Source organism: Cellulomonas sp. EB106-03-03-XG116, from assembly GCF_058792015.1.
In genome coordinates this window covers 96,983-144,693 of the sequence record NZ_JBYTEP010000004.1, presented here as the reverse complement: position 1 = coordinate 144,693, position 47,711 = coordinate 96,983, and the positions used below count along the sequence as shown (strand labels likewise).

Annotated in this window: 46 protein-coding genes and 1 other RNA gene (1 of these 47 cut by a window edge); 21 read left to right on the top strand and 26 right to left on the bottom strand. The window is 75.2% G+C overall.

What is annotated here, in order from left to right; translation table 11 throughout:
• Window positions 1-283: 2-oxoglutarate dehydrogenase E1 subunit family protein (locus tag AC3WUG_RS03415; RefSeq protein WP_492326365.1), on the bottom strand; the 283-nt coding region annotated here is incomplete at its 3' end.
• Window positions 284-513: 230 nt separating this feature from the next.
• Window positions 514-1,821, bottom strand: a complete 1,308-nt coding sequence (locus AC3WUG_RS03410; protein ID WP_492326364.1) for a multidrug effflux MFS transporter — start codon at window positions 1,819-1,821, stop codon at window positions 514-516.
• 108 nt (window positions 1,822-1,929) lie between these two features.
• On the opposite strand from AC3WUG_RS03410, the gene AC3WUG_RS03405 reads away from it, so the two are divergent.
• Window positions 1,930-2,433 (top strand): MarR family winged helix-turn-helix transcriptional regulator, encoded by a 504-nt coding sequence (locus tag AC3WUG_RS03405; protein ID WP_492326363.1) that lies wholly within the window; start codon window positions 1,930-1,932, stop codon window positions 2,431-2,433.
• On the opposite strand, the gene AC3WUG_RS03400 is transcribed toward AC3WUG_RS03405, so the two are convergent.
• From AC3WUG_RS03400 to AC3WUG_RS03380, 5 genes are all read right to left on the bottom strand, one after another.
• The gene (locus tag AC3WUG_RS03400) at window positions 2,420-3,598 is read right to left on the bottom strand and encodes an RtcB family protein (RefSeq protein WP_492326362.1); all 1,179 of its coding nucleotides are present in this window, start codon (window positions 3,596-3,598) and stop codon (window positions 2,420-2,422) included. The genes AC3WUG_RS03405 and AC3WUG_RS03400 overlap by 14 nt on opposite strands.
• A gap of 72 nt (window positions 3,599-3,670) precedes the next feature.
• Window positions 3,671-4,480: an ABC transporter permease gene (locus AC3WUG_RS03395; protein ID WP_492326361.1), complete on the bottom strand. Its 810-nt coding sequence runs from the start codon at window positions 4,478-4,480 to the stop codon at window positions 3,671-3,673.
• Window positions 4,477-5,457 carry an ABC transporter ATP-binding protein gene (locus AC3WUG_RS03390; RefSeq protein ID WP_492326360.1) on the bottom strand — a complete coding sequence of 327 codons (981 nt, stop codon included), beginning with the start codon at window positions 5,455-5,457 and terminating at the stop codon, window positions 4,477-4,479. The genes AC3WUG_RS03395 and AC3WUG_RS03390 overlap by 4 nt, the downstream gene beginning before the upstream one ends.
• A gap of 97 nt (window positions 5,458-5,554) precedes the next feature.
• Window positions 5,555-6,634, bottom strand: a complete 1,080-nt coding sequence (locus tag AC3WUG_RS03385; RefSeq protein ID WP_492326369.1) for a HAMP domain-containing sensor histidine kinase — start codon at window positions 6,632-6,634, stop codon at window positions 5,555-5,557.
• A gap of 2 nt (window positions 6,635-6,636) precedes the next feature.
• A complete protein-coding gene (locus tag AC3WUG_RS03380) occupies window positions 6,637-7,434 on the bottom strand; it encodes a response regulator transcription factor (protein WP_492326359.1) in 798 nt (265 codons plus the stop codon).
• 186 nt (window positions 7,435-7,620) lie between these two features.
• On the opposite strand from AC3WUG_RS03380, the gene AC3WUG_RS03375 reads away from it, so the two are divergent.
• The 3 genes from AC3WUG_RS03375 to AC3WUG_RS03365 all read left to right on the top strand — a co-directional run bounded on the left by AC3WUG_RS03375 (window position 7,621) and on the right by AC3WUG_RS03365 (window position 11,119).
• Complete coding sequence (locus tag AC3WUG_RS03375) at window positions 7,621-8,949, top strand: hemolysin family protein (protein WP_492326358.1); 1,329 nt, start codon at window positions 7,621-7,623, stop codon at window positions 8,947-8,949.
• On the top strand, window positions 8,946-10,004 hold the full coding sequence (locus AC3WUG_RS03370) for a hemolysin family protein (RefSeq protein WP_492326357.1): 1,059 nt from the start codon (window positions 8,946-8,948) through the stop codon (window positions 10,002-10,004). Before AC3WUG_RS03375 ends, AC3WUG_RS03370 begins: the two co-directional genes overlap by 4 nt.
• A 260-nt stretch (window positions 10,005-10,264) precedes the next feature.
• Complete coding sequence (locus AC3WUG_RS03365; protein ID WP_492326356.1) at window positions 10,265-11,119, top strand: M15 family metallopeptidase; 855 nt, start codon at window positions 10,265-10,267, stop codon at window positions 11,117-11,119.
• A 72-nt stretch (window positions 11,120-11,191) separates the two neighbouring features.
• Here the strand turns inward: AC3WUG_RS03365 and AC3WUG_RS03360 are convergent, their stop codons facing one another.
• The 3 genes from AC3WUG_RS03360 to AC3WUG_RS03350 are packed head-to-tail and all read right to left on the bottom strand — an operon-like array spanning window position 11,192 to window position 14,720.
• Window positions 11,192-12,115: an aldose 1-epimerase family protein gene (locus AC3WUG_RS03360; protein WP_492326355.1), complete on the bottom strand. Its 924-nt coding sequence runs from the start codon at window positions 12,113-12,115 to the stop codon at window positions 11,192-11,194.
• A 47-nt stretch (window positions 12,116-12,162) separates the two neighbouring features.
• The gene (locus AC3WUG_RS03355) at window positions 12,163-12,576 is read right to left on the bottom strand and encodes a hypothetical protein (protein ID WP_492326354.1); all 414 of its coding nucleotides are present in this window, start codon (window positions 12,574-12,576) and stop codon (window positions 12,163-12,165) included.
• Complete coding sequence (locus AC3WUG_RS03350) at window positions 12,573-14,720, bottom strand: GDSL-type esterase/lipase family protein (protein ID WP_492326353.1); 2,148 nt, start codon at window positions 14,718-14,720, stop codon at window positions 12,573-12,575. The genes AC3WUG_RS03355 and AC3WUG_RS03350 overlap by 4 nt, the downstream gene beginning before the upstream one ends.
• Window positions 14,721-14,920: 200 nt before the next feature.
• On the opposite strand from AC3WUG_RS03350, the gene prfB reads away from it, so the two are divergent.
• The 9 genes from prfB to smpB all read left to right on the top strand — a co-directional run bounded on the left by prfB (window position 14,921) and on the right by smpB (window position 24,704).
• Window positions 14,921-16,039 carry a peptide chain release factor 2 gene (prfB, locus tag AC3WUG_RS03345; protein WP_492326352.1) on the top strand — a complete coding sequence of 373 codons (1,119 nt, stop codon included), beginning with the start codon at window positions 14,921-14,923 and terminating at the stop codon, window positions 16,037-16,039.
• Window positions 16,040-16,268: 229 nt separating this feature from the next.
• Window positions 16,269-17,384 carry a sugar ABC transporter substrate-binding protein gene (locus tag AC3WUG_RS03340; protein WP_492326351.1) on the top strand — a complete coding sequence of 372 codons (1,116 nt, stop codon included), beginning with the start codon at window positions 16,269-16,271 and terminating at the stop codon, window positions 17,382-17,384.
• Between the two features lie 157 nt (window positions 17,385-17,541).
• Complete coding sequence (locus AC3WUG_RS03335) at window positions 17,542-18,393, top strand: ATP-binding cassette domain-containing protein (protein ID WP_492326350.1); 852 nt, start codon at window positions 17,542-17,544, stop codon at window positions 18,391-18,393.
• Window positions 18,390-19,667 carry a sugar ABC transporter permease gene (locus AC3WUG_RS03330; RefSeq protein ID WP_492326349.1) on the top strand — a complete coding sequence of 426 codons (1,278 nt, stop codon included), beginning with the start codon at window positions 18,390-18,392 and terminating at the stop codon, window positions 19,665-19,667. The genes AC3WUG_RS03335 and AC3WUG_RS03330 overlap by 4 nt, the downstream gene beginning before the upstream one ends.
• 27 nt (window positions 19,668-19,694) lie before the next feature.
• On the top strand, window positions 19,695-20,966 hold the full coding sequence (locus AC3WUG_RS03325) for an ROK family protein (protein ID WP_492326348.1): 1,272 nt from the start codon (window positions 19,695-19,697) through the stop codon (window positions 20,964-20,966).
• Between the two features lie 191 nt (window positions 20,967-21,157).
• Entirely contained in the window at window positions 21,158-21,847 is a 690-nt protein-coding gene (ftsE, locus tag AC3WUG_RS03320; protein ID WP_492326347.1) for a cell division ATP-binding protein FtsE, read from the top strand.
• Window positions 21,848-21,859: 12 nt separating this feature from the next.
• Window positions 21,860-22,777, top strand: a complete 918-nt coding sequence (ftsX, locus tag AC3WUG_RS03315; protein ID WP_492326346.1) for a permease-like cell division protein FtsX — start codon at window positions 21,860-21,862, stop codon at window positions 22,775-22,777.
• 1 nt (window position 22,778) lies between these two features.
• On the top strand, window positions 22,779-24,125 hold the full coding sequence (locus AC3WUG_RS03310) for a M23 family metallopeptidase (RefSeq protein WP_492326345.1): 1,347 nt from the start codon (window positions 22,779-22,781) through the stop codon (window positions 24,123-24,125).
• A 108-nt stretch (window positions 24,126-24,233) separates the two neighbouring features.
• Window positions 24,234-24,704, top strand: a complete 471-nt coding sequence (gene smpB, locus AC3WUG_RS03305) for an SsrA-binding protein SmpB (protein WP_147794009.1) — start codon at window positions 24,234-24,236, stop codon at window positions 24,702-24,704.
• A 151-nt stretch (window positions 24,705-24,855) separates the two neighbouring features.
• On the opposite strand, the gene AC3WUG_RS03300 is transcribed toward smpB, so the two are convergent.
• Window positions 24,856-26,985 carry a thioredoxin domain-containing protein gene (locus AC3WUG_RS03300; RefSeq protein ID WP_492326344.1) on the bottom strand — a complete coding sequence of 710 codons (2,130 nt, stop codon included), beginning with the start codon at window positions 26,983-26,985 and terminating at the stop codon, window positions 24,856-24,858.
• 120 nt (window positions 26,986-27,105) lie between these two features.
• Here AC3WUG_RS03300 and AC3WUG_RS03295 point away from each other — a divergent pair, with 120 nt between their 5' ends.
• Together AC3WUG_RS03295 and AC3WUG_RS03290 are read left to right on the top strand one after the other, a co-directional pair.
• Window positions 27,106-27,936, top strand: coding sequence for an alpha/beta fold hydrolase (locus AC3WUG_RS03295; protein WP_492326343.1), 831 nt, complete (start codon window positions 27,106-27,108; stop codon window positions 27,934-27,936).
• Window positions 27,930-28,640, top strand: coding sequence for an esterase/lipase family protein (locus tag AC3WUG_RS03290; protein WP_492326342.1), 711 nt, complete (start codon window positions 27,930-27,932; stop codon window positions 28,638-28,640). Before AC3WUG_RS03295 ends, AC3WUG_RS03290 begins: the two co-directional genes overlap by 7 nt.
• 8 nt (window positions 28,641-28,648) lie before the next feature.
• Here AC3WUG_RS03290 and AC3WUG_RS03285 read toward each other — a convergent pair whose 3' ends face one another.
• The 5 genes from AC3WUG_RS03285 to AC3WUG_RS03265 all read right to left on the bottom strand — a co-directional run bounded on the left by AC3WUG_RS03285 (window position 28,649) and on the right by AC3WUG_RS03265 (window position 33,792).
• Window positions 28,649-30,022, bottom strand: coding sequence for an NAD(P)/FAD-dependent oxidoreductase (locus AC3WUG_RS03285; RefSeq protein ID WP_492326341.1), 1,374 nt, complete (start codon window positions 30,020-30,022; stop codon window positions 28,649-28,651).
• A gap of 95 nt (window positions 30,023-30,117) precedes the next feature.
• Window positions 30,118-31,197, bottom strand: coding sequence for an ATP-dependent DNA ligase (locus AC3WUG_RS03280; protein ID WP_492326340.1), 1,080 nt, complete (start codon window positions 31,195-31,197; stop codon window positions 30,118-30,120).
• A 73-nt stretch (window positions 31,198-31,270) separates the two neighbouring features.
• Window positions 31,271-32,020, bottom strand: coding sequence for a histidine phosphatase family protein (locus AC3WUG_RS03275; protein ID WP_492326339.1), 750 nt, complete (start codon window positions 32,018-32,020; stop codon window positions 31,271-31,273).
• 63 nt (window positions 32,021-32,083) lie between these two features.
• Window positions 32,084-32,818 (bottom strand): ABC transporter permease, encoded by a 735-nt coding sequence (locus AC3WUG_RS03270; protein ID WP_492326338.1) that lies wholly within the window; start codon window positions 32,816-32,818, stop codon window positions 32,084-32,086.
• Window positions 32,815-33,792, bottom strand: a complete 978-nt coding sequence (locus AC3WUG_RS03265; RefSeq protein ID WP_492326337.1) for an ABC transporter ATP-binding protein — start codon at window positions 33,790-33,792, stop codon at window positions 32,815-32,817. Before AC3WUG_RS03265 ends, AC3WUG_RS03270 begins: the two co-directional genes overlap by 4 nt.
• 194 nt (window positions 33,793-33,986) lie before the next feature.
• Here AC3WUG_RS03265 and AC3WUG_RS03260 point away from each other — a divergent pair, with 194 nt between their 5' ends.
• Window positions 33,987-34,799, top strand: a complete 813-nt coding sequence (locus AC3WUG_RS03260; protein WP_492326336.1) for a TetR/AcrR family transcriptional regulator — start codon at window positions 33,987-33,989, stop codon at window positions 34,797-34,799.
• A gap of 12 nt (window positions 34,800-34,811) precedes the next feature.
• On the opposite strand, the gene AC3WUG_RS03255 is transcribed toward AC3WUG_RS03260, so the two are convergent.
• Entirely contained in the window at window positions 34,812-35,339 is a 528-nt protein-coding gene (locus AC3WUG_RS03255) for a DUF6328 family protein (RefSeq protein ID WP_492326335.1), read from the bottom strand.
• A gap of 217 nt (window positions 35,340-35,556) precedes the next feature.
• Between AC3WUG_RS03255 and ssrA the strand changes: the two genes are divergently transcribed.
• Both ssrA and AC3WUG_RS03245 read left to right on the top strand, forming a co-directional pair.
• Window positions 35,557-35,923, top strand: a transfer-messenger RNA (tmRNA) gene (gene ssrA / locus AC3WUG_RS03250).
• 239 nt (window positions 35,924-36,162) lie between these two features.
• The gene (locus tag AC3WUG_RS03245; RefSeq protein WP_492326334.1) at window positions 36,163-38,067 is read left to right on the top strand and encodes a DUF222 domain-containing protein; all 1,905 of its coding nucleotides are present in this window, start codon (window positions 36,163-36,165) and stop codon (window positions 38,065-38,067) included.
• 27 nt (window positions 38,068-38,094) lie between these two features.
• On the opposite strand, the gene AC3WUG_RS03240 is transcribed toward AC3WUG_RS03245, so the two are convergent.
• A complete protein-coding gene (locus AC3WUG_RS03240) occupies window positions 38,095-38,544 on the bottom strand; it encodes a MarR family winged helix-turn-helix transcriptional regulator (protein ID WP_492326333.1) in 450 nt (149 codons plus the stop codon).
• A 46-nt stretch (window positions 38,545-38,590) separates the two neighbouring features.
• Between AC3WUG_RS03240 and AC3WUG_RS03235 the strand changes: the two genes are divergently transcribed.
• Window positions 38,591-38,983: a VOC family protein gene (locus tag AC3WUG_RS03235; protein WP_492326332.1), complete on the top strand. Its 393-nt coding sequence runs from the start codon at window positions 38,591-38,593 to the stop codon at window positions 38,981-38,983.
• A 33-nt stretch (window positions 38,984-39,016) separates the two neighbouring features.
• On the opposite strand, the gene AC3WUG_RS03230 is transcribed toward AC3WUG_RS03235, so the two are convergent.
• From AC3WUG_RS03230 to AC3WUG_RS03220, 3 genes are all read right to left on the bottom strand, one after another.
• Window positions 39,017-39,463: a GNAT family N-acetyltransferase gene (locus tag AC3WUG_RS03230; RefSeq protein WP_492326331.1), complete on the bottom strand. Its 447-nt coding sequence runs from the start codon at window positions 39,461-39,463 to the stop codon at window positions 39,017-39,019.
• A gap of 13 nt (window positions 39,464-39,476) precedes the next feature.
• Complete coding sequence (locus AC3WUG_RS03225; RefSeq protein ID WP_492326330.1) at window positions 39,477-40,808, bottom strand: ABC transporter substrate-binding protein; 1,332 nt, start codon at window positions 40,806-40,808, stop codon at window positions 39,477-39,479.
• A 123-nt stretch (window positions 40,809-40,931) separates the two neighbouring features.
• Window positions 40,932-41,363, bottom strand: a complete 432-nt coding sequence (locus tag AC3WUG_RS03220) for a type II toxin-antitoxin system PemK/MazF family toxin (RefSeq protein ID WP_492326329.1) — start codon at window positions 41,361-41,363, stop codon at window positions 40,932-40,934.
• A 192-nt stretch (window positions 41,364-41,555) separates the two neighbouring features.
• Here AC3WUG_RS03220 and AC3WUG_RS03215 point away from each other — a divergent pair, with 192 nt between their 5' ends.
• On the top strand, window positions 41,556-41,888 hold the full coding sequence (locus AC3WUG_RS03215) for a hypothetical protein (protein ID WP_492326328.1): 333 nt from the start codon (window positions 41,556-41,558) through the stop codon (window positions 41,886-41,888).
• A gap of 61 nt (window positions 41,889-41,949) precedes the next feature.
• On the opposite strand, the gene AC3WUG_RS03210 is transcribed toward AC3WUG_RS03215, so the two are convergent.
• From AC3WUG_RS03210 to AC3WUG_RS03200, 3 genes are all read right to left on the bottom strand, one after another.
• On the bottom strand, window positions 41,950-42,087 hold the full coding sequence (locus AC3WUG_RS03210) for a hypothetical protein (RefSeq protein WP_492326327.1): 138 nt from the start codon (window positions 42,085-42,087) through the stop codon (window positions 41,950-41,952).
• Window positions 42,088-42,141: 54 nt separating this feature from the next.
• Window positions 42,142-44,508 carry an arylsulfatase gene (locus tag AC3WUG_RS03205; RefSeq protein WP_492326326.1) on the bottom strand — a complete coding sequence of 789 codons (2,367 nt, stop codon included), beginning with the start codon at window positions 44,506-44,508 and terminating at the stop codon, window positions 42,142-42,144.
• 103 nt (window positions 44,509-44,611) lie between these two features.
• Window positions 44,612-45,586 (bottom strand): formylglycine-generating enzyme family protein, encoded by a 975-nt coding sequence (locus AC3WUG_RS03200; protein WP_492326325.1) that lies wholly within the window; start codon window positions 45,584-45,586, stop codon window positions 44,612-44,614.
• Between the two features lie 85 nt (window positions 45,587-45,671).
• Between AC3WUG_RS03200 and AC3WUG_RS03195 the strand changes: the two genes are divergently transcribed.
• On the top strand, window positions 45,672-46,430 hold the full coding sequence (locus tag AC3WUG_RS03195; RefSeq protein ID WP_492326324.1) for a DUF429 domain-containing protein: 759 nt from the start codon (window positions 45,672-45,674) through the stop codon (window positions 46,428-46,430).
• On the opposite strand, the gene AC3WUG_RS03190 is transcribed toward AC3WUG_RS03195, so the two are convergent.
• Entirely contained in the window at window positions 46,420-47,502 is a 1,083-nt protein-coding gene (locus AC3WUG_RS03190; protein WP_492326323.1) for a winged helix DNA-binding domain-containing protein, read from the bottom strand. The two genes, AC3WUG_RS03195 and AC3WUG_RS03190, sit on opposite strands and share 11 nt — an antisense overlap.
• Window positions 47,499-47,711, bottom strand: partial view of an FAD-binding oxidoreductase gene (locus tag AC3WUG_RS03185; RefSeq protein ID WP_492326322.1) — the 3' end only. Its footprint extends 1,161 nt past the window's final position; 213 of the gene's 1,374 nt are visible here — the last part of the coding sequence; its start codon lies off the right edge, out of view — the gene reads right to left on this strand; the stop codon is at window positions 47,499-47,501. The genes AC3WUG_RS03190 and AC3WUG_RS03185 overlap by 4 nt, the downstream gene beginning before the upstream one ends.

Below are 47,711 nucleotides of genomic sequence, written 5' to 3'. Positions count from 1 at the left end.
TCCCCCCCCCCCCCCCCCCCCCCCCGCCCGGGGCCGCGGGGGCGGCGGGGGCCGGGGCGCTCGCGGTGCCGGCGGGCGCGGCGTCGACCACGCCGTTCCCCCCGGTGCTGCCCGCGTCGCCTCCGGCCGCCACCGCGCCCGACGTCGTCGTCGCGGGCGCCGAGGGCTTGTAGCCCTCGAAGAAGTCCCACCACGCCGGGTCGACCGCCGTCTTGTCCTGGAGGTACTGCTCGTACAGCTCGTCCACCAGCCACGTGTTCGCGCCGAAGTCGGCACGGTTCACGTCTGGCTCCGCATGCTGGGACACGCGAGGATCGCCCACTTCCTCCGCGGTCACGGACCGCGTCATCGCCGGATCAGTTCGTGGCCCACCCTACGTCCTGACCGGCCGTCATCTCCCCTCGGGGAGCGCGGCGCGCGGACGGTTCACACGCTTGTCACACGGCGGGTCCGGCGGGGGTGTCAGGCTCCCCATCTGCGGGTCTGCGCCGGGTCGAGGACGTGTCAACTCGGTCATGCGCCGGCCGGGACGACCTCGTCGGCGCGCGCCGGGGCGGTGGCGGCGAACCGCGCCGCGAGCACGGCGCCCACCGCCAGCACCAGCATCGTCACCGCCATCGGCACCGCGGTCCGCTCGCCCGCCAGGCCGACCAGCGGGGAGACAGCGGCGCCCACGCCGAACTGCAGCGCGCCCATCACGGCGGACCCGGTGCCCGCGGCGTGCGCGACCTCGTCGGTGGCCAGCGTCGTGGCGTTGCCGAACACCAGCCCGAGCGAGCTGATCGTGAGGAACAGCAGGACCAGCGTCGGCCACCGGGGGAGGCCGAGCAGCGCCACGTCGAGCAGCAGCAGGACGCTCAGCACCGCCACGGCCGTGACGCCGACCGCCAGCAGCCGCTGCGGGGCGACCCGGTCCACGAGCCGCGTCCCGAGCCCGGCGACGAGGCCGAGACCGAGCGCGTTCGCCGCGAACGCCACGGAGTACGCGCCCACGGACAGGCCGAGGACGTTCTGCAGCACGAACGGCGACGCGGAGATGTAGGCGAACATCGCGGCGAACCCGAGCACCAGCGCGCCGGTCCAGCCGAGGTACCGCCGGTTGCCCAGCACCGTGCGGGCGTCGCGGAGCGTGGTGGCGAGGCCGCCGGCGGCGCGGGCCTCGCGCGGCCGGGTCTCGGGGACGACCGCCAGGACGCCCACGAGCATGAGCGCGCTGACGCCGGCGAGGATGCCGAACACCCCGCGCCAGCCGACGGCGGTCACCAGCGTGCCGCCGAGCAGCGGCGCGAGCACCGGGGCGACGCCCTGGATCAGCATCATGACGCCGAACAGCTTGGCGGCGGCGGTGCCCCGGGCGCGGTCGGCGACCACGGCGCGGCTGAGCACCACGCCCGCGGCGCCGGCGAAGCCCTGGACGAACCGCGCGGCGATCAGGAACCCGATCGACGGCGCGAGCGCGCAGGCCAGGCCGGCGGCGGCGCACAGGGCGCTGCCGGCGACCAGCAGGCCGCGGCGGCCGCGCTGGTCGGACAGCGGGCCGATGACCAGCTGCCCGAGGGCCAGGCCGACCATGAACGTGGTCAGCGAGAGCTGGACGGCGGTCGCGCTGGTGCCGAGGTCCACCGCGAGCTGCGGGAAGGCCGGCAGGTACATGTCGGTGGCCAGCGGCGCGATCGCGGTGAGCAGCGCGAGCACGAGCGTCGTCGCGAGGGGGAGGGCGCGGCGCGGCGGGGTCGCGCCGACGGCCGGCGCGGCGTCGGCCGGTGCGGTCTCGTCGGTCGAGGTGGCGGCAGGCACGGCGGTACCCAGGGCAGCGGTCATGAGGGGGGTGCTCCAGCGCGGGGGAGGGCGGCACGGCGCCGCGGACCGGAGCATCATATCTATGAACTCATATATGTCTGTCCATAGGCACGCTGCTAGCCTCCGGGCGTGACCCCGACCAGCCCCGCCGGCGACGACGGGACCGACGACCTGCGGGTGCTCGCCGTCGCGCTGCACGACCTGTCCCGCGCGGTGCGCCGGGCGGAGGGCGGGCAGGAGGGCGGCCTGCCCCCGCTGCCGCCGACCGAGTTCGAGGTGATGCGCTACGTCGACGCGCACCCCGGCACCAGCGTCGGCGGGGTGGCGGCGGGGCTCGACCTGCGGCAGAGCAACGTGAGCGCGGCGGTGCGCGGCCTCGTCGGTCGCGGTCTGGTCGAGCGCGCCGCGGACGCCGACGACCGCCGGGTGACCCGGCTGCACCCGACCTCCCACGCCCGGGCACGGCGCGAGCCGGTCGAGGCCGGGTGGGCCCGCGCGCTCGGAGCGGCGCTCGCGGGCATGGCGGCCGAGGACGCGGACGCCGTGCGGCGGGCCGCCGCCCCGCTCGCCCGCCTCGCCGCGCGGACGCGGGCGGCGGGCGAGCGGGACGGCGACGGCCTCAGTCGCCCTTGACGTTCACGACCTGGCGCAGCACGTGCCGCACCTCGACGAGGTCGGCGGCGTCCGCCATCACCCGGTCGATGTCCTTGTACGCCGCGGGGATCTCGTCGAGGAACGCGTCGGTGTCCCGGTACTCGATCCCCACCATCGCCTCCCGGAGCTGGTCCCGGGTGAACAGCCGCCGGGCGGCGGACCGGGAGTGGGCCCGGCCGGCGCCGTGCGGGCTCGACGTGAGCGACAGCGGGTCGCCCTTGCCGGCCACCACGTAGGACGCGGTGCCCATCGACCCGGGGATCAGGCCGGGCTCCCCGCGCCGCGCCCGGATCGCGCCCTTGCGGGACACCCACACCGTCTTCCCGAAGTGCTGCTCCTGCTCGGTGAAGTTGTGGTGGCAGTTCACCCGCTCGGCCTCGACGACCGGCGCGCCCATGTGGGCCCCGACCGCCGCCACGACGCGGTCCATCATCTCCTCGCGGTTGGCGGCGGCGAAGTCCTGCGCCCACCGCAGCTCGCGGACGTAGGCCCAGAACTCGTCGGTGCCCTCGACCAGGTAGGCGAGGTCGGGGTCGGGCAGCGGGATCCACCACCGCCGGCACAGCTCGGCCGCGACGGCGATGTGGTGCTGCGCGATCTTGTTGCCGACGCCCCGGGAGCCGGAGTGCAGGAACAGCCAGACGGTGCCGGTCTCGTCCACCGAGACCTCGATGAAGTGGTTGCCGGAGCCGAGCGACCCGAGCTGCAGCCGCCAGCTCCCGGCGTACCGGCCGGGGTCGAACCCGGCCTGAGCGGCGGCGGCCTCGAGGTCCGCCACCCGCGCCGCGGCGGTGTCGGTGAGCGCGGTGTTGTACCCGCCCGCCGACACCGGGACGGCGGCCTCGATCGCCTCGCGCAGCGGGGTGAGGGGACCGGCGGCGCGCAGCTCGTCCTCGGACCAGCGGGTGCGCACGGCGATCATGCCGCAGCCGATGTCCACCCCGACGGCGGCCGGGATGATCGCGCGGAGCGTCGGGATCACCGACCCCACCGTCGCGCCCTTGCCCAGGTGGGCGTCGGGCATCAGGGCCAGGTGCGGGTACACGAACGGCATCGTGGCGGTGCGGACGGCCTGCTCGCGGGTCTTCGGCTCGAGGATCGACGCCCAGCTGACCAGGTGCTTCGAGAGGTGCTCGCGGCTCATGCGGGGATCATGGTCGCTCCGGCCGCCGGCGGTCGCGCTGATTTCGCGCGCCCGCCGGCGGCCGTCACCTGGTCAGGTGATGTCGCGCTTCAGCGTCGTGAGCCGCCCCAGGACCGCGAGCAGCACCGCGTAGCCGACGAGCACCGCCGCGCCCGCGGCCGGCCCGAGCAGCGAGCCCGCGCCGGTGGCCGAGTAGAACGACCCGCCGCTGATCGCCTCGCCGGCCGCGCCGGGCAGGAACTTCCCGATCGGGGCGGTCGCGTCGTTCAGGCCGAGCACCAGCCGGGCGATCGGCTCGACGAACTGCGTGAAGGCGAGCACCACGACGATCGCGACCACCTGGTTCGGCATCGCGAACCCGAGGCCGACGCCGACGACGCACCACACGGTCAGCGCCAGCGCGGTGCGGGCGATGATGCCCCAGACCTCGCCCTCGCCGAGCAGGTTGGGCGCGTCGGTGAACGCGAACGCCAGCGCGCCCGCGCCGACGGTGGCGAGCGTGCCGAGCACGCCGTAGAGCACGCCCACCGGGATGCTCGCGACGAGCTTCGCGACGACGAACCGGTTGCGGTCCGGCTGCGCGAGGAGCGTCGGGGTGAGCGTGCGGTGCCGGAACTCGGCGGTGACGGACAGCAGGCCGACCAGCAGCGGCAGCGCGTACCCGAACGAGGCGGGCAGCGTGTAGACCGCGGTGACGACGGCCATCGGGTCGGCCACGACCGGCGCGCCGTCGGTGCCGGACACCTCGGCGCCGTCGAAGGTGAACGCGAACGCCATCGCGGCGCCCATGAAGGCCATGTAGCCGATCATCACGATCAGCAGCACCCACCACGTCCGGGTGGTGACGATCTTCCGGTACTCGGAGACCAGGGAGTCCTTCATCGCGCACCTCCGGCGGGGGCGTCGGTCGGGGCGGGGACGGGGGCGCCGGCTGGCGCCGTGTGCGCGCCGCGCGCCGGGGCGGGGGCGGTGAGCCGGAGGAACACGTCCTCCAGGCCGACGCCGTGGGTCGCGAGCTCGTGCAGCTCGACGCCGGCGGCGAACGCCGCGTGGCCGACGGCGGCGACGTCGGTGCCGACGAGCTCGGCGACGCCCGGCGACCCGGAGGCCCGCTGCCAGCCGGCGCGCGCGACCAGGGCGTCGAGCGCGGCGGCGTCGGGGGAGGCGACCCGGACCCGCGGCTCGGCCAGCCCGCTCAGCTCGGCGAGCGTCGAGGCGTGCACGAGCCGCCCGCCCGCGATGATGACCACGTCGTCGACGGTCTGCTGGACCTCGGACAGCACGTGCGAGGACACCAGCACCGTGCGGCCCTGGGCGGCGAGCGCCCGCAGCAGGTCGCGCAGCCAGCGGATGCCCTCCGGGTCCAGCCCGTTGGCCGGCTCGTCGAGCAGCAGCACCGGCGGGTCGCCGAGCAGCGTGGTCGCGAGCGCGAGCCGCTGGCGCATGCCGAGGGAGAACCCGCCGACCCGGCGCTTCGCGGCTGCGGAGAGGCCCACCAGGTCGAGCACCTCGTGCGCCCGGGCGTCCGGCACGCCGGCCTGCGGCGCGTACAGCCGCAGGTGGTCCAGCGCCGTGCGGCCCGGGTGGAAGTCGGCGGCCTCGAGGGCGGCGCCGACGGTGCGCATCGGGCGGTCGAGCGCGGTGTACCGCCGGCCCCCGATGGTGGCCGTGCCCGAGGTCGGCTGCACGAGACCGAGCAGCATCCGCAGGGTGGTGGTCTTGCCGGCGCCGTTGGGTCCGAGGAACCCCGTGACCCGCCCGGGGCGGACCGTGAAGCTCAGGTCGTCCACGGCCCGGACCTGGCCGAACGTCTTCGTGAGGTGGGAGACCTCGATGGCGTGCGTCGCGTCGGGTGGCATGTCTCGACCCTAGGGACCCACCCGCCCGCGGCGGATCAGCCGCGAGGCGGAACCCGGGGGTGGGCGCGCCTCCGCCGCCCGGGGGAGCCGGGGCGGCTCAGAACGCCGCGGTCGCCGGCCGGGAGGTCCGCCGCGACGGCAGCATGACCCGCATCGTGCAGCCCGTGTCACTGTCCGCGACCTCGACCGTCCCGCCGTGCAGCGTCACCGCCCAGCGGACGATCGACAGGCCGAGGCCGGTCCCGCCGGTGGAGATCTGCCCCGTGATGGCGGGGGAGTTGCCGCGGGCGAACCGCTCGAACACCCGCTCGCGCTGGTCGGCCGCGATGCCGGGGCCCTGGTCGACCACGTCGAGCCGGACCCAGCCGCCGGCCCGGTGCGCCTCCAGCCGGACGGGGGCGCCGCGCGGGGAGTGCCGGACGGCGTTCTGGACGAGGTTGGCGACCACCTGGTGCAGCCGCTCGCGGTCCGCCGGGAGGGTGAGCTCCGGCGGGTCGACGACCACCGGGAAGGTCAGGTCCTTCGACGCGCCGACGAGGCGGCCCTCCTGCGCGGCCTCCTCGAGGAACTGCTGCACGGGCACGTCGGTCACCTGCAGGTCGACGGCGCCGGCCTCCAGCCGGGACAGGTCGAGCAGGGTGGCGACCAGCCGGCTGAGCCGCTGGGTCTGCGCCAGCGCCGCGCGCATGGTCTCGGGGTCCGGGTCCTCGACGCCGTCGACGATGTTCTCCAGCTGCGCCTGCAGGGCGGTCACCGGCGTGCGCAGCTCGTGCGACACGTTGGCGACCATCTCCCGGCGGAGCTGGTCCGCCTGCTCCAGGTCGTCGGCCATCCGGTTGAACGCGGAGGCGAGCTCGCCGACCTCGTCCCGGCTGGTGGCGCGGACCCGGCGGCTGTAGTCGCCGGCGGCCATCGCCCGCGCCGCCGAGGTCATCTCGCGCAGCGGCGACGTCATGCCGCGCGCGAGCACCTGGGTCATCACGAGCGCCAGGACGATGACGATCGGGAACGTCCGGGACGGGCCGAGCGCGTTGTTCAGCCCGATCCAGGTGAGCAGGGCCGCCACGAACACCGCGGCCGCGACCAGGACGCCGAGCTTGATCTTGATGGACCGCAGCCGGTCGAGCGGGCGCACGTCCGGCAGCCGCGGCCGCTGGTGCCGGGGAGGGGTCGGCACCGTCACGCCGGGCCGCCTCCCGGGGCCGCGCCCGCCGCGCCGGCCGGCTCCAGGGCGTAGCCGACGCCGTGCACGGTGCGGATCAGGTCGGCGCCGAGCTTCCTGCGCAGGGCCTTCACATGCGAGTCGACCGTGCGGGTCCCGGAGGCGTCCACCCAGTCCCAGACCTCGGCCAGCAGGCGCTCGCGGGTGAGCACGGTGCGCGGGCTGGCGGCGAGCGCGAGCAGCAGGTCGAACTCCGTCGGCGTCAGGTGCACCTCCTCGCCCGCGCGGTGCACGCGGCGCTGCGCGCGGTCGATGACCACGTCGCCCACGGCGACGGGCGGCTCGGCGGACCCGGTGCCCGCGGCGGCCAGCTCGGCGGCGAGGGCGGCGCGCTGCTGGCGGCGCAGCAGCGCCTTGACCCGCGCCACGAGCTCGCGCATCGAGAACGGCTTGGTCATGTAGTCGTCGGCGCCGACGCCGAGGCCGATGAGCATGTCGGTCTCGTCGTCGCGCGCCGTCAGCATGAGGACGGGCACCGGGCGGTCCGCCTGGATGCGGCGGCACACCTCGAGGCCGTCGATGCCGGGGAGCATCACGTCGAGCACCACGACGTCGGGCGCCAGGCGCGCGGCGGCGTCGACCGCCTGCAGGCCGTCGCCCACCGTCTCCACCTGCCAGCCCTCGGCGGACAACCGGCGCGCGACCGCGGTCGCGATGGCCGGCTCGTCCTCGACCACGAGGACCGAGGTGGCTGCGGCGCCCGGGGCGCCGGCGGGGGTTCCGGCACCGGCGCCGGGGCGGGATGCGAAGGTCATCCCGCCAGCGTAGAGCGCGGGTGTGGAGGTTTCGTATGATTGCGCCACCATGAGCAGCTCAAGTCGCTGCCGGCGTCCTGCCCGGGCCGACGCGCCCGGGGGAGACCATGCCGGCCCTTCCTGCCTCCTGACCCACCCCGCGCGCGTCCCGGCCCCGCCGCGCCCGCGCGCCGCCGGTGGTGACCCGTGCTGACCGACTGGTTGCTCGTCGCCCTCGGCGTCGTGCTCACGGCCGGCACCGCGGTGTTCGTCGCGAGCGAGTTCTCCCTGGTCACCCTCGACCCGGGCGTGGTCGAGGGCCAGACCCGGCCCGACGACCGGCGCGGGCAGAGCGTGCTCAAGGCGCTGCGCCGGCTGTCGACCGAGCTGTCCGGCGCCCAGGTCGGCATCACGGTCACCACGGTGCTGCTCGGCTACACCACGCAGCCCGCGGTCAACGCGCTGCTGGCGGAGCCGCTGCGCGGGTCGGCCCTCGGCCCCGCGATCGGCGGCGCGGTCGCGCTCGTCGTCACGCTGGTGCTGGTGAACGGGTTCTCCATGCTGTTCGGCGAGCTGGTGCCGAAGAACTTCGCCATCAGCCGCCCGCTGGGCACCGCCCGGTGGGTGGCGCCGCTGCAGGCCGGGTTCACCTCCGCGCTCCGCCCGCTCATCACGCTGTTCAACTCCAGCGCCAACGCGCTACTGCGGCGCCTGGGCGTCGAGCCGCGCGAGGAGCTGTCCGGCGGCCGCTCGCCGCAGGAGCTCGCGGCGCTGGTGAAGCGGTCCGCCCAGCAGGGCACCCTCGACGAGTCGACGGCCACGCTGCTGACCAACTCGATCGAGTTCACCGACCTCACCGCGGTCGACGTGATGACCGACCGGCAGCGCGTCGTGACGCTCCGCCGCGCGGACACCGCCGCCGACGTCGTCCGGCTGTCCCGCGAGACCGGGCACTCCCGGTTCCCGGTGATCGGCGACGACTCGGACGACATCGTGGGCCTCGTGCACCTGCGCCGGGCCATCGGCGTGCCGTACGAGCGGCGCGACGAGGTGCCCGCCGCCGCGCTGATGATCGACGCGCCGCGGGTCCCCGAGACCGTGCACCTGGGCCCGCTGCTGGTCGAGCTCCGCGAGCACGGGATGCAGATGGCGGTCGTCGTCGACGAGTACGGCGGCACCTCGGGCGTCGTCACGCTGGAGGACGTGGTGGAGGAGCTGGTGGGCGACGTCGCGGACGAGCACGACCGCCGGCGCACGGCGGCCTCGCGGCGGGCGGACGGCGCCTGGGTGGTGTCGGGCCTGCTGCGGCCGGACGAGCTCACCGAGACCACCGGGCTCGTCGTCCCGGAGGACGGGCCGTACGAGACGCTCGGCGGGCTGGTGATGGCCGCGCTCGGGCGGGTGCCCGAGACCGGGGACGAGGTCCGGGCGGGCGACGTGCTGCTCCGGGTCGAGACCATGGCGCGCCGCCGCGTGGAGCGCGTGGTGGTGCAGCCGGCCCGCGCGGCCGCCGACGCCGAGGGGGCGGGCCGGTGAGCCCCGGGGTGGCCCTGGCGCTCGCGGTGGCGCTGCTCGCGGGCAACGCGTTCTTCGTCGCGGCCGAGTTCGCGATCATCTCCGCGCGCCGCTCGGCGATCGAGCCGCTGGCCGCGGCCGGCGACCGGCGCGCGACCACCGTGCTCTGGGCGATGGAGCACGTCTCGCTCATGCTCGCGTGCGCCCAGCTCGGCGTCACGGTCTGCTCGACCAGCCTCGGCCTGGTCGCGGAGCCGGCGATCGCGCACCTCATCGAGGATCCGCTGCACGCGATCGGCGTCAGCACGAGCCTGGCGCACCCGATCGCGTTCGTCGTCGCCCTGCTCGTGGTCGTGTACCTGCACGTCGTGCTCGGCGAGATGGTGCCGAAGAACCTCGCGGTGTCCGGCCCGGACCGCGCGGTGCTCGTCTTCGGCCCGCCGCTGGTGTGGCTGGGCAGGGTCGTGCGCCCGGTCATCGCGGTGCTGAACTGGATCGCCAACCACGTGCTGCGGCTGTTCCGGGTGGACCCGCGCGACGAGGTCGCCTCGGCGTTCACCGCCCAGGAGGTGCAGTCGATCGTCGAGCAGTCCCAGGCGGAGGGGTTGCTGGACGACGAGCAGGGCCTGCTGTCCGGGGCGCTGCAGTTCTCCGACCGCACCGCGGCGGACGTCATGGTCCCGGTCGCCGACCTGGTCACCGTCCCCGTCGACGTCACCCCGGACGAGGTCGAGCGGCTGGTCGCCCGGACGGGCTACAGCCGGTTCCCGGTGCTCGGCCGCGGCGAGGTGCCCACGGGCTACCTGCACGTCAAGGACGTGCTCTACGCGGACGACGGCTCGCGCCGGCTCCCCGTGCCCGCGTGGCGCGTCCGGGCGCTCGCGGTGGTGGCGCCGGGGGACGAGGTCGAGGAGGCGCTCGCCGCGATGCAGCGCTCCGGCGTGCACCTCGCGCGGGTGGAGGACGGCGGCCGGGCGGTCGGCGTCGTGTTCCTGGAGGACATCCTCGAGGAGCTCGTCGGCGAGGTCCGGGACGCGATGCAGCGGGGGGCGTTCCGGCACCGCGCCGGGGCCTGAGCGCCCCGGACTGGGCCGAACGTGGGACCTTCGTCACACGACAGGGTGACCCCGGTGGGTGAACCCGCGCGACACGCCGATGATCCGTCAGCTACCCCCCGGTCGGGGGGTTGGAACGGGCACCCCGGTGCCGTTATGGTTTCGTGATCGATCACCCGGATCCCCCCTGGTGGTGGCGCCCCGGCGCCCCGCCCCTTCCCGGGTGTCGCCCCTCGTCCGTCGGCGGCTCCACGTCGCCTGCCCGTGAGCTCGGAGGTCCCGTGGCGTCGCACCGCGTGCAGCCCGCCGGCGCCCCGACCCGCCGCCAGCTCCGCGAGGCCGGCCGAGCGCGCCCCGCCGCCGCGCCCGTCGCGGCCGCCGACGCCGCCCCCGCGGCGGTCGCCACCGAGCACCGGCGGCGCACCAGCCCGCTCGCCCGCTGGGGCACCCGCGCCGGCGTGCTCGTCACGCTGGCCGCGGTGACCGTCGCGGTCCCGCTCTCCCAGGGCGCCGCGCGCAGCGAGGACGGCTTCACCGACGCCGAGGCCGACGCGACGCTGCCCAGCACGGTCGAGGCGCTCACCTCCTCGGCGACGTCCGTGCTCCCGCCCGCGTCGCTCGTGTCGGGGGACGCGACCGCGCTGCGCGCGCAGGTGGACGTCAGCCGCAGCCAGGAGCGCGAGATCCTGCCCGGCTGCGACGGCGAGGCCAACCCGGCCAGCGCGAACGGCCAGGTCCCGCAGTCCGACCTCTGCTACCTCTGGGACGGCAAGACCCAGCTGCGCGCCGACGCCGCCGAGGCGCTCGCCGAGCTCAACGCGATGTGGGTGACCCGCTGGGGCACCGACCTCTGCCTGTCCAGCGGTTACCGCACCCTCGCCGAGCAGCGGGCGGTCAAGGCCGCCAAGGGCTCGCTCGCCGCGCCCGCCGGCCGCAGCAACCACGGCTGGGGCCTCGCGGTCGACCTGTGCACCTCGCAGACCACGGGCGCGCAGTGGGAGTGGCTGAACGACAACGCGCCGGTCTTCGGGTGGGAGAACCCCGACTGGGCGCGCCCCGGCGGCTCCGGCCCGTACGAGCGCTGGCACTGGGAGTACACCAAGGGCGTCATGGCCGACGGCGAGTACTACGGCTGACGCCCCGCGCACGCACGCACGAGAACGGCCCCGCCTCCTCCGGGAGGCGGGGCCGTTCTCGTCCGTGGGCGGTCACGCCAGGGTCATGCCCCAGGTGACCTCGTGGGTGGCGCCCGGCTCGAGGCGCACCAGGCGCTCGCCGGTGCGGAACGCGTCCGCGATGCAGCTCATCGGCTCGGCGGCGACGCCGCGCCGGTCGATCTTCGGGATGCCGTTGCCGGTGCACACCTGCCAGGTGTCCATCGAGGAGTCCATCCACATCGCGGCGCCGTGGCCGTCGGGGGAGCCGAGCACGATCCAGGACAGGCCGTCGGCGTCCCGGGTGACGTCGACGAACGCGTCGTCCAGCGCCACGCCGGCGAGCGGCTGCGGGGTCCGGCGGTCCTCGGCGCCGGCCAGCGCGCGGGCGCCGGTCGGCAGCAGGCGGTCGTCGACCGTCACCTGCGACGCGGCGTCGACCCGGAGCGTGCAGTCGTCCACGGCGGCGTCGCCGGGGGAGAGCCACGGGTGGAAGCCGATGCCGTAGGGGGCGGCCGTCGCGTCCAGGTTGGTGGTCGCGACGTGCACCCGCAGCCCGGCGTCGGACAGCGAGTAGGTGACGTCGACGCGGAGCGACCACGGGTACCCCGGCGTCGGGACCAGGTCGTGCCGCAGCGTGACCGAGGTGTCGCCGTCGGGGCCGGACTCGGAGGCGACCTTCGCGTACCGGACCTGGGCGACGAGGCCGTGCAGGGCGGTCATCCGGTCGGGCTCGGTGACGGGGACCTGGTAGTCGGTGCCGTCCCAGGTGTACTGCCCGTCCCGCAGCCGGTTGGGCCACGGGGCGAGGACGGCGCCGGAGAAGGCGGGTGCGAGGTCGGACTCGTCGAACGGCAGCACGACGTCGCGGCCGCCGACGCTGTAGGAGCGGACGCTGGCCCCGACCTCGGCGATCACGGCGCGGTGGGCGCCGTGGGCGAGGGCGTGCTGCTGTCCGGAGGGTGCGGGCGTGTTCACGCTCACACCGTAGCGGCCGGGGGTCCCGGGCGCGGTCACGCTCTCACTCAGAGGGGCAGCGAGACCACCGCCTCCGCGACCGAGCGGATCGAGCCGGGGACGCCCGGGGCGGGCAGCACGAACCTGCCGAGGGCGAACCAGGCCAGACCGACGGGCACCGCCACCGCGAGCCGGTGCTCGAGGCGCCACAGCCGGAAGCTGGCGAGGCAGCCGGGGCCGACCAGCAGCAGGGCGGAACCGGCCCAGAACAGCGTGCCGAGAGTCGTGTTCGGAGGTGCACCCGCGATGCTGACGCCGCGCGCGCCACCCAGCGCCACCCAGCCCAGCACGGCGAAGAAGGGCACGCTGAGCCAGCCGACGCCCGTCAGCACCAGGAACAGGCCCCAGGCCTGCCACCACGACGGCGAGGGCTCGGGCCCCGCTGGAACGACTCCGCCGGGGACCGAGTCCGGTGGGCTCACCACAGCGGCACCGGTCCCGAGCCGCCACCTCCGGGCAGCATCGGCCCGAGCGCGACGGTGATCTCGTCCTCGGGGTGCCCGAACCCGAGGGCGCCCGAGTCGTCCGTCACCACGAGCGTCACGTCGTACACCCCCGGCGTGAACGTGTGGGTCACCACCTGCCCGGAGGCGGTGCTGCCGTCGCCGAACTCCCACCGGTACTCCACGATCCGCCCGTCGGGGTCCGTGGAGCCCGACGCGTCGAACGTGTACGTCCCCGCACCGCCCGCGCTGCCGGGGAGCAGCGGTGCCCCGGGCGTGGCGACGACCTCGGCGGTGGGCGGCTGGTTCGGCGCGACGTGGTCAACGAAGGAGGACACGACCCCCGCGCCCTCCTCGGGCACGTCGGCACCGAACATCTCCACGGTCCATACCCCGGGCTCGGGGTCGCGGATCGTCCAGTGCTCGAACGTCGGCCCCACCTCGTGCTCGGCGTCGCGCGGGGTGTCCCGGGAGTACCGGACGCCGGACGGGGAGATCAGGGACGTGACCACGTCGCGGCGCTCCGGCGCGATCACCACCTCGGAGAGCCCGGTGGCGGCCCGGGAGCCCGCGTCGGGCGCGAGGTACGGCGGGAAGAACGCGTCGAGGTCGATCACCGAGCCGCGCACCGTGTAGTGGGTGGTGACCGTCTGCCGGGACCTGACCACGACACTCGGGCGCATCGGGGAGCCGATCGTCGAGGCGACGCGGTTGGCCATGAGCGCGTGGCCGAGCTCGTTCGGGTGGAACGACCCCGAACCGTGCTCCAGCGAGAACGGGTTCATCCCGGGCTCGGCGTCGCACAGGTGGTGCCCGGCCAGGGCGGTGGTCATGGAGGCGCGCTCGAACCCCGCGCGGGTCGCGATCGAGGCGATCGCCTCGTTCGCCTGCCGGACCTTCTCGTTGAGCCACACCTGGTCGGAGGATCGGACGTTCGCACAGCCAGGAAGCCCGCCGACGCCGCTCGGCGCGAAGAACTGCGGGTAGTCCACGACGACGACCCGAGCGTTCGGCGCCCGGCGCCGGATGTCGGAGTAGAGGGCGGACAGCTCGTGCGCGAGAGAGCCGCTGCGCAGCTCGGCGAGCTGTGTGTCGACTGCTGGCCCCTGGTTGCGTGCGCAGCTGCGCCACCAGTTCATCACCGGGTTGACCGCGCCGCCCGTATTGATGAGGAGGCAGTCCCTCAACGCCCCGGCGAACCCCAGGTCGTTCCCCCCGATGCCCACCGTGACGAGCCGGGTGTCCGACCCGAGCGCGTCGAGCTGCGGACCCTGGTCGGCCTTCTGCGCGCGATACATGTCACGCATCACGGCGCCCGAGCAGGCGCGGAAGTCCAGCGACAGCCGGGTGGTGCCCCGCTGGAGCAGGAGGTGCGGGTACGCAGCGTAGGAGCGCCGGCAGCTGTTGCCGTCCCAGTCGGTCCCGGGTTCGTAGTTCCCGGCGCCCTCGCCGGACTGGAACGAGTCACCCAGCGCGACGTAGGTGTCGACGTGCACGACGTCCGGCGCGGACGCGGAGAGGAAGGTCACGTTGTCGATGGCGAACCCGGCCGGCTCGGCGGCGACCGCCTCGACACGGAACGAGGCCATGCGGGACTGCGTGATCGTCACCCGGACGATCCCGAGAGCGTCGAGCGGCACCGAGAGCAGCTCGGCGCCGTCCGCGTCCCGGGCGATCACCCGCACGCTCTTCCGTGTGTCGATGTACCCGACCGACAGCGCGAGGTGGTTCACCGTGCGCGGCGAACCGTCCGCACGGACGAACCGCCCCTCGATCGCCCCCTGGAACGTGGGCGTGCCGGACAGCACCGGGCTGGTGGGGTTCGAGCCGTCCTGGGCGATGAACGGTGCGTCGCCACCGAAGGCGATGCCGCGCTGCTGGTACTGCGTCGTGATCGCCGTGCCGACCGGGAACTCCGAGAAGGTGATCGTCTCCATCTCGTCTGCGGTGGTCGTGAGGCTGGCGCGCAACTCAGCGCCCACCTCGACCGAGGAGGTCTCGCCACCCGGCCCGTCCGAGGTGGACGCGGGCGGGTCGGCGGCCGTCGCCGGTGGACCGAGCGTCGTCAGCAGCAGGATCGTGGCGACCAGGGCGGCTGCCGGCCGCCAGCGGGGCATGGACATGCGCGCGCTCCCTCGTGCGTCGGAGGAACGAGCGGCTGGACACCGCGGGGGTGGTGTCTGGTCCTCGACCATCACCCTGGCGGAGTGGGGCCGTCGCCGGGCCGGGACCTACGTCCCCACTTCGAGCGCGCGAGCCCGCCGACCGACGTGGCGACGGCTGTGAGCACACCTCCGTGCGGCACCGGGTAGCCTGGACCGTCGTGGCAGCCACCGACTTCCCCGCCGAGATCCGCGACCTGCGCAGCACCCTGCAGTCGATCCAGGCGGTGTCCGACCCCACGGCCCTCCGGGCGAAGATCGCCGACCTCTCCGAGCAGGCGTCCGCCCCCGACCTGTGGGACGACCCCGAGTCCGCGCAGAAGGTGACGAGCGCGCTGAGCGCCGCGCAGTCCGAGCTGGACCGCGTCGACAAGCTGGGCGGCAGGATCGACGACCTCGAGACCCTCGTCGAGATGGCGACGGAGGACGGCGGCGACGCCGAGACCCTCGCCGAGGCGGAGGCGGAGCTCGTCGGCATCCGCCGGGACCTGGGCGAGCTCGAGGTCCGCACGCTGCTGAACGGCGAGTACGACCAGCGCGAGGCCGTCGTGACGATCCGCGCGGGCGCCGGCGGCGTGGACGCGGCGGACTTCGCCGAGATGCTCATGCGGATGTACCTGCGCTGGGCGGAGCGGCACAGCTACCCGACGACCGTGCTCGACACGTCGTACGCGGAGGAGGCCGGCCTGAAGTCGGCGACCTTCGAGGTGAAGGCGCCGTACGCGTTCGGCCACCTGTCGGTCGAGGCCGGCACGCACCGCCTGGTGCGCATCTCGCCGTTCGACAACCAGGGCCGCCGGCAGACGTCGTTCGCGGCGGTGGAGGTCATCCCGCTCATCGAGCAGAGCGACGACAACATCGAGATCCCGGAGTCGGAGATCAAGGTCGACGTGTTCCGGTCGTCCGGCCCGGGCGGGCAGTCGGTCAACACGACCGACTCCGCGGTCCGCATGACGCACCTCCCGACCGGCATCGTCGTGTCGATGCAGAACGAGAAGTCGCAGATCCAGAACCGCGCGGCGGCGCTGCGCGTGCTCCAGTCGCGCCTGCTCCTGGTCCGCAAGGCCGAGGAGGACGCGAAGAAGAAGGAGCTCGCGGGCGACATCAAGGCGTCGTGGGGCGACCAGATGCGCTCGTACGTGCTGCACCCGTACCAGATGGTCAAGGACCTGCGCACCGAGCACGAGGTCGGCAACACCTCCGCGGTGTTCGACGGCGACATCGACGGGTTCATCGAGGCGGGCATCCGCTGGCGCCGGCAGGCGTCCGTCGAGGCCTGACCGGCCCCGCGCGCACCGTCCGAGGGCGGCGCACCCCCACCGGGTGCGCCGCCCTCGGCGCGTCCGCACCCCGGGATGCCCGCGTCACATCCTGGTCACAGGTCGGGTCCAGGTTGGGCAGAACCCCTTGTCGCCGGGCCCGCGCGGTTCTATGTTGTGGCTCGCAACAATCTCTGCGCCACGGGCACAGGAGGTGTGCACCCGGGCGCGCCCGACGCGAGGGGGACCGATGCGACGAGGCATGTTCCTGGCGACGGCGGCCGTTGCGGCCACCGGACTGCTGCTGGCCGGTTGCGGCGGCAGCGACGACGACAGCGGCGGCGGTGGTGGCGAGACCACCTCGGCGTCGGCCGCGAAGGTGGGCGTGATCCTGCCTGACACCAAGTCCTCCGCGCGCTGGGAGACGGCGGACCGCAAGTACCTGGAGCAGGCGTTCAAGGACGCGGGTGTGGACTACGACATCCAGAACGCGCAGGGCGACAAGACCCAGTTCCAGACGATCGCCGACCAGATGATCACCAGCGGCGTCAACGTGCTGATGATCGTCAACCTCGACTCCGGCTCCGGCAAGGCCGTGCTCGACAAGGCGAAGGCCCAGGGCATCGCGACGATCGACTACGACCGGCTCACCCTCGGGGGCGGCGCCGACTTCTACGTGTCGTTCGACAACGTGGAGGTCGGGCGGCTGCAGGGGCAGGGGCTGGAGAAGTGCCTGACCGACTCCGGCAAGACGACGGCGAACATCGCGTTCCTCAACGGCTCGCCGACGGACAACAACGCCACGCTGTTCAACCAGGGCGCGGTCGAGGCCCTGAAGGAGAAGACCGACAGCGGCGACTACACCGTCGTCGCCGACCAGGCGGTGCCCGACTGGGACAACCAGCAGGCCGGCACGATCTTCGAGCAGATGTACACCGAGACCGGCGGGAAGATCGACGGCGTGCTCGCCGCCAACGACGGCCTGGGCAACGCCGCGATCGCCATCCTCAAGAAGAACGGCGTGAACGGCACCGTGCCCGTCACCGGGCAGGACGCCACCGACCAGGGCCTGCAGAACATCCTGGCCGGCGACCAGTGCATGACGGTCTACAAGGCCGTCAAGAAGGAGGCGGACGCCGCCGCCGCCCTGGCCGTGGCGCTGGCGACCGGCGGGGACACGTCGAGCCTGGCCACCGGCACGGTCACCGACACCGAGACGGACCAGGAGGTCGACTCGGTGCTGCTGAAGCCCGAGGCGATCTACTTCGACAACGTCAAGGACGTCATCGCCGACGGCTACACCACCAAGGAGAACGTGTGCACCGAGGCGCTCGCCGACGCGTGCGCCTCCGCGGGCATCTCCTGACCGCGACCCGGACGGCCGGCCCCCGCGCGGGGGCCGGGCGCCCGGGCGCCGCAGCACGCAGCACGCGGCACCAGCCCTGCACCCGGCACCAGTCCGGCACCCGGCACCAGTCCGGCACCCCAACCCCCGGCACCCCAGCGACGACGCGAGGTGGACGATGACCGACGTCCTGGCCGAGACCCCGGCCGATCCCGACCTGTCCCCGCCGCCGACCCTCGAGGTGCGCGGCGGCCACAAGAACTTCGGCGCCGTGCACGCCCTGCGGGGCGTCGACCTGGTGGCGCTCCCCGGCGAGGTCACCGCGCTGGTCGGCGACAACGGCGCCGGCAAGTCGACGCTCATCAAGTGCGTCGCCGGCATCTTCCCGTTCGACGCGGGGGAGGTCCGGTTCCAGGGCCGGCCCGCGCACGTCGCGGACCCCGCGGCGGCGAACGAGCTCGGCATCGAGGTCGTCTACCAGGACCTCGCGCTGTGCGACAACCTCGACATCGTCCACAACATGTTCCTCGGCCGGGAGCTGAAGAAGGGCATCCGGCTCGACGAGGACGCGATGGAGACCCGGGCGGCGGAGGTGCTGGCCTCGCTGTCGGTGCGGACGGTGCGGTCGATCCGGCAGCACGTCGCGAGCTTGTCCGGCGGGCAGCGGCAGACCGTCGCGATCGCCCGCGCGGTGCTGTGGAACTCGACGCTGGTCATCCTGGACGAGCCGACCGCGGCGCTGGGCGTCGCGCAGACCGAGCAGGTGCTGCAGCTCGTGCGGCGGCTCGCGGACGCGGGCCTCGCCGTCGTGCTGGTCAGCCACAACATGAACGACGTGTTCGCGGTCGCCGACGCGATCTGCGTCCTGTACCTCGGCCAGACGGCGGCGCAGGTGCGCACCGCGCAGACCAGCCGGGCCCAGGTCATCGAGCTCATCACCAGCGGGACGTCGGGCGACGGCGACCCGGCGCCCGCACCGCCGTCCGCCGCCGGCGGCCGGCCCGGACCCGACGGGAGCGTGCGGCCGTGACCACCCCCACCCTGACCCCGTCCTCGACGCCGTCCTCTCCGCTGACCGGCGCCGTCGACCAGCCGACGTTCGCCGAGGCCCTGAACGCCTACGTCCGCAAGGTCCGCGGGGGCGACATGGGCTCGCTGCCCGCGGTCCTCGCGCTCGCCGTCCTGGTCGCGGCGTTCACCGTCGCGAAGCCGGACACCTTCCCGTCCGCGCTCAACCTGGCCAACCTGTTCCAGCAGGGCGCGGTGGTCATGACGATCGGCATGGGCCTGGTGTTCGTGCTGCTGCTGGGCGCGATCGACCTGTCCGCCGGGTTCGCGTCGGGCGTCTGCGGCGCGGTGCTGGCCACCACGCTCACCGACATGCACTGGCCCTGGTACGCCTCGCTGGCCGCGGCGCTGGGCACCGGCGTGGTGATCGGCGTGCTCATCGGCCTGCTGGTCGCGCGGGTCGGCATCCCGTCGTTCGTCGCGACCCTGGCCGCGTTCCTGGCGTTCCAGGGCATCGTGCTGCTGATCATCGGCTCGGGCGGCAACGTGTCGATCACGGACCCCGTGATCCTGGCGATCCAGAACAAGAACGTGCCGCCGCCGGTCGGCTGGGCGATCGCCGTGCTGGCCGTCGCCGCGTACACCGTCCAGCAGCTCGGCACCTGGCGGCACCGGCGCGCCCGCGGGCTGGTCACGCCGCCGCTCGGCCTGGTCGTGACCAAGGTCGTCGTGGTGGCGGCCGTGGTGCTCGCGCTGGTGGCGGTGCTCAACCAGGAGCGGAGCCTGAACCCGGCCCGCACGTCGATCCAGGGCGTGCCGATCGTGGTGCCGATCCTGGCGGTGCTCGCGCTGCTGCTGGGCTTCCTGCTGACCCGCACGGCGTTCGGCCGGCACGTGTACGCCGTCGGCGGGAACGCCGAGGCCACCCGCCGGGCGGGCATCCCCGTGGCCGCGGTCCGGCAGCTCTGCTTCATCATCTGCTCCACCATGGCGGGCGTCGCGGGCGTGTTCGCGGCGTCCCGGGCCACGTCGGTCGACCCCAACGCCGGCGGCTCCAACGTCCTGCTGTACGCGGTGGGCGCGGCCGTCATCGGCGGCACCTCGCTGTTCGGCGGCAAGGGCCGGATCGTCGACGCCCTGATCGGCGGGGCGGTCATCGCCGTCATCGACAACGGGATGGGTCTGCTCGGGTACTCGGCGGGCGTCAAGTACGTTGTCACCGGCGGCGTGCTGGCGCTGGCCGCGGCGGTGGACGCCCTGTCCCGCCGCCGGGCGCGGGCCACCGGCCGCGTCTGAGGACGGCGACGACGAGGAGGGCGGCCCGTGCGGCTCGGTGCTGGCCCGCCGGTGCGGCGCGCGGACGCCTCGGGCCCGGACGAGGTGCGCCGCGCCAACCTGTCGGCGGTGCTCCGGCAGCTGCACGTGGGCGGCGCGGCCACCCGCTCGGACATCGTCGCGGCCACGGGGTTCAACCGCTCGACGGTCGGGGCGCTCACCTCGGAGCTGGCGCGCGTCGGCCTGGTGCGGGAGCGGCCCGGCGTGGTGCGGGGCAAGGGCCGGCCGTCGCTCGTCGTCGAGCCGGTGAGCACCAGCGCGCACGTGCTCGCGCTCGACGTCACGCAGTCCAGCGTCGGCGCCGCGGCGGTCGGGCTCGGCGGGTTCCTGCTCCAGGTGCGCCGGCGGCTGCACCGCACCGACCCGTCGGACGTCGCGGGCGTGGTGGCGCTGGTCGCCGGGCTCGCGGCCGAGATGCAGGCGCGCGCGGCCCCGGGCTCGGTCTGCCTCGGGATCGTGGTGTCGATCCCGGGCAGCGTGCGGCAGCCCGACGGCCTGGTCCGCCGCGCGCCGTCGCTGCGCTGGCTCGACGTGCCGTTCGCCGACCTGCTCCGGGCCGCGACCGGCGGGACGCTGCCGGTGACGGTCGGCAACGACGGCGACCTCGGCGTCGTGGCGGAGCACCTGCGCGGCGCGGGCCGCGGGTTCCGGGACGTGCTGTACGTCCGCGGCGAGGCGGGCGTCGGCGGCGGCGTGGTCGTGGACGGGGAGCTGCTCAAGGGCGTGGGGGGCTACGCGGGGGAGGTCGGGCACATCGTGGTGCGGCCCGGCGGCCGGCCGTGCGCGTGCGGCGCCCGCGGCTGCTGGGAGGCCGAGATCGGCGACGCGGCGATCATCCGCGCGGTCGGCCGGGACCCGCGCGAGTCCGACATCGAGGACGTGCTCGCGGACGTGGCGGTCGGCGACCGGCGGGCCGTCGCGGGCGTGCGGCGCACGGGGGAGTGGGTCGGGACCGGGCTCGCGACGCTGGTCAACCTGTTCAACCCGGCGGTCGTCGTGCTGGGCGGGACGCTCGGCGCCCTGTACCCGACGATGGAGCCCGCGCTGGAGGCGACGTACGCGCGGGCGCTCGGCCCGATCCGGGAGCAGGCCGCGCTGGTGCGCTCGGGGCTGGGCTCGGACGCGCAGCTCGTGGGCGCCGCGGAGGTCGCGTTCGCCGACGTGCTGGAGGACCCCGTCGGCACGGTCGAGGCGCTGCGCGCGGACGCGGCGCTGGTGCCGCACCCGCGCGGGGGCGAGCCGGCGGCGGACCCGGCCTGAGGCGGTCCCGCGCGCGGCGGACGCGCAGAACCGGACGATCTACGCGTTCCGGGCGGCGCGGCCGTTCTCACAGGGAACGACCGGCGTGTCACGGACGGGTCACGACGGGCCGCTGCCTACGCTCGACGCGGCCAGGTCCCGCAGCACCCTCCGCACGCCCCCAGTCCCCGACCGGCTGGCCGCAGAACCCCGTGATCAGATTCGAGAACGTCACCAAGGTCTACGCGCGCGGCGCGCGACCCGCGCTGGACCACATCAGCCTCGAGGTCGAGCGCGGCGAGTTCGTGTTCCTCGTCGGCGCGTCCGGCTCCGGGAAGTCGACCTTCCTGCGGCTCGCGCTGCGCGAGGAGCGGCCCTCGGCGGGCAAGGTCTTCGTCGCCGGCAAGGACCTCACCACCCTGTCGTCGTGGAAGGTCCCGCACCTGCGCCGCCAGATCGGCGCGGTGTTCCAGGACTTCCGGCTGCTGCACAACAAGACCGTGTTCGAGAACGTGGCGTTCGCGCTGCAGGTCATCGGCAAGCCGCGGCACCACATCCTCACCACCGTGCCGGACGTGCTCGAGATGGTCGGCCTGGCCGGCAAGGAGAAGCGCCGCCCGCACGAGCTGTCCGGCGGCGAGCAGCAGCGCGTGGCCATCGCGCGCGCGTTCGTGAACCGGCCGGCGATCCTGCTGGCCGACGAGCCCACCGGCAACCTCGACCCGACGACCTCCCTGGGGATCATGCGCCTGCTCGACCGGATCAACCGCACGGGCACCACGGTCGTGATGGCGACGCACGACGACGAGATCGTCGACCAGATGCGCAAGCGCGTCGTCGAGCTGTCCGGCGGCGAGATGGTGCGCGACCAGTCGCGCGGCGTCTACGGCTCGGACCGCTGAGGGGGGATCGACGTGCGACTGCAGTTCATCCTCTCGGAGATCGGCATCGGCCTGCGCCGGAACCTCTCCATGACCATCTCGGTCGTCCTGGTCACCTTCGTGTCGCTGACCTTCGTCGGCGCCGCCGCGCTGCTGCAGATGCAGATCGGCAAGATGCAGGACGACTTCTACGGCAAGGTCGAGGTCGCGGTGTACCTCTGCCCGGCCGGGACCTCGTCGGAGCCCACGTGCGCCGGCGGCGAGGTCACCGACGACCAGAAGCAGGCGATCCTCGACGCGCTCGACGCGCCGGACGTGGCCCCGTACATCGAGAGCGTCACCGCGGAGTCCAAGGAGCAGGCGTTCGAGACGTTCCAGCGCCAGTTCGAGGGCCAGTACTGGGCCCAGGTCATGACCGTCGACGACATGAACGAGTCGCTGCGGATCAAGCTCACCGACCCGGAGAAGTTCGAGGTCGTCGCCGACGTGCTGCAGGGGCGGCAGGGCGTCGAGACCGTCCAGGACCAGCGCGAGCTCTACAACACGCTGTTCCGGGTGCTGAACTCCGCGACCCTGCTGTCGCTCGGGCTCGCGGGGGTGATGCTGCTCGCGGCCGTCCTGCTGATCACGACGACGATCCGGCTGTCCGCCCTCAGCCGGCGGCGCGAGACCGGGATCATGCGCATGGTCGGCGCGTCGAACCTGTTCATCCAGCTGCCGTTCATGCTCGAGGGCGCGATCGCCGCCACGATCGGCGCGGCGCTGTCCGTCGCCGGGCTGTGGGCCGGCGTGCGGTACCTGGTGACGGACTGGCTGGGCGGCCAGGTCGCCTGGATCCCGTACGTCACCACCAACGAGGTGTGGCAGGTGGCGCCGTTCCTGGTGGCCGCCGCGATCCTGCTCGCCGCGATCTCGTCCCTGGTCACCCTGAGCCGCTACACGAAGGTCTGAGATGGCGAGCACGAGCACCCGCACCCCCCGCCGCGCCCGCGGAACCCGCGCCGTCGCCGCGTCGCTCGCCGGCGCGCTCACGGTGCTGCTCGGGCTGACCGCGGCCGGGTCCGCCGTCGGCGACGACCTCGACGACCGGCAGGCCGCGCTCCAGCGCCAGCAGCAGCAGAACGAGCAGCAGCGGGCCGACGCCGAGGCGGCGCTGGAGGGGCTCAGCGCGCAGTACCAGCAGACCGCGCAGGACCTGCTCGCGGTCCAGCAGCAGCTCGCCCCGGCGCAGGCGGCGCTCACCGCCGCGCAGGAGGCGCTGGCCGGCTACGAGCGCGAGGCGGAGCTCATCGCCGCGCGGCTGCAGGACGCCGAGGACCAGGAGACGTCGATCAGCTCGACGATCGCCACGGACACCCAGCGCTCCGACGAGATCCGCAGCCAGATGCGCCAGATGGCCCGCCAGGCGTACCAGGGTGGCCCCAGCCTGTCCGGCCTGAGCATCATGGTCGGCGCGCAGACGGTCGAGGAGTTCACCGAGCAGTACGGCCTGGCGGCCGCCGCGCAGCGCACCCAGAACCAGGTGCTCGACGAGCTCGCCGACATCGAGGCCGCCAACAAGAACAGCCAGGCGCGGCTCACCGCCGTGCGCGAGCGGATCACCGAGCTGAAGGCCGAGGCGGACGCCAAGGTCGCCGAGGCCGAGCAGGCGCGCCAGGAGGCGGCCGCCCGCAAGGCCGAGGTCGAGGACCTCATCGCCCAGCAGACCGCCAAGCAGGCCCAGCTCGCCTCGCAGAAGGCGGCCGCGGAGGCCGAGGTGGCGTCCATCGACGCCGAGAAGAAGTCGATCGAGTCCGAGCTGACGAAGGTCGCGAACGAGCAGCGCGCCCGCGCGGCGGCGGCCGCCGCGGCCGCGGGGCAGCCCGCGCCCCCGGCCGGCCCGGTCTCCGGGTCCCTGTTCGGGAACCCGACGTCGATCAACCCGATCCACGTCACCAGCGAGTACGGCATGCGGCTGCACCCGATCCTCGGGTACTACCGGCTGCACGCCGGCATCGACCTGCGCACCTACTGCGGCACCCCGATCTACGCGGCCCGCGAGGGGACCGTGCAGTGGGCACGCTGGCGCAACGGGTTCGGCAACCAGGTGATGGTCGACCACGGCCTGTACAACGGCAGCTCGCTGATGACGTCGTACAACCACATGACGAGCTTCGTGGTCGGCGGCGGCCAGCACGTGTCCCAGGGCCAGCTGCTCGGCTACTCGGGCAACACCGGGACGTCGGCCGCCTGCCACCTGCACTTCGAGGTGTACGTCAACGGCGCCACGGTGAACCCGCGGCCGCTGCTCGGCCTGTAGCGGAATCCGGGCGACGCGCGGGGCGGGGCCGGTTAGGCTGCTGCGTCGCCCCCCCGGTCCCGTCGGGGCACCCGCACGACCCCCGTGCACGACCGCAGGAGGAGAGTCATGGCCAAGCAGAGCGGTCGGTCGCTCGTCGCGTCCAACCGCAAGGCGCGCCACGACTACCTCATCGAGGACGTGTTCGAGGCCGGCGTCGTGCTGAGCGGCACCGAGGTCAAGGCGCTGCGCGCCGGCCGCGCGTCGCTGGTCGACGGCTGGTGCTCGGTCGACGGCGGCGAGGCCTGGCTCGAGGGCGTGCACATCCCCGAGTACTCGCAGGGGACCTGGACCAACCACGCGCCGCGGCGCAAGCGCAAGCTGCTGCTGCACCGCGAGGAGATCGACCGGCTCGAGGCGAAGACCCGCGAGAAGGGCCAGACGATCATCCCGCTGTCCCTGTACTTCCTGGACGGCCGCGCGAAGGTCGAGATCGCCCTGGCGCGAGGCAAGCGCGAGTACGACAAGCGCCAGGCCCTGCGCGAGCGGCAGGACAACCTCGAGGCGGTCCGCGCCATGCGGGAGAAGCGCGACCGCTGACCCGCGGCGCCACACCTCTCTCGTCCTCGCGCACCCCCGCGCGTCCGCACCCCCTCCGCCCCGCCCCCCGCGCGTCCGTCGAGACGGCAACTCTCGGCTGTGCGCAGGGCATGCCCCACAGCCGAGAGTTGCCGTCTCGGCGAGCAGGCCCCTACGCGAGCGACGCGCGCAGGGCGCCCGGGTCGGTCGTCGGGCGGTCGCAGACGAAGCCGCGGCACACGTACGCCGCCGCGCGACCGCCCACCAGCGGGCGGTCGCGGAGCAGGCCCACCGCCGCCGGGTCGTCGGCCACCTCGTCGGGGTCGCCCTGCGCCAGCACCAGGCCCGGCGCGGGGGAGCGCACCGCCGCCCGGACCAGCGCCACCCGGCCGGGGTCGTCCGCGCGGCCGAGCACGGCCACCTCGCGCGGCCCGTCGAGCACGGCCTCCGCGGTCGCCAGCGCCCAGGCCACCGCGCGGGGGTGCTGGTGCGCGATCGACAGCGGCCCGGCGAGGGCCAGCTCGGCCGCCCGCCGGTCCGTCGCCGAGCCGGTGAGCGCCGCGCGGGCGAGCAGGGCGCCGGCCGCGGCGGACTGCCCCGCGGCGGACGGCCCGTCCGCGACGTCCGGACGGGTGGCGAGCCGGGCCACCACCGGGTCGGTCTGGTCGTCGGCGGTGTCGCGGAACCCGTGCCCCGGCGCCCGGAACCGCGCGAGCACCGTGTCCAGCAGGGCCGAGGCCCGGGCGGCCCAGTGCGGGTCCCCGGTCACGCCGCCGAGCACACCGAACCCCTCGGCCACCGCGGCGTAGTCGGCCAGCACCCCGGGCGCCGTCCCCACCGCGCCGTCCCGGGACGTGCGGGCGAGCCGCAGCAGCCCGTCGCCGCCGTCCAGCGTGTGCACGGTGTCGAGCAGCCGCGCCGCATCCTGCGCCGCCGCGACCCACTCGCGGCGCTCCAGGGCGGCGCCCGCCTCGGCGAGCGCCGCGACCGCGAGCCCGTTCCACGCCGCGACCACCTTGTCGTCCCGCGCCGGCTGCGGCCGGGCGGACCGCGCCCGCAGCAGCGCCCGCCGCACGCGCGCGAACCGCACCTCGTCCTCGGGCGCCGGGTCGGCACGCAGCTGCAGCACGGAGGTCCCCGCCTCGAACGTGCCGGCCTCCGTGACGCCGAACAGCTCCGCCGCCCACGCCCCGTCCGCCGTGCCGAGCGCCTCGTCCAGCGTGGCCCGGGTCCAGACGTAGGTCGCGCCCTCGACGCCGTCGGTGTCCGCGTCCAGCGACGAGGCGAACGCGCCCTCCGGCGTCCGCAGGTCCCGCAGCAGCCAGTCCGCGGTGCCCTCGACCACGTGCCGCGGGAGGTCCGACCCGGTGCTGCGCCACCAGTGCACGCCGATCCGCAGCAGCATGGCGTTGTCCTCGAGCATCTTCTCGAAGTGCGGCACCGTCCAGGTCGCGTCCACCGCGTACCGGGCGAACCCGCCGCCGACCTGGTCCGCCATCCCGCCGCGCGCCATCGCCTCCAGGGTGCCGGTCGCCATCGCCAGGGCGCGCTCGTCGCCGGTGCGCGCGTGCCGCCGGAGCAGCCACTCGAGCGCGGTCGACGGCGGGAACTTCGGGGCGCCGCCGAACCCGCCGTGCTCGGCGTCGTACGACGCGGCGAGCGCCGCCACCGCGAGGTCGGAGACCCGGGCGACGGCGTCGAGGTCGAGCGCGGCGCCGTCGTCGGCCTCGTCGCCGGCCTCGCCCTCCGCCGGGGCCGCCCCGTCCGCCGTGCTCTCGCCCGCGGCCGCCCCGCCCCCCGCGGCCCGGCCGCCCAGGTGCGCGAGCAGCTCCGCCGCCCCGCCCCGGACCTCGTCCCGTCGCTCCCGCCACGCGCGGGACAGCGCCTCCAGCACCTGCCCGAACGCCGGCCGGCCGGCCACGGGGACCGGCGGGAAGTACGTGCCGCAGAAGAACGGGTCGCCCTCCGGCGTCGCGAACACCGTCATCGGCCACCCGCCCTGACCGGTCATCGCCTGGGTCGCCGCCATGTACGCCGCGTCGAGGTCGGGGCGCTCCTCGCGGTCGACCTTCACGTTGACGAACCGGCTGTTCATCACCGCGGCGACCCCCTCGTCCTCGAAGGACTCGTGGGCCATCACGTGGCACCAGTGGCACGCGGCGTAGCCGATCGACACGAGCAGCGGGACGTCCCGGCGGCGGGCCTCGGCGAACGCCTCCTCACCCCACTCGTACCAGTCGACCGGGTTGCCGGCGTGCTGCCGCAGGTACGGGCTGGTGCTGCGGGCGAGGCGGTTGGGCATGCCTCCCACTCTCGCCCGGAGCCGCGGGCCCCGCGACCCCGGGCGGGTGCCCCGGTGGCCCCGGGCCGCGGAGTCCGTCAGAGTACGGATCCCGCCCGCCCGACCCGAGGAGCCCCGTCCGTGCTGCCCACGCCCCCTGCCACCCCGACGGACGGCCCCGCGGAGGGCCTCGACGACGGCGGCCGCCACCCGGGCCGGCTCCTCGCCCGGACGGTCGGCGGGGCGCGTCCCCGGGGGCTCGACCCCGCGGCGGGGGTCGTCGTCACCGACGTGGGCCGCCCGGACGACCCGGCGGTGGTGCTGGTGCACGGCATCGGGGTCTCCGAGCGGTACTACCGCGGGCTGACCCGCGAGCTCGCCACCGACCGGCGGGTGCTGGTCCCGGACCTGCCGGGCTTCGGTCGCAGCCCGCGCCCGGCGCGCGTCCCGGCGGTCGGCGACCTCGCGGACGTGGTGCTCGCGGTGCTCCGGCACCGGGGGATCGGGCGGGCGACGCTCGTCGGCCACTCGATGGGCGCCCAGGTGGTCGCGGAGGCGATGCTGCGGGCGCCCGACGTGGTGGAGCGGGTGGTGCTGATCGGGGCCGTCGTGGACCCGGCGGCCCCGTCGGTGCTGCGCCAGGCCGCCCGGCTGGCGCAGGACGGGCTGCACGAGCCGCTCCGGGTCAACGCCGTGGTCGCCAGCGACTACCTGCGCACCGGGCCGTCCTGGTACTCCGCCGTCCTGCCGCACATGTTCGCCTACGACACCGCCGACGCCGTCTCCCGGCTGCCGGGGCCCGCGCTGGTGGTGCGCGGCGAGCGCGACCCCGTGTCGTCGCGCGCGTGGGCGCGCCGCCTGGGCTCGCTCGCGCCCCGGGCGGAGGTCCGGGAGGTGCCCCGCGCCGGCCACGTCGCAATGGCGAGCCACGCGCCGCTGCTCGCCCGCTGGGTGCGGGAGGACCCGTGCTGACCGCGGGCGAGGCCGCCCGGCGCGCCGTCTGGTGGGGGCAGGACTACGCCTACGCCGGCTGGCGGCAGGCGCGCGGGCTGCTGTCCCGGACGTCGCCGGAGTCGTACACCCGCCCCGGGACCGCCCGCCGCCCGCCGGTGCTGCTGCTGCCCGGCGTGTGGGAGACCTGGCGGTTCCTGGAGCCGCTGGCGCGCGGGCTGTTCGCGCGGGGCCACCCGGTGCACGTGGTCGCGCCGTTCGGGCTGAACCGGGGGAGCGTCCCGGACATGGCCGACCTGGCCGCGGCCCAGCTGCTCGACGCCGACCTGCGCGGCGTGGTGGTCGTCGCGCACTCCAAGGGCGGGCTGATCGGCAAGAGCGTGATGGGCCGCACCGACGTCGGCGACCGCGTGCTCGGCATGGTGGCGATCAACACGCCGTTCTCCGGGTCGCCGTACGCCCGGCTGCTGCCCCTGCGGTCGATCCGGACCTTCCTGCCCGACGACGAGGTGCTCACGGCGCTCGCGGCGCAGCGGGCCGACCACGGGCGCATCGTGTCCGTGGCGACCTGCTTCGACCCGCACATCCCGACGGGGAGCGAGCTGCCCGGGGCCCGGAACGTGCGCCTGGCGACGCCCGGGCACTTCCGCTCGCTCACCGACCCGCGGCTGCTCCCGCTGCTGGAGGAGGAGCTGGCGCGGCTCGCCGCCGCCGGCCCCGCCTGACCCGCAGGTCAGTCGTCCAGCACCCGGCTGGTCGGCACCGTCGGCTTGTCCACGCCCCGGGTGCGCAGCGCGCCCCGGCCGACCACCTGCTGCCAGGTCGCCGTCCGCTCGGACCGCCCGCGGCCGATGAAGCTCACCGCCCAGTGCAGCAGCGTCGTGATCCGGTTCTTGAAGCCCACCAGGTAGAACAGGTGGACGCCGAGCCAGAGCAGCCACGCGCCGAACCCGGCGGTCTTGAGCGGCCCGATCTTGGCGACGGCCTGGAACCGGGACACCGTCGCGAGCGACCCCTTGTCCTTGTACTGGAAGGGCCCCGCGCTGGGCTCGCCCCGGACCTGCCGGGCGATCTCCTGCGCGGCGTACCGGCCGGTCTGCATGGCAGCGGGCGCGACGCCGGGGACGCCCGGGCGCAGCGCCATGTCGCCGACGACGAACACCTCGGGGTGCCCGGGCAGCGAGCCGTTCGGCTCCACCCGGACGCGCCCCGCGCGGTCGACCTCGGCGCCCGTCTTCTCGCCGAGCTGCTTCCCGAGCGGCGACGCCTGCACGCCCGCGGCCCAGACCTTGGTCTGCGACTCGATGGTCGTGCGGTTCCCGTCGCCGTCCTCGACGGTGACCGAGTCCGCGTCGACGTCGACCACCTTGTGCCCCATCAGCAGCTCGACGCCCAGGCCCTCGAGCACCCGGGCGGCGGCGTCCTGCAGGTCCTCCGGGTTGCCGGGCAGCACCTTCGGCACCGGGTCGACGAGCAGGATGCGCGCCTGGGTCGGGTCGAGGCTGCGGAACGACCCGCGCAGCGACCGGTGCGCCAGCTCGGCCAGCTGCCCGGCCATCTCGACGCCGGTCGGGCCGGCGCCCACGACGACGAACGTCGTCAGCCGCGCGCGCTCGGCGGGGTCGGTGGCGAGCTCCGCCAGCTCGAACGCCCCGAACACGCGGCCGCGGATCTCCAGCGCGTCGTCGATGCTCTTCAGCCCCGGGGCGAAGTCGGCGAACTGGTCGTTGCCGAAGTACGACTGGCCCGACCCGGCCGCGACCACGAGGCTGTCGTACCGCGTGCGGGTCTCGCCGAGCGGCGACGCCGAGACGACCTCGCGCTTCTCCAGGTCGATGTCCGTGACCACGCCCAGCAGCGCGCGGGCGTTCCGCTGGTGCCGGAGCACGTCGCGGGTGGCGGGGGAGATCTCGCCGACCGACAGCACGCCGGTCGCGACCTGGTAGAGCAGCGGCTGGAACAGGTGCGTCCCGGTGCCGTCGATCACCGTGACCCGCACCGGCGCGTCGGCGAGCGCCTTCGTGGCGAACAGGCCGCCGAAGCCCGACCCGATCACGACGACGTCGTGCGGCTTGCCGGGCGTGCGCGAGGGGACGGAGGCGCTCATCGGGGGTCCTTCCGCGGTCGGTGTCCAGGACCCGTCCGACCCTACGAGCGCGCCGCGCGGTGCGCGCGCCGAGGGCCCGGGCCCCGGGCGGCGGGTCAGGCCGGGGGCGCCAGGATCTCCGACAGCCGGAAGCCCACCGGCTCCTCGAGCTGGGCGTAGGTGCAGGTCGCGGGGTCGCGGTCCGGGCGCCACCGCTTGAACTGCGCGGTGTGCCGGAAGCGGTCGCCCTCCATGTGGTCGTAGCCGACCTCGACCACCAGCTCCGGGCGCAGCGGGACGAACGACAGGTCCTTGCTCGCGTTCCACCGGCTGACCGCGCCCGGCATCCGCTTCCCCTCGTGCGCCGACTGGTCGGCCCAGTCGCCCCACGGGTGCTGCGACAGGTCGTCGGCGCGCAGCGGTGCCAGCTCCTCGACCAGCGACCTGCGCCGGGCCATCGGGAACGACGCCGCGACGCCGACGTGCTGCAGCCGGCCGTCGTCGGTCCACAGCCCCAGCAGCAGCGAGCCGAGCACGTCGCCGGACTTGTGCCAGCGGAACCCGGCGACCACGCAGTCCGCGGTGCGGGCGTGCTTGACCTTGGACATCGTGCGCTTGTCGGGCTGGTAGGTGCCGTCGAGCGGCTTCGCGACGACGCCGTCCAGGCCCGCGCCCTCGAACTGCGTGAACCACTGCTGCGCCACGGCGAGGTCGCCGGTCGCCGGGGTGACGTGCACGCGGGGCTCGTCGCCGGTGATCGAGGCCCCGAGGGCGTCGACGAGCCGGGCGCGCCGGTCGCCGAACGGCGTGCTCATCAGGTCGTCGTCGCCGAGCGCCAGCACGTCGAACGCGACGAACGACGCGGGCGTCTGGCCGGCGAGCAGCCGGACCCGGCTCTCCGCGGGGTGGATCCGCTGCTGGAGGGCGTCGAAGTCGAGCCGGTCGCCGGAGACGATCACGATCTCGCCGTCGAGCACGCACCGCTCCGGGGTGGACGCCCTGATCGACTCGACCAGCTCCGGGAAGTACCGGGTCATCGGCTTCTCGTTCCGGCTGCCGAGCACCACCTCGTCCCCGTCCCGGAACACGATCGTGCGGAACCCGTCCCACTTGGGCTCGGTGTGGCCGAGGTCGGGGATCTCCGGCACGGCCTTGGCCAGCATCGGGGACACGGGCGGCATCACGGGCAGGTCCATGGCGCCCATCCTGCTCGGCGCGCGCGGGCGCGGCCAGGGGTGGGGCGGCGACGGGGCGGCGGGACCGTGGTGGTCAGGCGCCGTCCGGGCGCTCCGGGGAGCGCACCGGCTGCTCGGTGCCGGGCACCGGCAGCCCCGGCGCGCCCTGCGCGGCCGGGTCGAACCCGAACGTCCGCACCTCCCGCCCGCCGTCCGGACCGATCCGGACCGTCGACACGCTCGCGTTGGCGAGCGGGTCCATCGGCACCGTCCCGGCCATGGCGAGGTAGGCCAGCAGGGTCACGCCGTGGCTGACCACCAGCACGTCGCCGCCGCCGGCGTGCGCGCGCTCGATCCGCCCGAACGCGTCCGCGACGCGCTCCAGGTAGGCGGTCGTGCGCTCCGCGCCGGGGAAGCCGGGGTAGGTGCCGGTGAGGATGCCGCCGAACAGCTCGGCCGGGTCGCCGAGCGCCAGCAGCTCCGCCTCGGGCCGGGCCTCCAGGTCGCCGAAGTGCATCTCCCGCAGGCCGGGGTCGGTGGCGAGCGCGACCCCGGGGTGCGGGGCGAGCAGCTCGCGCGCCGTCGCGACGGTGCGGCCGGCGGGGCTGGCGTACGCGGCGGCGAACGTGCGGTCCGCCAGCACCCGCGCGGTGGCGCGCACCCCGGCCAGGCCGGCCTCCGTCAGCGGCGAGTCGCACCAGCCCTGCAGCAGCCGGGCGGTGTTGAACTCCGTGCGGCCGTGCCGCACCAGGTAGAGCGTGGTGGTGCCGTCAGGGGCGGGCCCGTCGTCGAGGACGCTCGTCGGGCCGTGCTCCGCGTCGGCGGAGGTCGCGAGGAAGGGCATGCCCGCGATCCTAGGCACGGCCCCGGCGCCCGTCGTCGGGTCGCGCCGGGGCCGTGCGGGCGGCTACGCCCGACGGCGCAGCGCCCAGGTCGCGCCCGCCACCGACGCCGCGCACCAGGCCAGCAGCACGACGAGCGAGCGGGCTGGCATCGAGAACGCGTCGCTCGCCAGCCCGGACCGGACCAGCTGGGCCATCGGCTCGAACGGGAACCACTCGTGCGCCGTCTGGAGCCACGCGGGCATCCGGTCGGCCGGGTAGCTCACCGGCGTGAAGAGCAGGACCACGAACACCAGCACCTGGGTCATCAGCATCGCCAGGGTGGGCTTGAGCAGCGACGCCATCCCGTAGCCCACCGCCGCCGCCGTGAGCGACACCAGCAGCGTCGCGGGGACCAGCCACGGCGCCGGCGACAGGTCGACGTCGAACCGCAGCACCCCGGTGACGATGCCGAGCACCATGCCGGGCAGCGCGATCAGCGTCCAGACGAGCAGGTCGCTGACCAGGAACGAGCCGCGGGGCACCGGCAGCGTGCGCATCCAGTCGAGGCTGCCCTCCGTCCGGGACTGGGACAGCATCTGCGGCGTCATCACCAGGCCGACCATGACCAGCGTGATCGTGGGGGCGCCGGTCGCCAGGTAGAGCGCCTGGTCCGGCGGCGGGTCGCCGATGACGAGCCCGAAGCCCAGGATCGTCGCGATCGCCAGGAACACCTGGACCAGGACGAGGAGCGGCAGCATCGTCGCCTGCCGGCGGAACTGCCACTGGGTGAGCAGGAGCGTCTGCTGGACGGTGGTCACGCCGCCACCTCCGCACCCGCGGCCCGGCCCGCGTGCTGCTCGTGGCCGACGAGGTCCACGTACACGTCCTCGAGCGACGCCGGCGTCAGCGCGTACCGCTCCAGCCGGTGCGCCGCGACCTCGTCCTGCGCCCAGCGCACGACCTCCGCGGCGTCGGCGGCGCGGACGGTGCCGACCTCCCGGCCGCGCGCGCTCGCCACCTCCCGCACCGCGGGGTGCCAGCGCCAGCCGGCGTCGACGGCGCCCGGGGAGAGGTCCGCCTCGACGGTCAGCGTGCCCTGCAGGTGCGCCGTGAGGCCCGCGGGGGTGTCGTCCGCCAGCACCCGGCCGCGGTCCAGCACGACGAGCCGGTCCACGACCCGCTCGGCCTCCCGGACGTTGTGCGTCACCAGCAGCACCGCGCGGCCCTCGTCGGCGAGCGCGCGGATCCGGCCCCAGAGCAGCCGGCGGCGGACGGGGTCGACGTCGTTGGTCGGCTCGTCCAGGACGACGAGCCGGCCCGGGGTGACGACCGTCATCGCGAAGGCGGTGAGCCGCGCGATGCCGCCCGACACCTTCTCCGCGGGGGTGTCGGCCCACGGGCGCAGGTCGAGGGCGTCGAGCAGCTCGTCGGTCCGCGCCCGCACCGCCGCGCGGTCGGCGCCGCGGATGCGCCCCACCAGCTCGATCGCCCGGCGCGGCGTGAGGCCCGTGATCGGGACGTTCGCCTGCGCCTGGATGCAGGTGCGCCGCCGGGCCTCGGCGGGCTCCGCCACCGCGTCGACGCCGTCCAGGTGGATCGTGCCCTCGTCCGGGCGGACGAGCCCGACGACCTGGTTGACCAGCGTGGTCTTGCCGGCCCCGTTGTGGCCGAGCAGGCCGACGACCTGACCCGCCGCCACGTCCAGGTCGATCCCGTCGTTGGCCTGCACGCCGCTGCGCCCCCGGTACCGCTTCCGCAGCCCGCGGACCGTCAGCACACCTGCTGCGTCCATCTCCGCACTCCCTCGCTCGTCGCTCCGTCGGCTCGCATACCGACCGGTACGTGACGGAACGTAGCAGGATGTGGAGTTGGATACCAGGGGGTATCCGTGGAGCGTTGGTTGCGTCGCCGCAGGTAGATGCGGTGCGTTGTTCGTGCGACAGCTTGGGATACCGGTCGGTACGCGGGGCGGTCTAGGATGGCGGCATGGCACGCAGGCAGGACGACCAGGTCCCCGACGGGAACGCAGCGGACGACTCGATCGGGGCTGCGACCCGTGCGCTCGCCGACGCCACCGCCGCGCTGACCCGGCTCATCGGCAGGCAGGTGCAGTCCGTCGTCCCCGAGGTGTCCGACGCCGTCGCCGCGAGCCTGCGCGAGGCGTCCCGCGGGCTGGCCGACGCGTCGGAGAACGTCGGGCGCCGCGGCGGGAGCGGGCGAGCCGAGGAGCGCCGCGCCGAGCGCGCCGGCCGCACGCGCACCGAGCTGCTGGACGCCGCCGCGCGCGCCTTCGCCCGGCAGGGCTACGAGGGGGCGTCCCTCGGGGACATCGCCGCCGACGCCGGGTACACCAAGGGCGCCGTGTACGCGCACTTCGGCTCGAAGCACGAGCTGTTCCTCGAGGTCGCCCGCCGGCAGATCGCCGCCGCCACCGCCCAGCCCGGCCTGCCCCCGCTGGCGGACGAGGGGCTGGAGCCGTGGGTGTCGGCGGCGCTGCACACCATGGTCGACGAGACCGACCTGCTGCTGTCGCTCGAGATCCTGTCCTTCGCCGTCCGGCACCCCGAGGCGCGGGCCGAGCTCGGCGCGTTCTACGAGGAGGGCTTCGCCGAGCTCGCCGGTCAGGTCGGGCGCGAGCGGCACCCCGCGGACCCCGAGCCGGCGGAGGCCGACTGGGACACGGCGCTCGCGGTCGTCAGCGTCTCGAACATCGCGCTGCTCCTCGGCGCCGTGACGGGCTCACCGCACGCCTCGCCGGAGGCGGGCTCGCGGGTGATCGCGCGGCTCCTCCGGGGCTGACCGCGGGCGTCGTCAGGCGGTCTCGCGCCGCGCGCGGTGCGACAGCCGCCACGGCAGCGCGACCCAGACGACCGCGAGGCCGGTCAGCGTCACCGCGCCGGCGACGATCCCGGCCGTCCGCCCGACCACCACGTCGAACAGCAGCAGGGCCGAGCCGCCGAGGACGAGCGCCAGCGCGGCGAGCCCCGTCTGCGCCATCCGGTCCGCCGAGTCGACCAGCTCGCGCTTCAGGTGCCGGCGGAACAGGATCCGGTGCAGCGACACCGGCGCGACGATGAACGCCGTCGCCGTCAGTGCCAGCACGACCAGCACCAGGTAGACGGTCTTCTGGTACTCGTCCAGGTCGAGGAACCGCTGCTGGAACGGGACCGTCAGCAGGAAGCCGGTCAGGATCTGGACCCCGGTCTGGGCGACGCGCAGCTCCTGGAGGAGCTCGTTCCAGTTCCGGTCCATCCGCTCCGTGGCGGTCTCGCTGCGGCCGTCGCGGGGATCGGCGTCGAGGTCCTCGGGGCGGGTGCTCTCGGAGTCGTGCTGCGGCATGGTCGGTCCTTCGCGCGGTGCGCGCCGCCCGGGTCCTCGGCGGCATCTGCGCCGATGGTGCCCCGGTCGATCGCAGGACGCAGGTCGAGCGGGCAGTCCCACGGGAATCACGGTGCGAGCCGCGGCGTTGCACCCGTATGCTGGACCTGCTGCGGCCGGCAGCCGATGGCCCGCGAGGGCGATCGGACGAGGGTCGCGGCGATTGACAACTCCACATGGGGGTGATCGGTTTCGACGGTGATCGTCGAGCCAGGAGAAGCGGGCCGAGGACACACGGTTATCTCGCTAACGATCCGTGTAAACCCATAGGTGCCGATAACAAGCGCACCGACTTCGCCCTCGCCGCCTGAGCGAGCCTCGAAGTCCGTCAGCCTGAGCTAGCTTCCGACTCAGTTCCTGGCGTCATCTAGGGAGCCACTGCTCGTAGCCTTCGTCACGGGGGCTGCGGGGACTTTCACGTGACTGAGCCTGTCCACCACTTGTCTGCGTGATGGTGGGGGCCGAGAAAAGCGCAGCAGACTGCGCCCGGAGAAGTCCTGGTTCCACGTCATCGGACGCGGGTTCGATTCCCGCCACCTCCACTCGAGTGCCGAGAGGCCCGTCCCCGCCCGGGGGCGGGCCTCTCGCGCGTCATCGGTCGCGGTCTGCCCCGGCGGGCGGTCGGCCTGCCGGGGCAACAGGGCTCGCCCGCGGGGCCCACCCGCGGGACCCGCCGCGCGGCTGCGGGGCGCCGAGTCGTCCACAGGTGCCGTCGTCGTGCTCCGTCCCCAGGGCGGGGGTCGATCGCCGGGGTCGTGTGGGTGGCCGTCGGTAGTGTCGTTCCATGGCATCTGACCTGCAGGAACACCCCGACGGCGACCCGGTCGCCGCCGTGGTGCTGCCGGTCTACGCACCCGACGGGACGTGCCTGACGGACTTCGGCCCGGACCCCGTCGTCGCCGCGGGTGGGGCGCCTCGGACCGGTGAGCAGCGACAGATCGAGGCGATCGCGGCGTGCCCGCCCGGACCCGAGCTGGACGCCTGGCTGCGGGGCTTGGACCCGGACGTGCTGCCCTCGGCGGTCCTGGTCGAGGCGATCGCCGCGCAGACCCGGATCGAGTCCTACCAGCACGCCCGCACCCTCGGCCTGATCGCCGAACTCGCCTCCCGGGACGAGATGAGCCCCGAGTGGTCCCCGCTGGCCGGTGCCCCGCCCACGCAGGCCTGCGTGGCAGGCGACGAGCTGGCGATGCGCCTCGGGTGGCCGCGGGTGACCGCGACGAAGACCGTGCACCGGGCGCTGGTGCTCGACGGGATGCTCGGCGCGACCCGCCAGGCCCTGGAGGTCGGTCACCTCGACCCCGCGAAGGCCCAGGTCCTGACGTCGGGGTTGGCGGACCTGTCGTTCCAGGTCGCGCACGCCGTCGAGGACGCGGTGCTGCCTGAGGCCGACCAGTGCTCGATCGCCGAGTTCCGTCAGCGGGTCGAGCGCGAGATCCGGCTCGTCGACCCCGAGGGCGCCGCCGCCCGCCGCGAGCGCGCCCGCTGCACGAGAAGGGTCTCCCACCCGCGCCCGCAGCCGGACGGCATGGCCTCCATGTGGCTGGTCCTGGACGCGGCGGACGCACTCCGGGTCGACGGGGTCCTCACCCACGCCGCCAAGACCGCCAAGGCCCTGGGTGACGACCGGACCCTGGACCAGCTGCGCGCCGACGGGCTGCGGGACCTGGTGGTCGGCGACGTGCCGGAGTCGGACGGTCCGGCGTTCGAGGTCCACCTGGCCCCGGGCCTGCCGGTCCCGCCGGTGCCGCGACGGTCGTGGAACGGCGCGACCTCCGCGGACCGGGACGGCCTGGTGCTCACCCGCCCGGTCGAGCCGATCCCGATCGCCACCCTCACCCCGGTCGGGGACACCGCCACCAACGACGACGCAGCGCCGCGGGTGGGCGACCCTGCGTCGCCGGCCGGAGCGCCGGACGCACCGCCAGGGTCCGCCACCGCCACCGCCACCGCCACCGGCACCGAGGGCGAGGTCGAGCCCGACACCGTCGCGACCGCGCCGAGCGCACGAACGGAACGCGTGGCGTCGGGCGCTCCGACCGCGGCCACCGAGCCCAGCGCGCCGACCGGAACCACGGCAACCGCCCTCGCCCCCAGCACCACACCCACGCCCGCTCGTCGTGGCTGCACCCGCTGCTCGGGTCGTCCGGGCGCCGAGGTCCGGATCACCATCCCCGCCTCCACCCTGCTCGGCCTGGACGACCAGCCCGCCCACCTCGACGGGCACGGCCCCATCGACGCCGTGCAGGCCCGCGCCCTCGCAGCCGGCGGGGTCTGGCAGCGAGTCGTCACCGACCCGCTCACCGACCGGGTCCTGGACGTCGGCCGCGAGCGCTACCGACCACCCGCCGCCCTCGCAGAACTCATCCGCGTCCGGGACAAGACCTGCGCCGCACCCGGCTGCCGGGTCCCGGCATGCGGCTGCGAGCTCGACCACACCCAGGAGTTCCACCCTCTGCCGGGCGGTGACCCCGACGCGCCCGTGGGCGGCACCGACGCCGACAACCTCGGACCGGTCTGCCACCGGCACCACCGCCTCAAGACCGACGGCGGCTTCCGGCTCCGGCAGATCAGCCCCGGGCTCTACGAGTGGCTCACCCCCACCGGCCACCGCTACCTCACCCGACCCGGCACCGGGCAGACCCACGACGCCACCACCGACCCCTACGACGCCCCACCCCCGTTCTGACGAACCGCTTCCGTTCTGAGGCGCGCGTCAGTCGTCGTCGGCGAGCAACGCGTCCCTGCTCGCCACGAGCGCGTCCCGCAGCGCCGCCCGCCCCGCGGCGTCGAGCCCGCCGAGCATCCGCTCCATCACCCCGGCCACCCGCACCTCCGCCTCCGCCAGCGCCGCGGTGCCGGCGCGCGTCGGGGCCACCGCCCGCTCCCGCCGGGGCCCCGGCTCCTCGGCGCGTTCGACGAGACCCAGTCGCTCCATGCCCTGGACGAGCACGTTCATCGACTGCCGGGAGACGAAGGTGCGTCGGGCGAGCTCGGAGCCCGTGATGCCCGGCTCCGCGCGCAGGGTGCTCAGGCAGGCGTACTGGGACACGGTCAGCCCGAGGGGGCGCAGCGCCTCGTCCATGCGGTGGTGCAGCGCGGCCTGCGTGGCCTTCAGCAGGATGCCGAGCTCCTTGGCGAGAGCGGCGTCGGCGGCGTCGTTCATGTCAGCATCTTGACACACACCCCCGTGACAGTGTCAGGATGTTGACATGAACTCCGTCCCCACCGGCACGACCGGCCCCGACTTCGTCTCTTTCCAGGTGCGCGACCTGGCCGCCTCCGCCGACTTCTACGAGCGCCTCGTCGGTCTCACCCGGCTCCCGGCGCCGAACCCCCAGGCCGTGGTCTTCTCCACCGGCGGCGCCGGAGCGACGGCGTTCGCGGTGCGCGTGCCCTTCCCGGGCGTCGACCTCGACGCCGCCCCGCAGCTCGGGGCCGGGGTCGGGGTGTGGTTCCACCACCCGGACGCGGCGAGACTGCACACCCGGCTCGTCGAGGCCGGCGTGCCGATCGTGCAGGAGCCGTTCGAGAGCCCGTTCGGGACGACCTTCTCGCTCCGTGACCCCGACGGCTACGTCGTCACCATCCACTCGAAGGCCTGATCCGGGCGGCGCCGCGGTCCGTGGCCCCGGCCGTCAGCCGAGGGGGATCTGGAAGTGGATCATCCCGGACCGCGTCGCGACCCGGTCGTAGAGGGCCCGGGCCGTGGCGTTCGACTCGGCGGTGAGCCAGTAGACCTTGGCGGACCCGTTCCGCTCGGCCCACGCGCGCACGTGCTCGACGAGCGACCGGCCCGCGCCGGCCCCGCGCCCGTCCGGCGCGACGAACAGGTCCTCGAGGTAGCAGTAGCTCGTCGTGGTCCAGGTCGCGGCGTGGGTCAGCCAGTGCACGAGGCCGACCGCCGCGCCGGAGTCGTCCCGGGCGAGCGCCCCGTGCAGGCCGGAGCCCGGGTCCACGAGACGGGCGAACGTGGCGGCCGTCGTCGCCTCGTCGAGGGTGGTCTCGTAGAACGCGAGGTACCCGTCCCACAGCGCGCGCCACGCGGCGCCGTCGTCCGGGGTGAGCGGGGTGACGGTGGCCATGCGCGCAGCGTAGTCAGCGGTCCGGGGCGTCCGCGGCGACGTCCGTCAGCGACGCGAGCACGCCGTCCAGCGCGCTCGGGTCCTGCACGAGCCGGAGCATCGCCGCGCTCCACGCCGACTGGACCTCGGCCGGCATCGCGTCCCCCGCGCCGAACCGCACGACCTCGGCGCCGGTCAGGTGCTCCGCGACCGACCGGGCCACCGCGTCGGGGTAGGCCGAGGCCGGCACGCCGCGGTTGACGGAGGTGTACCCGCCGAGCTCGGCCCACCGCGCCTGCGCGTCGGCGCCGGTCAGGTAGGTCAGGAACGACCGGGTCGCCGGGGTGTCGCGCAGGGCGACCACGAGGTCCGCCCCGACCGTCACGGAGCCCGCGAGCGCGGGGTCGACGGCGGGGAACGGGAACCAGTCGTATCCGGTACCCGGGGCCAGGTCGGGAAAGGCGTCCGTGATGAACGCCTGCGCGAACGACGCCATCGGGTACGCGTAGGCCGCCGGCGGGTCCGCGAACGCCGGGCGCACGCCCTCGGCGTCGCCGGTGGTGAGGATCGCCCGGGTTCCGCCGACGACCCGGCCGGGCGCCGCCACGAGAGTCAGGAACCGGTCGAACGCTCGCCGGACGCAACCGTCGGTCCACGGGATCTCGCCGGCGACCCACGCGTCGTAGGTGCCGGGGCCGCAGCCGCCCAGCACGAGGGACGCCACCCAGTCCGTCAGCGCCCACCCGCTGCCGGGGCCGCGGGGCGCGACCACGGAGAGCGGCGTGCGGCCCTCCGCGGCCACCTCGTCGGCCCACGCGACGAGCTCGTCCCACGTCACGGGGACCGCGTACCCGGCTGCGTCGAACGCCGCGGGGGAGAACCAGACGGTCGACCGGTCGGTGGCCTTGACCGGGAGCGCGTAGAGCGCCGCGTCGACGGTGCCGAGGTCGGTCCACGCGTCGGGGTAGTCGCGGGTGACGGCCGTCGGGTCGAGCAGGTCGTCCAGAGGGACCAGGACTCCCTCGGCGACCAGGTCGCGCAGGAGCCCCGGGTTCGGCAGGACGGCGACGTCCGGCAGGTCTCCGGCGGCCGCCGCGGCCGCGAGGTCACCCGCCAGGTCCTGGGACCCCGTCCAGTCGACGGTCGCCCCGGTGGCGTCCTCCCAGGCCCCGGTCACGGTGGCGAAGGCGTCGCGCTCGGGACCGCTCCACAGCCCGAGGACGGTCACCGAGGCGCCGTCGAGCGCGGCGGTCGCGGTGCCCCCGGACGGGGTCCCGGTCGGGTCGGGGCTCTCCGGGGCGGTGCACGCCGCGGCGCACAGGGCGAGCGCGGCGACCGCGACGACGGCCGTCCGACGCAGCGCCATCGTCGCCTCCCGCCCCGCCTCGCCCCGCCCCGGGCGCCGGGGCCCGTCCCGCCGAGCCGTCCCGACGTCGCGCACGCTACGCGCCGGGCTCGCGCCGGCCGCGGTCGCCGACCGGGCCGCAGGTCAGCGCAGGTCCTGCGCCGCGTCCTCGTACCAGCGCAGCCACGCCCTCCCGGCCTCCCCGGTCCGCCGTCGCAGGGCCGAGCGCCGCAGCTCCATCGGGCGCAGGTCCACCCACCCGCGCTTCTCCAGCCCGGGCAGCGTCCCGGGCGACCGCGCGTAGCCGCCCCGCCCGTCCTGGTCCTGGGAGGTCAGCCGCACGACGGTGCACCGCCGACCGCGTGACGACAGCACCACGACGGGCCGGTCCTTCGCGCCCGTCCCGTCACGGAACGGCACCATCGCGAACCACACGTCGCCCCGGCGTGCTCGCGGCGCCCCCGCCCGCCCGAGCAGCCGCAGCACGAGCACCACGGCGCCGACGACGAGGACCAGCAGCCAGGGGCGGTCCGCGACGAGGTCGGCGAGGACTCCGGGCACGATCTGGTCGGTCATGCAGGGGAGTGTCGCAGGCCGGCGCCCCCGTGGGCGTGCGGGTGCGACCGCGGCGCGTGCCGGTCCGGGCGGCGCCCGCGTTGACGGCCACCCGTCGCGGTCGCTTCGTTCTCAGGAACCGGTTTCCCGCCGTCTTCGACGCGGTCGCCGCACACCGGGTCCCGGCACGACGACGACGTCGAAGGAGCACGTGTGCGCGCCCGTCCCCGCCCCGCCCCACTCGTCCTCGGAGCCGCGGTGCTCGCGCCCGCGCTCGCCTGCGCGCCGGCCGCCTCCGCGACGCCGGCGCCCGAGACGCCCCCGCTCGCCCCGGCAGCCCCGGATGCGCCCGAGCCCGGGCCCGAGGCGCCCGGGCCGGGTGCGGGCGGTCCCGGCGGCCTCGGCGACGCGGTGGACGCGGTGGACGCGGGAGCCTCGGGCCCGCTCGCGGCGACCGGCGCGCGTGCCGGCGCGACCGTCGTGGTCGCGGCACTGCTGATCGCGCTCGGCGCCGGGCTGGTGGCTCGACGGCGGGCCGCGCCGTGACACGGGAACGGTCCGGTCCCGGGCCACCTCGCCGTACGGTGGATCCGCGAGCCGGCGTCGATCACGCCCGGTAGTGCACCGCCGGAGGGCAGCCCGGCCCCTCGACGACGGTGGCCCGCGTCGCGGACACGTCCGACAGCACCGCGTCCGTCAGCACCTCCCGCGGTGTCCCCACGTGCCGCACCCGGCCCTCGGTCATCGCCCCGAACCGGTCGGCGTACGCCGACGCGAAGCTCGTCCGCGCCCGTGGTGGTCACTGCCGCGCCATCGCCACCCGCATCCGCTCCTCGGCGCTCACGACGTGGTCCGGGTGGAGCGGCCCCACGTCCAGCTGCACCCGGTGGATCCGGCCGGTGAACCGGCTGGTGGCGGTGGTGTAGCCCGAGCCGACCGGGGTGCCGGTGTCCCGCCCGACGTCGGTGGTCTCGTCCGCCGAGAACACCAGGGGCTGGGTCGCTCCGACCCGGCCGGTCCCGACCGGCGACCCGTCGACGAAGAGCGTCACGTCGCCGCCGCGGCCCAGCCCGCCGCCGTCGTAGGCGAGCTCGACGCGCAGCTGGTGCCGACCCTCCGGCGCGGGGGAGTCCGCGGTGACCACGAACTCCTGGATGCCGAGCACGTTGTAGACGAACGCGAGCCGGCCGTCGGCGCAGTACGCCGCCCAGCCGCCGAACCGCCCGCCCTGCGCGATCAGCACGCCGCGCGCCCCGCCGGCGGGGACGTCGACCTCGGCCGTCACGGCGAACGACCGGTTCTTGACGGACACGACGCTGTTCTCCGACAGCCGGCCCATCCCCGGGTAGAAGACCTGGGAGTCGCCCCGCACGAGGGTCGGCCGCCCGGCCGTGGCGGGGTCGAGGCGCTCGGCCGTCCGGTCGTCCATCGGCAGCACGCGGTGCCGGACCGCCTCGACGAGCCAGAGCCGCTGCAGCCGCGCGAGGACGTCGGGGTGCTCGGCCGCGAGGTCGCGGGCCTGGCTGAAGTCGCTGCGGCCGTCGTACAGCTCCCACACGTCGTCGTCGAACGCCGGGACGGTGCCGCCGACCATGACCCACGGGGTCCGGTGCTTCGTGACCGCGCTCCAGCCCCGGTGGTAGATGCCGCGGTTGCCGAACATCTCGAAGTACTGCAGGTCGTGCCGCTCGGGCGCCGCGGCGTCCCCGAAGGCGTACAGCATCGACGTGCCCTCGATCGGCGCCTGCTGGACGCCGTCGACGAAGACCGGCTCGGGGAGGCCCGCCGCCTCCAGGATCGTGGGCGCGATGTCGATGACGTGCGTGAACTGGGACCGCAGGCCGCCGGGCTCGGCGATCCCGTCCGGCCAGTGCACGACCGTGCCGGTGCGGGTGCCGCCCCAGTGCGACGCCACCTGCTTCGTCCACTGGTACGGGGTGTCCATCGCCCAGGCCCAGCCCACCGCGTAGTGGTTGTACGAGCTGGGGGAGCCCAGCTCGGCCATCCGGCTGCGCAGGAACTCGGGCGTCTCGAGCGTGGCCATCCCGTTGAAGTTCGCCATCTCGTTGAACGCGCCGTTGACCGTGCCCTCCGCCGATGCGCCGTTGTCGCCGAGGACGTAGTAGACGATCGTCCGGTCCAGCTCGCCCAGCTCCTCGAGGGTGTCGACCAGGCGGCCCACCTGGGCGTCGGTGTGCTCGAGGAACCCCGCGTACGTCTCCATCTGGCGGGCCAGCACGGGCTTGAGCTCGTCCGGCATCGCGTCCCACGCGGGGATCTCGTCGTGCCGGGGCGTCAGCTCCGCGTCGGGCGGCACCACGCCGAGCTCGCGCTGGCGCGCGAAGGTCCGCTCGCGCTGGGCGTCCCAGCCGTCGTCGAACTGCCCGGCGTAGCCCTCGATCCACTCGCCGGGGACGTGGTGCGGCGCGTGGGTGGCGCCGGGGGCGAAGTAGACGAAGAACGGGCGGTCCGGCGTCAGCGCGCGCTGCATGCGGATCCACGCGGTCGCGCGGTCGGCCAGGTCCTCGGTCAGGTGGTATCCCTCCTCGGGAGTCGCCGGCGGGTCGACGGCCGTCGTGCCCTCGTACAGCGCGGGGTCCCACTGGTTGTTCTCGCCGCCGATGAACCCGTAGAACGTCTCGAACCCGCCTCCGCCCGTCGGCCACGCGTCGAACGGCCCGACCGGCGAGGTCTGCCACACCGGCACCTCGTGGCACTTGCCGAACTGCGCCGTCGCGTACCCGTTGAGCCGCAGGGTCTTGGCCAGCGGGGCCATCGAGCTCGGGCGGACCGACGAGTTGCCGGGCGCCGACGTCGCCGTCTCCGTGATGCTGCCCATGCCGACCGAGTGGTGGTTGCGGCCGGTCAGCAGCGCCTGCCGCGTCGGCGCGCACAGCGCCGTGGTGTGGAACCGGTTGAACCGCAGCCCGCCGGCCGCCAGCCGGTCGGCCGTCGGGGTCCGGCACGGCCCGCCGAAGGTGCTCGACGCCCCGAACCCGACGTCGTCCAGCAGCACCACCAGCACGTTCGGCGCGCCCTCCGGCGGCAGCAGCGGCTCGATGGGCGGGAACGCCGTCTCGGGGTCCTTGGCGTCGTAGGTGACCAGACCCGTCGGCGGGCGGTCGGGGATCGGCAGGACCGTGCGGGCGTGCGGGTCGGGTCGCATGGCGGGACCTCCGGGTCGGGGCACGTGCTCGACACGCTACGGAGGGTCCGGCGCGGGGCGCCTCACCCGCGACGGGCGGCGCGTGCCGGTCCCGGGCCGGGCGTCAGGCGTCCGCGGCGCACCGGAAGCCGACGTTGCCCGCCGCCGAGTCCGGCGTGCTGGAGCTGCGGGAGTCCACCCGGTACCGGAAGCAGTACGACGCGTGGCACAGGTACGACCCGCCGCGCAGCACCCGCCGTGCGCCGTTCGCGGGGCCGCGCGGGTCGGTCCGCGGCCCGGCGCGGTAGGTGTCCGCGGCGAACCAGTCGCCGCACCACTCCCAGACGTTGCCGGTGGTCCCGGACAACCCGAACCCGTTGGGCGGGTACGCGTCGACCGGCGCCGTGCCGGCGTAGCCGTCCTCGGCGGTGTCGTGCGCGGGGAAGTCGCCCTGCCAGACGTTCATCCGGTGCCGGCCGCCCGGCTCCCGCTCCGCGCCCCACGGGTAGTGCACGCCGGTCAGGCCGCCGCGCGCCGCGTACTCCCACTCCGCCTCCGTCGGCAGCCGCCCGCCCGCCCAGGCGGCGAACCGCGCCGCGTCGTCCCACGTCACGTGCACGACCGGGTGGTCGGCGATCCCGTCGAGGTCCGACCGCGGGCCGCGGGGGTGCCGCCAGTCGGCGCCCTCGACCTGCCGCCACCAGGGCGCGCCGACCACGCCGCGGGTCGGCGGGAAGTCGTCGGGGAGCAGGCCGGCGAACACGAACGACCAGCCGTCGCGCTCGGCCTGGGTCACGTGGCCGGTCGCGGCGGCGAACGCGGCGAACCGCGCGTTCGTCACCGCGGTGGCCTCGATCCGGAACGGGGCGAGCCGGACGCGGTGCGCCGGGCCCTCGCCGTCCTCCGGGTAGCCGTCGGGACCGTCGTGGCCCATGACGAACTCGCCGCCGGGGAGGGCGAGGAGGGCGGCGGCGGTGCCAGAGGTGCGGGCGGCCACGGGTCCCGGTGGCGACGAGGCGTCGACGGTGGTGCGCGGTGCGGATCCGGGCGCGCAGCAGGCCTGCGGGTGCTCGTGGCCGGGGTGCGGGTGCGCGGTCATGCGCCGATCCCACCGCGCGGGCGCCCGGCCGGGCCTCGCCCGGTCCGGGTGAGGCGCAGTCCGGGCCCTCCGTAGGCTCGGGCGCGTGACGACCTCCGCGCTGCACGTCGGCCTCGACCTCGCGTGGTCCACGGGCGTCACCGGTCTCGCGGTCGTCGACGACGCCGGCCGCCTGCTCGACTCGGGGTCGTGCCGCGCCGACGACGAGATCGCGGCCTGGCTCGGCGGCCTCGACGGCCCGGTCGCGGTGGTCGGCGTCGACGCGCCGCTGGTGGTGCCGAACGCGACGGGGCAGCGGGAGGCGGAGCGGGCGATCGGCCGCGCGTTCGGCGCCTACGGCGCCTCGGCGCACACGGCGAACCGCGGCACCTTCGGGGGAGCGGACCCGCGCGCGTGGCGGCTGGCCGAGCGGTTCGGCTGGGCGGTCGACCCGGCGACGCCGGTCGGTGCGGGCCGCACGGTGTGCCTCGAGGTGTACCCGCACCCCGCGCTGGTCGCCCTGTTCGGGCTGCCGTACCGGCTGGACTACAAGAAGGGTCCGCGGGAGCGGCGGCGGGCCGGGTTCGCGGCGCTCGTCGGGCACCTCGAGTCGGTGCCGGAGCTGCGCGCGGGGGAGAGCCCGCGGTGGCCCGGGCTGCGCGCGGTCGTGGCGGACCCGGGGCCCGGGGACCTCGACCGGGTCGAGGACGAGCTCGACGCGGTGCTGTGCGCGCACCTCGCGTGGCTGTGGCACCACCGCCCGGGGGCGCTCGTGGTCTACGGGTCCGCGAATGCCGGGTACGTGGTCGCGCCGCCGCCGCCCGCGCACCCGGCGGTGCGCCCGCCGCGCCCCGTCACCGGGTGATCGTCACGACGGGGTCGAGGTCGAGGAACGCCGCCATCCGCGTCGCCTCCGCCCGCACGTCGTCCTCGGCCCCGGCCGGCAGGGGCGCGAGGGGGTGCACGGCGAGCGCGCCGTCGTCGACCGTCCACGTCGCGGCGACGAACCCGTCGACCAGCACCGTCGCGTGCACCATCGAGTAGCCCGGCATCACCGTCGTCCGGAACGGCTCGGGGAGCAGCCGGGTGCGGTCGCGGTGGCCGAGGACCGCGTTGTCGAACGCCCCGAGGAACCGCACGGGCGTCGGCGCGTCCTCGTCGACGAGCGCGCCGTCAGGGGCGTCGAGCAGCTCGGCCCCGTCCGGGCCGCGGTAGGTCCGGAGCCCGTCGCGCAGGTCCTCGACCACCGGCCGCAGCCGGGTCAGGCCGGTGAACGCCTGCAGGTCCATGACCGACGCCGGGCCGAACGCCGCGAGGTACCGGTGCACGAGGGCGGGCAGGTCCGGCTCCCGCATCGGGGCACCGAGCCACACCGTTGCGTCGACGACCCGGATCGACCGCCGGCTCCACCAGGACCCGAACGCCGAGGTCGCCGGGCCGTGCACCACGGGCGTCAGCGCCTCGACCGCCGCCGCGAGCACCGCGGCCCGCCGACCGGGCCAGCGGGCTGCCAGCGCGGCCCCGAGGTCGCGCCGCGGCACGAGGTCGTCGCCCAGGACCTCCCGGGCGGCGGCGACCAGCTCCGCCGGTTCGATCCCGCCGGTCTGGTCGCGGTAGTACGCCGCCCGGGACAGGCGGTCGAGCACCGGCGCGACGGTCGGCCGCAACCACCGGTAGTCGTCGGCCGTCACCAGGTGCTGGGTCCCGCGCAGCAGCGGGCCGCGCACGAGCGCCCGCGCCTCGACGGCGGCCTCGACGTCCGCGCGCGCGAGGCCGGCGACCCGCGACCACAGCGCGGCGAACACCCAGTTCGGCTCCTGCGCCTGCACCGCCAGCAGCCGTGCGACGGCCTCGGCGACGGGGACGTCGGCGCGCGCGTCGAGCAGCTGGCGCCGCAGCAGGGTGCGGTTGAGCGCGCGCAGGGAGAGGGCGCTCACCCGGCCGGCGGCACGTTCTGGTTCCGGCGGAACAGGTTCGCGGGGTCGTAGACCGCCTTGACCGCCGCCAGCCGGTCCCAGGTCGCACCGGGGTAGGCCGCCCGCACCCGGTCCGGCCCCTCGTCGCCGAGGAAGTTCACGTACGCGCCCCCGTCGCCCTGGTCGAGCAGCGCGACCGTGCCGTCGACCCACGCGGTGCGGGCCGCCCG

Coding starts and splice junctions, on each gene's coding strand:
- AC3WUG_RS03230 (WP_492326331.1), bottom strand. CDS start 39,463: ATGGCCACCGTCACCCCGCTCACCCCGGACGACGGCGCCGCGTGGCGC.
- AC3WUG_RS03200 (WP_492326325.1), bottom strand. CDS start 45,586: ATGACCGCGCACCCGCACCCCGGCCACGAGCACCCGCAGGCCTGCTGC.
- AC3WUG_RS03220 (WP_492326329.1), bottom strand. CDS start 41,363: ATGACCGACCAGATCGTGCCCGGAGTCCTCGCCGACCTCGTCGCGGAC.
- AC3WUG_RS03400 (WP_492326362.1), bottom strand. CDS start 3,598: ATGAGCCGCGAGCACCTCTCGAAGCACCTGGTCAGCTGGGCGTCGATC.
- AC3WUG_RS03255 (WP_492326335.1), bottom strand. CDS start 35,339: ATGCCGCAGCACGACTCCGAGAGCACCCGCCCCGAGGACCTCGACGCC.
- AC3WUG_RS03280 (WP_492326340.1), bottom strand. CDS start 31,197: ATGGACCTGCCCGTGATGCCGCCCGTGTCCCCGATGCTGGCCAAGGCC.
- AC3WUG_RS03395 (WP_492326361.1), bottom strand. CDS start 4,480: ATGAAGGACTCCCTGGTCTCCGAGTACCGGAAGATCGTCACCACCCGG.
- AC3WUG_RS03310 (WP_492326345.1), top strand. CDS start 22,779: ATGGCGAGCACGAGCACCCGCACCCCCCGCCGCGCCCGCGGAACCCGC.
- AC3WUG_RS03340 (WP_492326351.1), top strand. CDS start 16,269: ATGCGACGAGGCATGTTCCTGGCGACGGCGGCCGTTGCGGCCACCGGA.
- AC3WUG_RS03285 (WP_492326341.1), bottom strand. CDS start 30,022: ATGAGCGCCTCCGTCCCCTCGCGCACGCCCGGCAAGCCGCACGACGTC.
- smpB (WP_147794009.1), top strand. CDS start 24,234: ATGGCCAAGCAGAGCGGTCGGTCGCTCGTCGCGTCCAACCGCAAGGCG.
- AC3WUG_RS03235 (WP_492326332.1), top strand. CDS start 38,591: ATGAACTCCGTCCCCACCGGCACGACCGGCCCCGACTTCGTCTCTTTC.
- AC3WUG_RS03260 (WP_492326336.1), top strand. CDS start 33,987: ATGGCACGCAGGCAGGACGACCAGGTCCCCGACGGGAACGCAGCGGAC.
- AC3WUG_RS03245 (WP_492326334.1), top strand. CDS start 36,163: ATGGCATCTGACCTGCAGGAACACCCCGACGGCGACCCGGTCGCCGCC.
- AC3WUG_RS03225 (WP_492326330.1), bottom strand. CDS start 40,808: ATGGCGCTGCGTCGGACGGCCGTCGTCGCGGTCGCCGCGCTCGCCCTG.
- AC3WUG_RS03265 (WP_492326337.1), bottom strand. CDS start 33,792: ATGGACGCAGCAGGTGTGCTGACGGTCCGCGGGCTGCGGAAGCGGTAC.
- AC3WUG_RS03335 (WP_492326350.1), top strand. CDS start 17,542: ATGACCGACGTCCTGGCCGAGACCCCGGCCGATCCCGACCTGTCCCCG.
- AC3WUG_RS03410 (WP_492326364.1), bottom strand. CDS start 1,821: ATGACCGCTGCCCTGGGTACCGCCGTGCCTGCCGCCACCTCGACCGAC.
- AC3WUG_RS03275 (WP_492326339.1), bottom strand. CDS start 32,020: ATGCCCTTCCTCGCGACCTCCGCCGACGCGGAGCACGGCCCGACGAGC.
- AC3WUG_RS03240 (WP_492326333.1), bottom strand. CDS start 38,544: ATGAACGACGCCGCCGACGCCGCTCTCGCCAAGGAGCTCGGCATCCTG.
- AC3WUG_RS03205 (WP_492326326.1), bottom strand. CDS start 44,508: ATGCGACCCGACCCGCACGCCCGCACGGTCCTGCCGATCCCCGACCGC.
- AC3WUG_RS03390 (WP_492326360.1), bottom strand. CDS start 5,457: ATGCCACCCGACGCGACGCACGCCATCGAGGTCTCCCACCTCACGAAG.
- AC3WUG_RS03210 (WP_492326327.1), bottom strand. CDS start 42,087: ATGACCGAGGGCCGGGTGCGGCACGTGGGGACACCGCGGGAGGTGCTG.
- AC3WUG_RS03300 (WP_492326344.1), bottom strand. CDS start 26,985: ATGCCCAACCGCCTCGCCCGCAGCACCAGCCCGTACCTGCGGCAGCAC.
- AC3WUG_RS03350 (WP_492326353.1), bottom strand. CDS start 14,720: ATGTCCATGCCCCGCTGGCGGCCGGCAGCCGCCCTGGTCGCCACGATC.
- AC3WUG_RS03380 (WP_492326359.1), bottom strand. CDS start 7,434: ATGACCTTCGCATCCCGCCCCGGCGCCGGTGCCGGAACCCCCGCCGGC.